Here is a 57,035-nt window from a genome sequence, read left to right on the forward strand (position 1 = left end):
TATAGCGATCTTCGGTTGAATAAACGCGAACACGATTCAGGCTGTTGGTCTCTTTCAGTACGTTAAGCAGCGCGTTGCCCATTGTCGCCGGATCGGCGTCCGGAGATTTGATATCAATAAAAAACCGCGTGTCTGGCCAGGCCGTCAGTACCGACTTCAGCGTAGGTACTGACGTATTCAGCATGTTTTTCGCCAGGCCCTTATCTTTCCATTCTACGCTGGCATCCGCCTTTGCCAGTTCTTCAGCGGTAAACTGTGATACTTTTCCCTGCAAGCGGGTTAACGCTTTCAGGTCAGCCGGTCGATACAGAACCGGCACGCCATCCCGACTAAGCTGCACGGTTATCCAGACGATATCGGCTTTATTTTCGAGCGCGAGCTTAATTGCAGGCAGGGTGTTTTCAGGGGCATCCGCCGTACCCCCCCGGTGAGCAACGATCTCGGGATGAGCCGATGCCGCACTCGCCAGAAACAGTAACGACACCGAAAGTATTTTCCTCATCAATGATAACCCTCTATGTATTTTCTTTAAATATATGAATATAAAGACTTTATTCGGGTTATTTGTAACATGGATTTATGACAATCGTGAGAAAGGAAAATAGCTGACGCATTTTTTGCCTTTTGTTATACTGTATATAAATACATGTGTGGTGTAATCAATGCGCAAAATAATCCATGTCGATATGGACTGTTTTTTTGCCGCAGTGGAGATGCGTGACAACCCCGCGCTGCGGGACATCCCTATCGCCATTGGCGGCAGTCGTGTTCAGCGCGGTGTGATCAGCACCGCGAACTATCCTGCACGCAAATTTGGCGTGCGCAGCGCCATGCCGACGGCGATGGCGCTGAAGCTGTGCCCGCACCTCACCCTTTTGCCGGGGCGCTTTGAAGCCTACAAAGAAGCGTCGAGCCATATTCGTGAGATCTTCTCCCGCTACACTTCGCTGATTGAACCCCTGTCGCTGGATGAGGCCTATCTGGACGTCACCGACAGCCTGCACTGCCACGGCTCCGCCACCCTGATGGCGCAGGAGATCCGCCAGACTATCTTTAACGAGCTGAATCTGACGGCATCGGCGGGCGTCGCGCCGGTCAAATTTCTCGCCAAAATCGCCTCCGATTTAAATAAGCCCAACGGCCAGTACGTCATCACCCCGGAAGAGGTGCCGGCGTTTTTGAAAACGCTGCCCCTCAGTAAAATCCCCGGCGTGGGTAAAGTCTCCGCCGCGAAGCTGGAAAGTATGGGGCTACGCACCTGCGAAGACGTCCAGCGAAGCGATCTGGCCCTGCTGCTTAAGCGTTTTGGCAAGTTTGGCCGCGTACTGTGGGAGCGCAGTCAGGGCATTGACGACCGCGATGTAAACAACGAACGGCTGCGTAAATCGGTCGGGGTTGAACGCACGTTAAGCGAAGATATTCATGACTGGTCGGCATGTGAAACCATCATTACGGAACAGCTCTATCCAGAGCTGGAGCGACGGCTGATCAAAGTGAAACCTGATTTACTGATTGCCCGTCAGGGCATCAAGCTGAAATTCAACGACTTTCAGCAGACGACGCAGGAGCACGTCTGGCCGCGCCTGAACAAAGAAGATCTTATCGCAACGGCGAAAAAGGCGTGGGAAGAACGACGAGGCGGGCGAGGGGTGAGGCTGGTGGGACTGCACGTTACGCTGCTGGATCCGCAGCTGGAGCGTCAGCTGGTTTTGGGACTGTAGATTGCACTCATCGTAAGCCCGGCAAGCGTAGCGCCGCCGGGCAACAGACGACAAATTACTTCGCAGGGATCGCCTTCAGCAGTTCAGTCAGCAGCGTCCAGTAATGCCCAACGCTTTCAATGTGAACCTGCTCATCCGGCGAGTGTGGCCCGGTGATGGTTGGCCCAATGGAAACCATGTCCATGTCCGGATACGGTTTTTTGAACAGACCACACTCCAGACCCGCGTGAATAACCTGAATGTTCGGGGTGCTGTTGAACAGGCGCTGATAGGTTTCACGCACCAGTGCCATAACCGGAGAACTTGCATCCGGCTGCCAGCCCGGGTAGCTGCCTTTGGCAGACGTTTTCGCGCCCGCCAGGGTACCCAGAGATTCCAGCATGCTCACCACGTACTCTTTACCGCTGTCGATCAGGGAACGGATCAGGCAGATGATTTCCGCGCTGTCGTCGCCCATGGTCACCACACCCACGTTCAGGGAGGTTTCCACCACGCCTTTCGCCACGTCAGAGTTACGGATCACGCCGTTTGGCGTCGCGTTCAGCAGCTGAACAAACGTGTCACGAGACTGCGCGGTCAGCGCGGCTTTATCCGTCGTAACGGACTCCAGCACCACGGTCAGGTTTTTCTCTTTCTCAGAGAGCTCGTTTTTCAGGATATCCAGATATGCGCTGGCGAGTTTTTTCAGCTCGTCCGCTTTCGCCGCGGGTACCGTCACGGTCGCGAAGGCTTCGCGAGGGATTGCGTTACGCAGGGTACCGCCGTTGAAGTCCACCAGGCGCAGATCCAGCTCAGCCGCGTGGCCCGCCAGGAAACGTGCCAGTAGTTTGTTGGCGTTGCCCAGGCCCAGGTGAATATCGCCGCCGGAGTGGCCGCCTTTCAATCCTTTCAGCGTCAGCTTGAAGGTTTCGAAGCCGGCAGGAACCGCTTCGCGGGACAGGGGCAGGGTAGAGATGAAGTCGATCCCGCCCGCGCAGCCCATGTAGATTTCACCTTCTTCTTCAGAGTCGGTGTTGATAAGAATGTCCGCTTGCAGCCAGTTCGCCTGAAGGCCGAACGCGCCGTCCATGCCCGCTTCTTCGGTCATGGTCAGCAGCACTTCGAGCGGACCGTGCTCGACGCTGTCGTCAGCCAGCACGGCCAGCGCGGAAGCCATACCAATACCGTTATCCGCGCCCAGCGTTGTGCCGCGCGCCTTCACCCACTCGCCGTCGATATACGGCTGGATCGGGTCTTTGGTGAAGTCGTGAACGGTGTCGTTGTTTTTCTGCGGAACCATGTCCAGGTGCGCCTGCAAGACAACCGGCTTGCGGTTTTCCATACCTGCGGTGGCAGGTTTGCGGATAAGAATGTTGCCAACCTGGTCACGCTCGGCGTGCAGACCTTTTTCCTTTGCCCAGCCCATAATATGTTCGGCAAGCTGTTCTTCGTGATAGGAAGGGTGCGGAATGGAGCAGATTTTGGCAAAAATATCCCACAGCGGCTGCGGAGATAATTGAGACAGTTCAGACACGATAGGTCTCCTTGTCGATGCGCTGCAAAACAATGTTGCAGGTCACAGGGTTAGCAGGTTGATTGTTACCACAAGACGGGCTTGCGAGATGCAACTGAGAATACCACTTTCTCCCGTGGCTGGTAGCATAAAGCATGTAAAAACTCAGGCTGTTGGCGCGTAACACTGGTTTTTAGTGCGTCAGATCTCTATAATCTCGCGCAACCTGGTTCACCCTCATTTTTTTTAAGCCGTATATAAACAGGCTGGGACACTTCACATGAGCGAAAAATACGTCGTCACCTGGGACATGTTGCAGATTCACGCACGCAAACTGGCTGCGCGTCTGATGCCTTCCGAACAGTGGAAAGGCATTATTGCCGTCAGCCGTGGCGGTCTGGTACCGGGGGCGCTGCTGGCACGTGAGCTGGGTATTCGTCATGTCGATACCGTCTGTATCTCCAGCTACGATCACGACAACCAGCGCGAGCTGAAAGTGCTGAAACGCGCGGAAGGCGACGGTGAAGGCTTCATCGTTATCGACGATCTGGTGGACACCGGCGGTACCGCGGTAGCCATCCGCGAAATGTATCCAAAAGCGCACTTCGTCACTATCTTCGCGAAGCCAGCGGGCCGCCCACTGGTTGATGATTACGTCATTGATATCCCGCAGGATACCTGGATTGAACAGCCATGGGATATGGGCGTGGTCTTCGTACCGCCTATCTCAGGCCGTTAATTTCAGTACGTAACTTTACACGCCCGGCTATGCCGGGCGTTGTTCTTTTTGGCCTGCCACGCGTTACAATGGTCTACATATGACGTATCCATGGAGGCAACGCAATGACGCAGGCGAATCTCACCGAAACTCTCTTCAAACCTCGTTTCAAGCACCCTGAAACGTCGACGCTGGTGCGTCGGTTTAATCCGGGAACAATGCCTGCTGTCCAGTCAGCGTTAGACGGTAAGAACGTGCCTCACTGGTACCGCATGATTAACCGCCTGATGTGGATATGGCGCGGCATCGATCCGCGTGAAATTCTCGACATGCAGGCGCGTATCGTGATGAGCGAGTCTGAGCGCACCGACAGCGATCTCTACGATACGGTGGTGGGCTACCGTGGTGGGAACTGGATCTATGAATGGTCGAAGCAGGCCATGCTCTGGCAGCAGAAAGCGAGCCAGGAAGAGGACGCGGCGCTCAGCGGCAAGCACTGGCTGCATGCGGCAAACCTGTACAGCATCGCTGCTTACCCACATCTTAAGGGCGACGAGCTGGCGGAGCAGGCGCAGGCGCTGGCCAACCGCGCCTATGAAGAGGCCGCCCAGCGTTTGCCTGGCCGGATGCGTGAAATTGAGTTCACCATTCCCGGCGGCAGCCCGGTAACCGGGTTCCTGCATATGCCGGAAGGCGAAGGCCCGTTCCCGACGGTTCTGATGTGCGGCGGCCTGGATTCGTTGCAAATCGATTATTACAGCCTGTATGAGCGCTACTTCGCACCAAACGGGATCGCCATGCTGACGCTGGATATGCCTTCGATCGGTTTTTCATCCAAGTGGAAGCTCACTCAGGATTCCAGTCTGCTGCACCAGCATGCGTTAAAAGCGCTGGAGAATATTCCGTGGGTTGACCACACCCGGGTGGGCGCGTTTGGTTTCCGCTTCGGCGCTAACGTGGCGGTTCGGCTGGCCTACCTTGAATCTTCCCGCCTGAAGGCCGTCGCCTGCCTTGGCCCGGTGGTGCATGCGCTGTTAAGCGATCCCGAGCGTCAGGGTAACGTTCCTGAGATGTATCTGGACGTGCTGGCGAGCCGGCTTGGCATGCATGATGCTTCAGATGAAGCGTTACGCATTGAACTTAATCGGTACTCATTAAAAACGCAGGGCTTACTGGGCCGCCGGTGCCCAACCCCGATGATGTCCGGCTTCTGGAAGAACGATCCGTTTAGCCCGGAAGAGGAGTCACGCTTAATCACGTCGTCATCTTCGGATGGCAAATTGCTGGAGGTACCCTTCAGCCCGGTGTACCAGAATTTTGACAAAGCGCTGAAAGAGATTACACGCTGGATCACGCAGAGATTGTGTTAATAGTTTGCTAAATTTCGTTGGTTTGGTAAAACAGTGCTTCACAAAAGGAGATCGCAATGACGTTACCGAGTGGACACCCGAAAAGTAGACTGATTAAGAAGTTCATGGCTCTTGGCCCGTATATTCGAGAAGAGCAGTGTGAAGAGAATCGCTTTTTTTTCGACTGCCTGGCTGTTTGCGTCAACGTGAAGCCTGCACCCGAAAAACGTGAGTTCTGGGGCTGGTGGATGGAAATGGAAGCACAGGAAAACCGTTTTACCTATAGCTATCAGTTTGGCCTATTTAATAAAGACGGGTACTGGCAGGCGACGTCCATCAAGGATCAGGAGGTGATTGACCGCCTGGAACACACGCTTAAAGAGTTCCACGGCAGGGCGCGTGATTTGCTGGCCACCCTGGATCTGAAGCTGGAACCTGCGGATGATTTTTCCAGCGAAGCGGTGAAGCTGACCGCCTGATGATGTCACCGCGCCGGGTGGCGGCTACGCCTTGCCCGGCCTACAAGATGTACTTTCCTGTAGGCCCGGTAAGCACAGCGCCACCGGGCACAAAAAAACCGGCTCAGCGCCGGTTTTTTTATTACCACAACATCAGAACTGGTAGGTCAAGCCCAGCGCAACGATATCATCGCTGCTTACGCCCAGTTTATTATCGTCATCGATCTGGTTGATTTTATAATCAACAAACGCAGACATATTTTTGTTGAAATAATACGTCGCACCGACGTCGATGTATTTCACGATATCTTCATCGCCGATACCTTCGATATCTTTGCCCTTAGACTGCACGTAGCCCAGAGATGGACGCAGACCAAAGTCAAACTGATATTGCGCGGCCACTTCGAAGTTTTGCGCTTTATTCGCAAAACCGCCGGAAATAGGGGCCATGTTGCGGGTTTCGGAATAGATAGCAGCCAGGTAAATATCGTTGGCATCGTATTTCAGACCGGTCGCCCAGCCTTCTGCTTTTTTACCTTCGCCGCGCGCCTGAAGGTTTTGCTCGTTGGTGCGATCGGAGCTGGCATATGCACCAATCACAGAGAAATCGCTGCCGCCAAAGTCATAGCTCAGAGAGGTACCGAAGCCGTCTCCGTTTTGCTTCTTCACGTCGCGGTTTTCATTTTTGCCCTGGTATTGCAGGGTCATATTCAGACCATCAACCATGCCAAAGAAGTCGGTATTGCGGTAGGTAGCCAGGCCGGAGGCGCGTTTGGTCATGAAGTTATCGGTCTGTGCCAGGCCGTCACCGCCGAACTCAGGGAACATATCGGTGTAGGCGGCGACGTCATACAGCGCGCCCAGGTTACGACCGTAATCCAGAGAGCCGAAGTCTTTCAGTTTCAGGCCAGCAAATGCCAGACGTGTTTTTTGAGAAGAATCGCTTTCTGCTTTGTTGCCCGCGAATTCTGCTTCCCAACGTCCGTAGCCCGTCAGCTGATCGTTAATCTGCGTTTCACCTTTAAAGCCGAAACGAACGTAAGTCTGGTCACCATCTTTAGCGTCATCATCACTGATGTAGTGCATTGCTTTTACTTTGCCGTACACGTCCAGTTTATTACCGTTTTTATTATAAACTTCTGCTGCGTGAACAGATGCGGAAGCAACTACGCCCATTACCACTAATGCCAGAGTGCTCTTTTTCATTTTCAATCCTGATTTTATACAAACGCGCTAATATTCGCTGAGCAATAAGATTCAACTTATTACCCCGTGAAAAACAGGAAGGGTTTTATCGTCCGTGGGTGAAACTTTTATGACAAAGTAAGAATATGTCTAAAAAAGTATGTTTTAATTTTTCGGTAATAAAATTGTCAAAATCTGCCGCTACGCTTCCTGATCCCGCGCAACAAAGTGACGGGTGATGTGCTAAGGCAGTTGGCAACGGGGCTGACACCTGTTAAAACGTCTGACTGACATCATTTTCCCTTATTGTTGAACGGCAGAGAATCATGAGTGACAGCCAGACGCTGGTGGTAAAACTCGGTACCAGTGTGTTAACGGGCGGATCGCGCCGCCTGAATCGTGCCCATATTGTTGAGCTTGTACGTCAGTGTGCTCAGTTGCATGCCGCAGGGCATCGTATTGTGATTGTGACCTCCGGGGCGATTGCCGCCGGGCGTGAACACCTGGGCTACCCCGAACTCCCCGCGACGATCGCCTCCAAACAGCTGCTGGCCGCCGTGGGACAAAGCCGACTCATCCAGCTCTGGGAACAACTGTTCTCCATCTACGGCATTCACGTGGGGCAGATGCTGCTGACGCGCGCGGATATGGAAGACAGAGAACGTTTCCTTAACGCCCGCGATACGCTGCGCGCGCTGCTGGATAACAATATCGTTCCGGTCATCAACGAAAACGACGCAGTTGCCACCGCTGAAATCAAAGTAGGCGATAACGATAACCTCTCTGCGCTGGCGGCGATATTGGCAGGGGCCGATAAGCTGCTGCTTCTGACCGATCAGCAGGGGCTGTTTACCGCTGACCCGCGTTCTAATCCACAGGCAGAACTGATCAAAGACGTTCACGGCATTGATGACGCACTGCGCGCCATCGCGGGTGACAGCGTTTCTGGGCTGGGCACCGGCGGTATGGGCACCAAGCTCCAGGCCGCGGACGTGGCGTGCCGGGCCGGTATCGACACCATTATTGCCGCAGGCAGCCGCCCTGGCGTCATTGGTGACGTGATGGAAGGCATCTCTGTGGGCACACGCTTCCACGCCCAGGCCTCCCCGCTGGAAAACCGAAAACGCTGGATCTTTGGCGCGCCTCCGGCTGGCGAACTGACAGTGGATGAAGGCGCTACTGCCGCTATTCTGGAAAGAGGAAGCTCATTACTTCCAAAAGGAATTAAAAGCGTGACAGGTAACTTCTCGCGTGGTGAAGTGATCCGAATCCGTAACCTTGAAGGTCGCGACATCGCTCATGGCGTCAGTCGTTATAACAGCGACGCGCTGCGTCGGATTGCGGGTCACCACTCCCAGCAGATCGACGCCATCCTGGGCTATGAATATGGCCCGGTTGCTGTGCATCGCGACGACATGATTATTCGTTAAGGAGCCTGAACATGCTGGAACAAATGGGCGCAGCCGCGAAAGCCGCCTCTTATAAACTGGCGCTCCTTTCCAGCCGCGAGAAAAACCGTGTGCTGGAAAAAATCGCTGATTATCTGGAATCTCAGTCGCAGGAGATCCTGCTCGCTAACGAACAGGATCTGCTGGAAGCGCGTCGCAACGGCCTGAGCGAAGCGATGCTTGACCGTCTGGCGCTAACCCCGGCGCGTCTGAAAGGTATCGCCGACGACGTCCGTCAGGTGTGCAACCTCGCAGATCCGGTAGGGCAGGTGATTGACGGTGGCGTGCTCGACAGCGGGTTACGTCTGGAGCGTCGTCGCGTGCCGCTCGGTGTTATCGGCGTGATTTATGAAGCGCGTCCAAACGTAACGGTGGATGTCGCCACCCTGTGCCTGAAAACCGGTAACGCCGCCATTCTGCGCGGCGGGAAAGAGACCTGGCGCACCAACGCCGCGACGGTCAACGTCATCCAGCAGGCGCTGGAAGAGTGCGGCTTACCGGCGGGTGCCGTGCAGGCAATCGAAAGCCCCGATCGTGCGCTGGTGAATGAGATGCTGCGCATGGACAAATACATCGACATGCTGATCCCACGCGGCGGCGCGGGTCTGCATAAGCTGTGTCGTGAGCAGTCGACGATCCCGGTGATCACCGGCGGTATCGGCGTGTGCCATATTGTGGTGGATGACACCGCAGAGATCGCACCTGCGCTTAAAATCATCGTCAACGCCAAAACCCAGCGTCCAAGCACCTGTAATACGGTGGAAACGCTGCTGGTGCATCAGGGCATCGCCAGTACTTTCCTGCCTGCGCTGAGCAAGCAGATGGCAGATAGTGGCGTCACGCTGCATGCGGACGAGAAGGCTTTCGCCCTGCTGAAGGAAGGCCCGGCGACGGTTGTTCCGGTTAACGCGGAGCAGTACGACGATGAGTATTTGTCGCTGGATCTGAACGTGAAGATGGTTGCGGATCTCGATGACGCCATTGCGCACATTCGTGAACACGGCACCCAGCATTCTGATGCGATCCTGACGCGCACCCTGCGCAATGCCGATCGTTTTGTGAATGAAGTGGATTCGTCTGCGGTTTACGTGAATGCCTCGACGCGCTTCACCGATGGCGGCCAGTTTGGTCTAGGCGCGGAGGTGGCTGTGAGCACTCAGAAGCTGCACGCCCGGGGGCCGATGGGGCTGGAAGCGCTGACCACCTACAAGTGGATCGGTTTCGGTGATGATACCATTCGTGCGTAAATAATCTCGGGTGATGCAAAAATAGCCGTTTGATTCAAAAGGGCATTGACGCATCACCCGGTTAGATCTACTCTTTTGCCCCGTGGTTACGCTCGTAACCGGCCTCTCAGGGCCGATATAGCTCAGTTGGTAGAGCAGCGCATTCGTAATGCGAAGGTCGTAGGTTCGACTCCTATTATCGGCACCATTTCAAACTCTTCTCAAGTCTACCGAAATCAACTTAAAGCCCGTATAATGCGGTTTCTAGCCCGTATCTTATCTCCTGTTATCAACTGGACTCAACCGGAATCAAGTTACAGTTGGGGGCATAAGTGGGGGCATTCTGTGTTCGGTCCAGGGAGATGCCCCCAATGAAGCTAAATGCACGGCAGGTAGACGCCGCTAAACCCAGAGAGAAGGCCTACAAGCTGGCAGATGGTGCTGGCTTGTATCTTGAGGTTGTTCCCTCTGGTTCCAGATATTGGCGGATGAAGTATCGCTTCAATGGAAAAGAGAAGCGTATGGCTTTTGGTGTCTATCCAGCAGTGTCCCTTGCACAAGCGAGGGCACTACGAGATGAAGCCAAGAAAAAACTGGCCGAGGGTATCGATCCATCGTTTGCTAAGAAAGAAGAAAAGTTGGTTCGCGATGTCCAGCTCAATAATACGTTTCAGGCAGTGGCGCTTGAATGGCACGGAACGAAGGTGAGCCGATGGTCAGAAGGGTATGCTTCTGACATTATCGAAGCCTTCAATAAAGATATTTTCCCCTATATCGGCCAGCAGCCGGTGAATGATATCAAACCTTTGGTTCTGCTGAATGTGCTACGTCGAATGGAAAACCGTGGCGCGACAGAGAAGGCCAAGAAGGTTCGCCAGCGCTGCAGCGAAGTTTTTCGTTACGCCATCGTCACCGGTCGTGCGGAATACAATCCTGCAGCGGATCTAACCAGCGCGATGTCAGGGCATGAATCGAAGCATTATCCCTTCCTTACTGTTGAGGAGTTACCAGACTTCTTTAAAGCTCTCGCAGGCTATACAGGAAGCCCGTTAGTTGTTCTTGCAGCACGTCTGCTGATTCTTACGGGAGTACGCACCGGTGAGCTCCGAGGTGCTTTCTGGAGTGAGTTTGATCTTGAAAAAGCGGTGTGGGAAATTCCTGCCGAACGAATGAAAATGAAGCGGCCCCATCTTGTGCCTCTCTCTACCCAAGCGCTGGAAATCGTACAGCAACTCAAAGTTATGTCAGGGCAATATCCGCTGGTGTTCCCAGGGCGTAATGATCCCCGCAAGTCGATGAGCGAAGCGAGTATTAATCAGGTATTCAAACGGATTGGGTATACGGGGAAGGTAACGGGGCATGGTTTCCGTCACACGATGAGTACGATTTTGCACGAGGAAGGGTTCAATACGGCATGGATCGAAACCCAGCTTGCGCATGTTGATAAGAACGCGATTCGAGGGACGTATAACCATGCGTTGTATCTAGAAGGGCGAAGGGAGATGATGCAGTGGTATGCAGATTTCATCGGTCAAGTAGGCAAATTCCAGCTAACCCCTAGCTTATGCAGCTATTAGCTTGATTGCTTGATAGAGTGGTAAGGGGCAAGTAGAGCCTCTTCTCATCGAAGAGGCTGAACCAACGTGAGTTTATTTTTTGCCTTCGAAGTTAATGCTTTACGCAAATTTTTTGTTGTACCGTAGGATGTGAAGATCTGCGGAGGTTAGAGATGAAAATCATGCTATGTTAGTCACTGAGGAGTGAGTCAAAATGTTATAACTTTTTCAAAGAGGCGTTGTATCGTGAAAGTTGTCTTTAATGTTAATGGTAAAAAAGTCCCGCTCGAATCTCTGCAATATATAAGTAAAGCAAATCAACTTGAAGTTATGCGGAATTGGTTTTTTGAAAATTTCGAAGATCCCGCAAACTCTTGTCCGTATGAATCCCGTGAAGGCGGATATGCTTACATTTATGGTGGCCCATACGAAGCAAGTGAAGAGTTGCAAGCGATGTTTGAAGGGTACGTGAAATTTGATTATATCCAAGAACTAGTTAATGATTTACAAGAACAGTGCTACGAGTGGTCAGGTAATTCAAATAATATTAATGATTGGTACGACGAAGACTTGTACGATGCTGTTACATCTTCCGAACAACCCTTTTCTAAGTTCGTTGAAAGCATTGATGGAATAAAAATGCTGGCTAAAGGCGAATTTAAAGATAAGCAAAAAGAACATCTGCTTAGCATCTTATACATTAACGTCATTACAGCTTTGGAAACTCTTTATGTTGAGTTGTTTATTAACTCCATAGATAAAAATGACTCATACCTTAAAGATTTCATAGAAAAAGGTAAGACGGAATTTAAGGTAAGTAAAGAAATATTGGCTTTGCCATTCAAAGGAGAATCTATTGAAAACATGAGGGCGGAATTGATTAAAGCAATCAAAGAACATCTGATTAGTGCAAGTTGGCATAGTACAAACAAAGTTGTAGGTCGTTATAAAGCTACATTTGATATTAATGTACATAAAGAGTGGCCAATAGATGCGATAGAAATAGCTACACAAAAGCGTAATCATTTAGTCCATCGTGGCGGAAAAGATAAAGAAGGTAATTCGGTAGTGATCACCGAACAAGATTTAGAAATGTTGCTGGATCACGCACAAGCTCTTGGAGAAAAATTGTTTGATAGCCTTGGTGTGGCATTACAGAAAAAAGATGAGAGTGAATTTTGAGTCTCGAGGTCGGTTAATACTGCTACCGATAACGAGCAAGCAACTGATACTCGGCAGGCAGTGCCTGCCTGAGGATTACTTTTTACTTCCAAATTGAATGCCGAGAAGTTTATTCTCTGCTTTATCACCACGAAGAGTAAGGACAATTTTTGATTTCAGTTCTAACATTTCGATTTCAGATAAAGTTGTTTCCATAGCATTAAAGTTTTCAGTATTTAAAGATGCTATATATTGCTTTCCGCTTCGTTTTAATGACTGATTGACAAAAGAGAACCATCTTGCGCGAACACCTGGATCTATATCGGCAAAAAGACGATTATCATGCCATAGCATATCCATGGCATGGTTTTCGCCACATGTAAATACTAACCAGTCAAAGCATAATATCCTAGCATCATTGATCCCATCCGAATCATCACCCTCGATTTGGATGCTTAGATCATAACGGATTTTGTTGTCACCAGTATTAACATCTAAAACTATTCCTGCTGGTACCCTCGGGTACATTATTTCTGCGAGTTCAGCAAAAAATTTATCATATTCTGAAAGAGGATTTGTAGAAGCATAGTTCACCGCTAATCTGTCTTGTTCAACTTTTCTTTCTCTTAGATTTTGAGCTTTCTTTTGAAGGTTAATAGAGAAATTTAAATAATCATGCAGCCTTTCTTTTTCTTCTTTAAATTCAGCCAGTTGTCTCGCTATGACTGCGTATTCATCAAATGCTTTCTTGCCTTGCAGGGATTCCAAATATGAATCACGTAATGCCGAAATATCATTAATGTCAATTTTAAGAGATTCAATTTCTAACAAAAGTTTTATTTTATCATTTTCAAGTCTTTTCTTTCTGTTAAAAGATAATGATTTGTGAAAATTTTCAACTGACTCAAAATGGGCCAATGTTTCTGGCTTGAAAATCTCTTGTAAGCCATTGTACAGTTCAAGAAGATCTTCTCTTGAAATATCAGGGTGTGATAATAAAGTTTTTTCTATATTACTAACTTTAAATTCAGCTATATTTTTATTTTTTTCAACTTCTCGTAATTTTATAGTTAAACTGTTTGTTTCATTCTCAATAGCTCTGTATTGCTCGTGAACTTGAAATGTATTAAGTTCATCTTGCAGTCTTGGGATCTCTCTTTCTAGCCATTCATAGCGTACTTTAGGTTGAGAGCCTGCTCTAAACATGTCTTTAAGAATATCATCGTCTTGCCAATTTTTTAGGGATTGACTTACTTTATCCAGTTCTTGCTTATTATTTCTTTTGGATAATATTAAATTATGATCTATGCCGAGAAGAAATGCGGTGCGAAGCAATGCTTCAAAGTCTTGCTCCTTTTTTGTCCTAGTTGGACTGATGCAGTCATCTCTGGTATATCGCGAAAAACGCTTAAATAAAGATCTAAATGATAAATACGGAATGTTATTCTCAAGATTAAATATCCCTATTTTGTCTAATAGATCTTTAAATGCTTTTAGAGATATTGTTTTGTCATTTAATAATAATTTTTTCCCATTTCCCGTTCTAGATATTAAGTATTCAACTCCATTATGAGAAAAAAGTAACGAGAACCACCAATCTGGAACTGCTGAAGTTAATTTTTTATCAGCATTAGCGCCTAAGCAATGTTGAACGAGGCCGAGAATAAGTGTCTTGCCGACTCCGTTACTACTGCCTTCTTTTTCTTTAGAGCTATCACCAATAATCAACGTTAGCCCTGTGTCATTGAAATGCACTGGATGAAAGGTTGGCTGATCGCAAGTTAAGCGAATTAACTTCATTTAACTTTCCTTATTTTGTAATTTGTCATCAATGCTGCATATTGGCATTATTCTGTTTTCGTTATCTAGCATTATTTGTTTGATGCAAAAAAGAATGTCTACGGCAAGCATAAATTGTGTAAAAGAGGGCGTGATTATCGTTGATTTATTTTTTCGCTCTACTTTTGTCCATAGTTCTTCTATGGATACCGGTCCATCAATTAACGAACGGGTGTATCCTGCAATCGCAATTAGGGAGTTACTAAACCTAACATGCTTATGTGGCAGAAGCATTGCTTGGATGTTCATAAGCATCACATGTCTCAAAATATTTAGCTAAAATTAACTCTGCTGCAAATCGATAACTCGCGACCGCACTTGTGGTAACTTGAGGGGGAAGGAGTTTATCTATCATCCAAGTGTATCTTAAATCTGCATAATTGTGGTTATCTTCAGTTATCGCCAATTTGCTTCTTGCATAAGTTTCTTTAACTTCTTGAGCTATAGTTTGTTCAAGACCGCTATCAACAGAATCTAAAAATTCATTTATCAAATATAGTTGATAACTAAAAGATTCCAGCCTGCTCTTTATTGGTTTTGTAATACCATTTATTTTTATTTTATCTTCGAAGTCCGGGGCGGTTTCACTTAAAAAATTTATGGGTGAAGAAGATTTTTGTGCTAAAAAAGTCAACACTTCGCCAACAGCTCGACTATCTGTAAAATCCAAATCAACCTCAGGAATGAAACCTACAATATCTTGCTTTTCACCCTCAGATAATGACATAAATTTTTGAAGGAGCTCCATCCCGCCCATTGCACCTGCGTGATTAAGACTTTTACTGATTGCAAGCGAATTTAATGAAAGTCCAACAGGTGCTGGAATACCCTTAAAATAATCATTCATTACAAAAGTATATTTTGATACTTTCCCCCATTTGGCGACTAATTTATCAAAGTCGCCAATCGATTTATTAACAGCTTCTAGCTCTTTGGTTTGATTTGAAGGTTTAGGCCCATAAACTTGGAAGTAATGAGCTTCATGAGCAATCCACCCATCATTCCCGCCATCTCCCCAGTTTCCCCAAGGGGAAACAGCTTGAAAGCCAGGAGTTGCGTATTGCATAACCTTCGAAAAGAGCGCCTGAAAACTGTCTCCCATACATTCGTGTACTTTTAACCGAAAGAACTGTCTGTAGAGGTAATCTTGCTGTGTCGAACTCATTTTCCTCTCATCCATGATGAACACTCTTAGTGATAATATCCTCTCATTCATTGTTGTAAACCTATGATTAGCAAAATTGGAGATGATTTCACTTTGCACGGCGCTGGAACAGTCGCAGCCTAAGATCTCTCGTCATCTGGCGATGCTTCGGGAAAGTGGCCTATTGCTGGATCGCAAGCAGGGCAAGTGGGTTCACTACCGCTTATCTCCGCATATTTCTTCTTGGGCTGCTCAGGTAATTGAGCAGGCTTGGTTAAGCCAACAGGACGACGTACAGGCCATCGCCCGTAAGCTGGCATCAGCAAACTGCTCGGGTAGCAGTAAGGCTGTTTGTATTTAAAAAATTTGCCTGTACATATGTGTTTATTCAAATGTGAGGTATTAGAATGAAAGCGTTAATGGTATTTGAACTGGCATATGCTGCTATAAAGATAGCGTTCCATCGACCCGTTGAACTCACAGTTCTAATGACTCTTCACATTAAGGCTTTTTAATCACTTCAACATTAACGCTCGTGGTGCCATTCTCACGGCTTATCTGCCCGCTCACCCGCACCAGATCCTGCGCATCGAAGTGCTGCCCGTTCCAGACTTTCTGCGGAATACGAACTTTGATGGTTCCGGTTGGATCGCGGAAGGTGTACCACTCTTCCTGCTGCTGGCTGATGACATTGCCTTCCAGCGTGATCCACGCCCCTTCGTGCATTGACGACACGGCCTGAATGCGGCTTTGACTGTTTTCCTGCTGAACCTTATGACCGGCATACATGCGCTCAGTGGCGACTGGATCTTTCTCTGCGGAGAAACCGCCTTGCGCTGCCAGGGCTGGAATGGCGATGGATGAAGCGAGCAATACGCCGGTGACGTTGACGAACTGGCGACGAATATGACTGAAGTATTGTTTTTGCATAGCAGGTTCCATTTATGATTTCACATCCTCCCAGGGGGGATAACTTAATCATAAATGAGCGTCTATAAAAGCTCAATTGCTATCCCCTGCGGGGGGATAAAAATGTGACAGGCTTCAGAGATAAAAAAACCCACCGGTCGGTGGGTTCAGGCATGTGGCTTTTACAAGAGAAAATCAGCGGGTAACGCCGATCCAGCCATGGTAGCCCATGTAAATGCCGACAAGGGCAATCAGTACGCTTGAGAAGTATGGGGCTCGGCGTGCCAGAGTATCCAGACCGCTCCAGCGTTTGGTTGCCTGGCGAACGCTAAACGCCGCCGCTGCACCCACAGAAACCAGCGTAATCGCCAGGCCGATACTGAAACACAGTACCAGTGCAGCGCCGAGCGTAAATTCCTTCACCTGGATGCACAGCAGCAGAACGGTGATGGCCGCCGGGCAAGGAATGAGTCCACCGGTTAGCCCAAACAGGATAATCTGCCCTGTGGTTACGCTGCGATTGGCAAAACGTTTTTTGATGTCGTTAGCATGGGCTTTTTCGTGAGCGTCCTGGTATTCGCGGGAATTAACATCCAGCCCCTCCAGCGCGGAGTGGTCATGGTCGTGACCGTGCTCATGCTCGCGAAACTCCACATCATAATCGTGTACATGCCCACGATGGCCTAAAGACAGGCGCACATCGAAACTGTGTGGCTCAGGGATTGCCAGGACTGATTCCATAAACCCGTCTTTTTCAACGAAGTCGAAAACCTGAGAATACGTTCCAGTCCCCCGCCTTGTGGCCACAGAGATATTGCTGGCTTCCCATTTCCTGCCGCTGAGTGTGCGTAAACGCCAGTGAGGCGGTTGCCCTTCCTCGAAAATAGAGAGTTCAACGCTGCCGTGGCCGGTATCGATTATGCGGGTTTCGTCATGTTCGTGATGGCCGTGGCCATGTTCCTCTTCCTGCTCCATTTTCCACAGTTTTTCACCGCGCCAGGTGCGCCAGAACATCCATGCCGCCGTGACAAGAATGATGATGGCTGAAATCAGCTGGAACCAGGGTTCAGCGGACTCGGCGGTGAATTTCTGACTGATGTACATCCCGCCCATAGCAATGAGCCAGACCACAGACGTATGAGAAATGGTCGCGGCAAGCCCCAGTAATACGGCTTGTTTCACCGTTCCCCTGATAGCCACAATAAACGCGGCCATCATCGTTTTGGAGTGTCCCGGCTCCAGTCCGTGAAGCGCACCCAGCAGGATCGCACTGGGGATGAACAGCCAGGCATTCGCCACGCCTTGCTGTAAAAGAGCAGAAAAATCAGTCATGTTTCGCTTGCCTTAAAGATATTTAGTTATCTCTTTAAATTCGCTAAGCGTGTTATCAGACTCACTGTGGTCGGCATGAAGGGCGTCCTCCAGGCAGTGATCCAGATGGTCATGAATTAAGGTACGCTTCGCATTCGTTATCGCCTTTTCCACTGCGTGCAGTTGCTGGGCGATATCCAGACAGGCTCTTTCATCTTCGAGCATCTGGATGGTACTTTTCAGGTGCCCTGCGGCACGTTTAAGTCTTTTAATAATGTCAGGGTGTGATGCGTGAACGGTCATGATTTATCCTCTCCAGGTGGAGGGGATAAGATAATGTGTATCAACGCCAGGGTCACACTTTTTATCGGCTTATCCTCTCCTGATTCTTTGTCTTTTTGGGTTAATTACTTATCTTTCTTCGGCCATGACGGATGTTCATCGTCGATGACGAAATCATGCTCATGGGTTGTGTCTGAATCGGTATGACGGTGAATCTGAGCGTAAGCTTCATGCTCAGGACGCCAGATCAGTACGGCGGCAAGCAGCGACAGCACGGCCACAATAGTCAGGGCGACAAACGAAGCCTGTGTTCCCCATGTGGCACCTACCCACCCGGCCAGCGGATAAGTGACCAGCCAGCAGGAATGCGACAGTGCAAACTGGGCAGCAAACAGCGCAGGTCTGTCTTCAGCCGTTGATGAGCGGCGCAGCAGGCGACCACTTGGCGTCTGAGAAAGCGAATAGCCCACACCCAGCAGCGCCCACAGCACAACCAGCGTGACGTAATCCTTCAGGAAAATACCCAGCCCAAGTCCAATCACTAAAAGCGCGGTCCCCACAAGCATCGGCATGCGGTCGCTCATTTTGTCGAGGAGTTTTGGGAGAACCAGCGCCGACACCATGGAACCCACACCGAAGAAGGCCAGAGCAATGGCGGTAGATCGCTGTGAGAAACCAAAATCAGCCTGAACCAGAACAACGGTGTTGACGATAACCATCGCGCTCGCCGCTGCTACGGCCATGTTGAGTGCCAGCAGGCCACGCAGTCTTGGTGTTTTCAGGAAGATACGCATGCCTCGCGTCGTTTTGTCATAGATGCTGCGTTTAACCGTTAACGCTTTCATCTTTGGTAATGTGACGGAAACAACCAAAGCCGCAGAGGCGAGGAACCCGACCGCCGTCCCGGCAAACAGATTGTGGAAGCTCATGACCGTCAGCAGCGCCGCCGCCAGCATTGGGCTGATAACGCTTTCCAGATCGTAGGCCAGACGCGACAAAGACAGCGCCCGCGTATATTCGCGTTCGTCAGGAAGAATATCCGGGATAGTTGCCTGGAAGGTTGGCGTGAACGCCGCCGAGGCAGACTGAAGTACGAAGATCAGAATATAGATTTCCCAGATCTGGGTGACGAACGGCAGCGCAATAGCCACCAGAGCGCGAACCAGATCCAACGTCACCAGCATAGTGCGACGCGGGAATTTGTCGGCAAAGGCTGCCGCCACCGGCGCAACCAGAATATAGGCGCTCATCTTGATCGCCAGCGCGGTACCCAGCACAGCACCGGCCCTGTCTCCGGCGAGATCATAAGCTAACAGACCCAGCGCGACGGTCGCCAGACCGGTGCCGATAAGGGCGATAACCTGTGCCATAAACAGGTGGCGATAGGTACGATTAGATAGAATATTGAGCATCAGGAATTCTCTTGGCTTAAATTTATATCCCCCTGGGGGGGATATTGAAAGCATAGAGCGACCTGAAAAAAATGACAAGCATTATCCTGGTGGGGAGGATAGGAAGTTGACCAATCATCTGATATTTAGAATAAAAAAAGCTTCAGGTATCCCAGCGTTATACCTGAAGCAGCATAAAGAGTGTCGAAGGTGTTATCACCGCTTCCTTGCGAAGCCCCTTCTGACGAGAAAGGTGTTAACTCAGAAGTCCCAGGCAGGTTTTCAGACTCAGCCGCGTGGCTTCAACATCGCTATGGACGATGGTGCACCAGTCATCACGGTTAGCCCGAACGTCGTCCAGCCAGCTATTCAGCGCCTGATTGAAGGCCATGGTTTTCTCGCGCTGAGGCCAGCTCATCTGGTTAGCGCTGTAAATATCCTGACCGGGCTGTGGCATCTGTACGGTTTGCTGCGTCGACATCCGGGAGGTCACCGACCAGGTATCAGAGTTGCCATCCCAGGAAGGCATCACCGGGAAGCCCGCGCCGCGCAGGGCGATATCCCAGGTGGCATCAAACAGGCAGGTTTTCCCGTTTAACTCAAAAGTTACTGTGTCATGAAATCCCTGGGTTTGCGGCAAAATAGCCAGTATTTCCGGAGGAACGGGTAAATCAGCCCAGTCAAACTGCACCAGTTTTCTCTTCGCCGTAATCCCACCGGCAACCAGCAATCGTTCGGCCGCGGCGGCTTTATGACGACAGTCGCCAAAACCCTGCTCAAACAGGCTCATGCTTTGGTTATTCCATGACCCAAGCTGATAGGGCACGCGCCTGACCAGTTCAAAAATGGCTCTCCGCAGTTCCGTTGAGCCCGGCTGAAGCCCGAGCGACTGCAAAATCCAGCCCGGCGTTATCGTCTCCTTAGCAGTGCGGCGAGCAATAATTCTTTGCCATGTATCACTGACTTTTTCGGCCAGAGAGGCTGCCAGGGTTTCCCCCGGCAGTAATGTTGTCATCAGCAACGCTCCTGTGGTGGTGAGAAAATGTCTGCGCGTCAACATATCGGGCGTTACACCTCCACGCTGCGACGAAGTGCCGACATAACCAGTGATTCACAGACCACTTCATCGTCCTGTTCCCGGTTTACGCCGGGGAAAACCATTTGACTCACTGGGGATGAACGAAGCCGGTGATAACGGGCAATCGCGCCATTCATTCCGCCCATTTGCTTACGTCTGACCAGCCGCAGTCCGTGCTCCCACGCGACTTCATCCATCGCGCTCGCCAGAACAGGATCATGGTTGAAGATTAAGACGCCATCCCCTTTCAGCAGACGGGCTGCGCTGCGAAGGAACGTTGTGTAGTCCTGCTCGAAATAGGCTGCGGCCTGGGAATAAATAATATCGACCCCACCGGCCTGAACGCCGCGATTTTCCAGTGCGCAGAGACCGGCTGCCGTCACGTAGGGATGCTCAGTCACCCCCTTTGGCAGCGATTCGTGCCATGGCGTGAGATTGGTGAAATGCAGGAATGCACTCTCCCCAAGCTGCTCCCTGAAACTCTGGGCAAGCCCGGAAATCGTCGCCTGATGGCTGGTCGCTTCTTCAGCACGAAAACCTGCCCAGGCAGCACCAATTTCAAGGAAGGTGACGGTACCGTTTTTGTGGTGAATATTTTTCGCATGGTGGGCAATGTCGAACCCAATTTCTCGCGCCAGACGAAAAGAACCACCGCTGGAGGTCCAGGGACCATCGAAACCAAAAGCAAGAATAGCTTTCAGCATCGAACCCGTTTCTTTGTGCATCATTTTCAGGAACGGAATGACCTTACGCCGCGAAGGAACAGGGACGTTCGGACGCAGTTTTTTGGCCTGGAGATCGCGATTCACGCCCATGCACAGTGTCTGCCAGTGCAGAGGGTTAATGCGATAATTAAGTTCAGTAAAATTACGCGCAATCTCACGACGCGCCTGTATGGAGTCTGTGTACATAGCTTCTCCGCTAAATCTGAAGTTGGTAAACGCCAGGCAGCAAACTGCTACCGGCAACAGCGATCAGATCTTGCGGGTGCTTGGAGGGCGGTAAATTATGTCCGTAGCCTTAACCGGGCTGCGAAGATCGGCGAGCGGCAACCATCTGTCTGCTATAGGAGAGAGGGTGATCTCCACAGAGGGCGGCTGCTGAGGGGTTTCATGGAAATGGTCTGTCTGATGATGGCCTGCGTGACCAGACTGAGGGATATCCGAGTCGTGGGAGTGATCCTGCACTGTCATGGTGACTTCTGCATCATGCAGATTCATCTCGTAACCTGTCAGGCCGTTGGTACCGTGTGACGCAAACGTGCCCATCGACGACATCATCATGCCAACGGCCATGATGACAATCATCAGAATATAACGGGGTGAACGTTTAAACATCAGGTACATCGCTGAGTGCTTCTCTCAATGGACAGTGACAACGGTTTAAAAATATTAGCATCCCCCTGGGGGGGATGTAAGAGGCTGGAGTGTAAAGTCTTGTATTGCCGAAGTGTGTAAAAAGGCCCGCATAATGCGGGCCTGATTAATCAGATTACGCGCTTAATGCTCTGGTATTCGCCATTGGTATCAAGCTGGATAGTAATCGTTTGTGAACCACGATTTCGCCAGAACCAGCCGTGCTTACCGTCAAAGGCGGCCTGCAACACACCATCCCTTGAGGTTATCTGCCGGTCCTTACCATAGCCGTGGTAAAACCCTTTCGGTGCGTTAACCGGATCGCCGTGTGCATCCACGTTGACAGGTCCAGAGCTTGTCCACTGGTAAGTCACCCGGGCATCCTTACGCATTTCCATCTTAACTTCAGCCGCCTCATTCGGTTTCAGAGTAATTAACAGCTGATTGCGCTGAGAACCGGCAGTTGGGGCTTCTGGCGCACGAGTTGTCGCCGGAACGCTCAGCTCCGGATAGTTGTTTTGCGTGATTGTCGGCGGGTTATCCGGCACCGGACGTTCATTCACCGGAGTGGTTGACTGTCCCCACTGGCTCGTACTCGCCTGTTTGTCCGTGGCGGCTTCCTCCGCCAGCTGCGTTTTGATTTCGCCCATCTGTTTAAGGCCCAGCAGACGGCCAACGCCCGTTGGATCGATACCGTATTCTGAAGGCATCACGATGGTTATCAGCAGCGTCAAAGCGACGATAGCCGCCAGAATAGTGGACTGCATCAGCTTCATCGCAGACGGCAGCTCTGCGCGGGTCGGTAAATCGGTGTTATACATTCTCTTTTCTCCCTCAGGCTAAAATGTAGCCACAAATCTGGTAACTCATTAACAGGAAACCGGCGCTCATCATCACTACGTTGGCGGTGTAGGCATGGCGGAAAAAGCTCGCCGTCTGCCGCCAGTAACTCATGATGATAAGGATGGCGCTCAGCGCCAGAAGCTGACCTATCTCGACCCCGACATTGAAGGCAATCAGGTTGACGAAAAGGCCATCGGGGGAAATTTCGAACTCCTTGATTTTGGTCGCCAGGCCAAAGCCATGGAAGAAACCAAAGATAAGCGTAGCCATCTTCGTATTAGGCTGAAAGCCAAACCAGCGCTGGAATGCGCCAAGGTTATCAAGGGCTTTGTAGACCACGGACAGTCCGATAATGGCATCAATGAGATAGGCGCTGACGCTGATATCAAAGAACGTACCAATAAGCAGCGTCGTGGAGTGCCCGATAGCAAACAGGCTGACGTACAGCCCGATATCACGCATTTTGTAGAGAAAGAAAATCACGCCGAACAGAAATAGCAGATGATCGTAGCCGGTGACCATGTGCTTCGCGCCAAGGTAGATAAACGGGATGATGTTAATCCCGGTGATTTCCTGAATGTACCCTTTGTCGCCTTCGGCTACGCCATGTGCGGCCGCACCCTGGCTGTAGAAAAGCAATAACAATAAGAAAAACAGACAAGCCGAACGCGCCTGAGTCGAAAACAGGCCACCGCTCAACCGGCCTTGTAAATTAAGGCAGGTGTTCATACAAAATCCTTACAGTTTGAATAATAACGAATTAACAGCAGTTATTACGCAGACAGGGATCTCGGAGGGCGTTCGGGGGTGGCCTGTGGCATTCGCAGAATTTGTTCTGAACTCAGTGCAAACGTCGCGCGCATACCTGCGTTCCAGGCCTGCAAGGCAGTCAGAGTGAAGAGCTTGTTCAGATCGTGGGAATGATCGGCATTGAGGTGATGCACATTACCGTGCGAGTGGAACAGTAGCGGATCGTGTTCATTCAGCGGCTCATCGCTGTCGTGCTGATGCTCACTGACAGACGTTGTATCCTGAACGTTATACATAGCCTGTGGTTTTGCCATAAGCGAACTGCTCAGCACGGCAACAGCCATGATGATAAGCACGATTCTGGAAATGACTTCACGGCTAAAAAACACAGTCAACGACATCCTGGTGATACAAGGTAACAACGTGCGTAATGTATCTGTTTTGCTGACCGCATTTCAATAGGTCTTTTGGAGCCGGATGTTGTTTTAATAATTACTTGGCATAACTTCCGCTTTTTGGCGTCAAGCAATCGATACAGCTCTTACACATCAGTTGCATAGATCCAGTCAGCACATTGAGGACATATCTTCTCTCCATGCCAACAAACATGGCACCAGCAGCATCGCCATTGCCTTATCTTCGTGTTGGTAGGTCGAATGGGCTTTTCCGAAGTTGGGATGATTTTTAGCGAGGTTTGCTCTGGTGCTGTTTGTAGCTTGTTAAATCGACATGTTTTGAGCCGAGCAACATTGTTGATATGTCCCGGTAGGTGCACAAACGTTTTTGTAGATGTCAGTGGATCAACTTGAACGCCGATCTGCAGTTTGCAGTAAATACAATACATTGAATCAAAATCAACCTGTTGAACAGATTCTGGTGTAACCCATTCGCCCTTTGCGGTGACGGCATGAGTGGCTAAAACGAAGTAATTCATCATGAACTCCGGAGAAAAATAAAAAAGCCAGCATGGTTAGCTGGCTTTGTGTTTGGTTGAGAGATGTGGCTGGCGGTAACACCCTGACCAGCCCCTGTTCGATCAAGACTGGCTACAGCCAAATGACCGTTCCTCATTGCTGTATACTTTCGTACGTTCCTTTGCCAGATAGCTAAGGCGGTACATTAAACCGTTATATGACTCAGAGTAGGCTGGAGGATTATTGATATTCAGGTGATAACAGGGATTATCAGGGAAGTGAATCAGCGTTAAATATTCAGTAGCTAAAGGTAGCTTTAAAGCGCTCAACCATGCAGCCTGAATCATAGAGGCCACGTTATAATCATTCCCCGTATAATCACCGAGACCGAGAAAGGCATCCTTATTGAGGAATAACACCACATGCCAGTGTGGTTTATCACTTTTATCTTTATCAATTTCTTTAACCCAGGCGTAGCGTAAATGGCACGGATAGACTCTCATGCCATTTTTACTTTTGTTCTTCAGGAATATCTGTATACGGGCATCAAGTGCTTCAATAAAACGGGACATGAGTCCTTTATTCATATCGATGATGCAAGAAATGCTATCACCGGTATCTTTATAATTGGGTACATGAAGGTCAACACGAATGGCTGTTGTTCTTGGATGTTCACGCACAGCGTTATGAATGACATTCGACAATCGATGTAAGTAATGAGTGTTGAATGGTGCATGGTTCATATTGAGTGTATAGATATTATTCATTGTTTCTTTTCTCAGAATGAAGAGCATCATTGCTGATGCCATAATGTTTTAAAGGATGGGAGTGATATCACTTCAGATTGTTAGAGTGTAGATGCCATGTTTAACTGATAAACGTATCGGACATATATCACTGATGTGATATTAATGAAGTTTATGTGGTAATTATTGTTGCTTATTTTAGTGTGATACTTGGTGTTGATGTTTATATTACGCATGTATAGCAGGTATGTACTGATGAGTATATATTACCATACCAACACAACTGGTGTATTAAACGACCGCTGAATTCCAGGAGATATTCACATTCTATATTTAGAATTCACTCCGAAGTTAGCTGGTTTTTCATAAGGAAAGGGCTTACTTGTTTTCCTCATTAAAGATTACAATAGAACCAGAACGCGATAATTTAATCCTCTCCTCGATCCACTCTTTTACTTCACTTTCAATCCAGCGGGAGCTGCGACCAAACTTCACCGGCTTTGGAAACTTACCTTCATGCACCAGCTTATAAAACCATTTATCAGATAACCCTGTCAGTTCAGTAATGAACTGCATGCTAACGAATTTATCTTCGTGAATATTAATAGTGCTCATGACATGTTTCCGTAATTTATCAGGAGGACACCGGTCGGCATCCTTTCATGTCATTGGTCGCGTATGTACGATTTTACATTCCCAGTGATCTGGGCAGCATTTGAAAAGCTGCAACCTTTTACTGCAGATGCTCAGAAGTCACCCTGTCGTCACACTTTGATAAACTGGAAGCAGAAATCCATGCTGAAATCACATCCATAAATATGGTAAAAGCCCTGACGTTACGAGACTTACAGGCCAGTCATGTACTACATTTTTTACTACATAAAAAACTACGTTTATAGCTATGAAAATAACTAGTTTTCACTCTTCTTTTTTGACTATTTTTATACCTGACCTTATGATGATTGAAATTTAATCGAAACGTATTACAGGACGTAACTTGTGGAAAATTCACTGCACAGTGCAATAATAAATAACAGGAGGGCCATGAGATTATTCTTGTGGTATCTATCTGATCAGGATCTGGCCATACTGACCAATAAACTGGCATCAACTAAAAACATTTACAATGCAGATGACATATTTGGCAGTAATATTGAAATCGCTGAAGAGGCAATTAATCAGGCTGTGCGACTGATAAAAGATAATGAGGTTAAGAGGATCTACACAATAGATTTTAATGAGTTTAAATCACTCCAGATACCCGCATCTGAATTTTCTTGGGTAAAAAAATCACCTGATGCTTGCTACTTCACATGGCTGTTTATCAAAAGCCAGATACACGATTCATTCAAATTGCTTGAGTTGGACGTTTTTATAGTTGGTAGAATAAGGAACCAACGCTATCCCAATATACATGATTCCCTTTACAATAAACTGGAACTGGATGCTTACCCTGTCGATAATAAAGAGCGTCTATCAGTTATAGAGGATTTTTTTGACCGTGCACCTGCGACCCTTAAAGCCAGGCTCGATCTGATGCGCCAGATTCGTAACAAGTGGGAGGAAATTTATCCTTCGAGTATAAATTTCCCTCTTTCACCAAAAAGCAAGAAAAAATGCGACTGGGCATGGAAATACATTCAGAAAGATAGAAGTCGAATGAATACCCGGAGAAAAGACCGTGAGGGGCATTATACAGGAGAAACCAATCCGGCACCTTTTACTAACAGCAGTATGCTGTCCATGCTGAGGCCGTCAGGCTCCTTTGAAAAATACATGGCTGTTAAGTTTTATTTTTTGTTCATTTATTTGTTTTTAAAAGATGAACTATTTATGCAACGTTTTAAAAAGGCATGGCAGGTACATCAGTACAGAGCAACTTCTGATACCAGAGAAAGAAAAGCATCTTTGCGTGCCCGGATAAAGAATAAAACATCCGCGCCCAATCCCGTTTCTGAACCATTTACAGTCACAACACTTACCGAGCTTGCTACTATCAGTAACATGTCCTTCATACCGGAAATACAGTCCTATAGCCAATATGCTCCGGTCAATGAAATAACGGAAAAGGAAGAAAAGGACTGTCAAACTCATAATGCAACGGTACTGCACGCCTCTCCTACTGATAATTCCAGCGATGGCCAGGTTACGCATATTTCCATTGGGGAAGCTCTGAAACGTATGGGGAAATTACCTCGCAGTGATGAACACTCAGCACCGATGCCAGATAAAAATCCGGGCTCAACCTCAAAAAAAATCTGGACGAGGTTGCAAAAAGCGATGATGGAAGGTGACAAGGACGAAGACTGAGCATCCCCGCGTTCTGACGCATCCCATTTTTTTTCAGACCTGTATTACCACGGTGAGATCATTCCGGACAGATTCTGGAGTGTCTCACCGCATTGATCTGCAACACCGATCGATACTTCAAATAATGATAGTCACTACCTATCGATAGTGAATTATTGATCGTTATTTGCATAGATAATAACGATCAATTCCTGGTAACTGATCAGTAATAACGATTATCCCGCCCCGGACAAAATGCATACGATCGAATGGCCCTTTGTACTACAAAAGGCCATTTTTCGTTTGTAAAACAATAGTAAGGAATTTCTATGTTGAAGATCACATCTGTACTTCTTTTCGGTGCAACATTGTTTAGCTGTGTTGTGCACGCCATGGGCCAGGAGCAGCAATGGGGCAACTGGTTTGGCACTGTCAATGCGATGGAGTTTGAACTTAACGCCGACAATAGCGCCGGAGAACGTATGACGATCACCTGCCGGGACAGCAATTTGATAGTGAGCTACAGCGGGTCTGATAAGGAGCCAATGGATATACCAGATAATGGACAAGAATCCATGGGAATCAATATCAACGCTGTTCATTACCCGCTAGATGAGGCGGCTTTTATAGCGCTCAAAAACACAGGCAACCATGGGCAAATTGAAATCACCCGGATGAATAAACCCGTATCTCACCCGTTCAAAACCGCAGGGCTCAGGGACGCTCTGTCGGACCTCAACTGGGAAGACTGCATCAGCCATTAATCACCCCTTCCAGTAACTCATGCTCCCACATTGTTAATCATCAGTAAGGATATCTTTTATGGCGACATTCATTTCACGCCTGGTTTTAGTCTGCACCCTTTCGCTCCCGGCATTCAGCTCTGCTATCACTATTCAGGGGAACATTCATCCTGAGCGCTATACCTTCTTTCTGACAGAAAAAGGCGGCGAAATGCTGCGGGACATGAACAACGAGGCCGTGAACGTAAAACATAGCGGAAAGGCCAGTGCTTCGGTTGATGCGCAAAATAAGGCTGCGGCTGCAAACATATCGCCCCTGCTGTACCCGGGTGCACCGCTGGAGCAAAACTTTATCCGCTACGACGGTAAGCCAGTGAAAGCTCTGACCTGCCTTATTACCACCCGCACCATGCCGGGCCAAAATAAAGACTATGCATGGGAGGAAACTTACTGCCTGGATGAAACTGGTGCAGCCTACATTGGCACTAAAGGCTGGCCGTCTCGTACTATTTTCAGTAAGAGCTGTGCAGTGGGCGCTGCTGACTGCCCTGTTTACCTGAGCATGAACAACGACCCGCCAACCATGCGTAACGACGCTGTTCAATATGTTCCTTACAGCCGCGAGCGCGTAAGTGGGCAGACAGGACGTAGCCCTGAGCCAAAACTAACGACGACTGAAACCGTCGCTGAGCAGGACGGTTATGTAGTGAGTTTTGTTAAAGCCAGCAACTGTGCAGACAATAAACTGATTGTGAAAAATAAAAACTCAGGGAAAACTGCTGCAATTGCAGGATTAAATGGTTGCACTTTTGATCCGAAGAATAATGCAGTAATTATCTTCCCTCTAAATGAATACGTCGGCGTTTACAGTGGTCCCACAAACGCTTCTGAGGAAATAGCTTCCGTCGATCTCCCCTAATTATTTACCCGGTCCGGTATACGCTACCCGCGATACCGGACGTATTATGGACAGTCCTATGAAATACCCGAAATTCCCTGACGATATAGATACACAATCACTGGATCTGACCTGGCCCGTTGTTTTTAGCGTTGCAGGACTCACTCTGCTAAGGAGTAAGTCGGTCGTATGCCAAACATTGGGAGCCAGCCTGATGACCCTTAGCCTGATAAGGCTCATAAAAAAACTCGCCACTCTTGCCTGAAAAAGCCCCTATCTGGCAACACGGTTTGTGTGCAAGCTCCTGGATCACACGTACTATCGCCTTCCGACGTTCACCTGAAAGCTAATTCTCGACAAAAGCTGAAGCGCTCCTTTATCAAAGGGCTGGCTGCAATAGCAGAGGACAGAATTAATGATGATGCCTTTGTTTTATCGGTGTGCAGCAAAGCGTATGAACGCTTGCCTCTGATCATAAGGCGAGTCGTGAAGTACGAATGGTGTCTTCGATACTTCCAGTACAGTAAACCCTTTATTCTGCAGCGATTACAACATTACCAGATCGACAAGCTAACTCCGCCGACATTACCTGACAGTGAACTGTCGCCACAGCAAGACCAGCCACCAGCTTCTCCCTGAATAATTTATCTTCCATCCGAAGCCACTCCAGTGGAGTGGCTTTTTTATGCCCATTTTTAAAGGAATTAACTATGACACGTTTAGCCAGCCGCTTTGGTGCAGTCAACCTTGTACGTCGTGACCGCCCATTAACCCGCGACGAACTGGCCCATTATGTGCCAAGCGTCTTCAGCGAAGAAAAGCATGAATCCCGGAGCGAACGCTACACCTACATTCCCACTATTACTTTGCTGAATAACCTTCAACGTGAAGGGTTTCGTCCGTTCTTTGCCTGCCAGACCCGCGTCCGGGATGAAAGTAAACGAGAGCACACGAAACACATGCTTCGTCTGCGCCGGGAAGGACAAATTACCGGCAAACAGGTGCCAGAAATTATCCTGTTGAACAGCCATGATGGTTCCAGCTCTTACCAGATGCTGCCGGGGTTATTTCGTGCCGTATGCCAGAACGGGCTGGTATGCGGGGAGAGTTTCGGTGAGGTGCGGGTGCCGCACAAAGGCAACGTAGTCGAGAAAGTCATTGAAGGAGCCTACGAAGTACTGGGGATATTTGACCGCGTAGAAGAGAAACGCGATGCCATGCAGTCGCTTTTGTTGCCGCCACCCGCACAGCAGGCAATGGCGAAAGCAGCATTAACCTATCGCTTTGGTGAAGAGCATCAACCGGTGACGGAATCGCAGATACTTTCGCCACGTCGCTGGCAGGACGAGAGCAACGACCTGTGGACCACTTACCAGCGTATTCAGGAAAACCTGATTAAAGGTGGTCTTTCGGGGCGCACGATCAGCGGTAAGCGTGCTCATACCCGTTCGGTAAACGGTATCGACGGAGATGTGAAGCTCAATCGTGCTCTGTGGGTGATGGCCGAGAATATGTTGCATCTCGCGTCATGAAACTTTTTATCATTCTTCAGGCCCCGCTAAAAAACCAGCGGGGCCTTTTGTTTTAAGGAACCATTATGTCTGTATCCAATTTATCGCCGGTGTTTCCGGTAAACGAGCAGCGCGTAATGCGAAGGGCATTACGACTGGTTGAGAAATACCTGCGTCAACCGAGTGAGTCATTTACCTCCACCAGCCTCACAAAAACCTGGCTGCAACTGCAGATGGCGCACCTGGAGAGGGAAGTCTTCATCGTGATGTATCTCGATAATCAACACTGCCTGCTGGGACGAGAAACACTGTTTACCGGCACGCTCAGCCATACCGAAGTGCATCCCCGCGAAGTGGTTAAATCAGCCCTGAGACATAACGCTGCTGCGGTCATTCTGGCTCACAACCACCCGTCTGGTACGACAGAAATCAGCCAGCAGGATAAACATATTACTCAGAGGATTATGAAAGCGCTGGCACTGGTGGAAGTGCGCGTGCTGGATCATCTTGTAATCGGAAACGAGGTGGTGTCTTTTGCTGAACTTAGTTTGCTTTAAAGGAAGGTTTTCATGTCATTAATACCAGCCCATGAATGGGGGATAAAAAGCGATATTGTTCCACGGCTTGGAGTCAGATTAGTTCAGGAAGGCAACCGGCTGCACTATCTGGCTGACCGGGCTAGTATCACCGGTAAGTTCAGTGACGCCGAATGCCTGAAGTTGGATATCGTATTTCCGCATTTTATCCGTCAGATGGAATCGATGCTGACCACTGGTGAAATGAATTCTCGCCATGCCCACTGTGTCACTCTGTACCACAACGGTTTCACCTGCGAAGCCGATACCCTTGGTAGTTGCGGCTACGTATACATCGCCATTTATCCCACTCAACGCTAACAAATTTCACGAGAGCAAACATGAAAAATCTACCTGCTACAATTTCGCGGGCGGCGAAGCCCTGCCTGTCGCCCGTTGCAGTCTGGCAAATGTTACTTACTCGTCTGCTTGAACAGCACTATGGTCTGACACTGAACGACACGCCGTTCAGTGATGAAACTGTAATTAAGGAACATATTGATGCTGGGATTATCCTGGCCGATGCAGTCAACTTCCTGGTAGATAAGTACGAACTGGTTCGCATTGATCGCAGAGGATTTAGCTCACAGGGACAAGTACCATATTTGACCGTGACAGATATCCTTCATGCCAGAAGAGCATGTGGATTAATGAAAAGTTGCTCTTATCGGGAAGTAAGTAATATTGTTCTTAGTCATTCGCGGCAGTGAGGGGGTCTTCAAGAGCCGAGAAGATTTGCACGGTTTGTGAAGAAACTGGTGAGATTGGCGACTCAATGAAAACCTCATCGAGTCGCATGAAAAACAAGGTGGGGGCACAAAAGGGGGCATTTATAAAGATGAAACAAGAAAATATGTATATTTATCAATGGTTGGATGGGTTGTGTTATGTTCCTATTATCGCACCATTTCAAACACATCCCTGGTCTACCGAAATCAATTTATAACCCAAATAATGGGGCTTCTAGCCTTAATTTATCTTTGCTATCAACTGGACTCAACCTGAGTCAAGTCGCAGTTGGGCTATCAGGTATGGTTCGCCGAAGTTAGCTGGTTGAGCAAAGAGATCATTCCAGGCCGTGCTTAATTTTGCTGTCCACCTGAGGCTGTGGTTTGCTGAAAAGATACCCTTGCACCAGCTCGCAACCCAAAGCCTGAAGGCGCTCAAGCTGCTCTTCGGTCTCAACACCCTCGGCAATAACACCCATGTTAAGGCTTTTAGCCATCCCGGTAATAAGTTTTACAATATTAAGCGCATCGTCTTGCGTAGATATCGGATTGACAAAAGATTTATCGATTTTGATTTTATCAAAATTCAGTTCACTGAGTCGTGAGAGCGATGAGTATCCCGTGCCAAAATCATCGATGGAAATTCTTACGCCCAATGAGCGTAGCTTTTTGAGAATGGTAATAGGATTATTTCTGTCGCTGAAGAGTGATGACTCTGTGACCTCTAACTCAAGACGGTTAGCCGGTAGCCCGGTCTCTGTCAGAACGGACTGCACCGTACTAATAAATGATTTGCTGCCCAACTGGACAGGCGAGACGTTTACGGAGATCCTTGCCGGAACAGCCCAGGAGACCGCTTCCCTACAGGCCAGTTTGAGTACGGTTTTGCCTATCTCGTTGATCATGCCTGTTTTTTCAGCAGCGAAAATAAAGCTATCAGGAGAGAGCATTCCTTTTACAGGATGCATCCAGCGAATCAGCGCTTCATAGCCGTAAATTTCCTTGCTGATGGAATTCACAATAGGCTGGTAATAAACAATAAACTCATTGTTCTCTATCGCCTTGGCCATATCGTTTTCAAGCGTTCTGCTCTCCTGCAACTTCTGAAGCATTCGTTGGCGGAAAACTTTAATCTGCTGTGAGCCTGCCTTTTTGGCCTCATAGAGCGCCAGATCGGCGAACTTATAAAGATAATCAGCGCGTCGTTCATTATCTGATAAAACAATGCCCACGCAGGTGGCAATTTTTATGAGCTGATTATTAATTGTGTAGGGCTTGCTGATATTCTCGCTGATTTCTCTTGCGCGCGAAACGGCTTCGCTTTCGGTTAATCCGCTGGCTAAAAAAGCAAACTCGTCTCCGCCTAAACGGTAAAAGGTGTCTGAAATACTGCTCATGGCGGTCAGTCGTCTGGATACCTGGCGTAACAGTAAATCGCCAGCATCATGACCATAGGTGTCGTTGACCTCTTTGAAGCGGTCTAAATCAAATAACATCACCGTGACGGGGATATGATTTTCCTCGGCCTCAAGATTAAGTTTGCTGAGGTCATCCCAGAAGTAGAGACGGTTTTTCATGCCGGTGAGGGAATCATGGTAAACGTCATACTCCAGTTTTGAATTCTGAACCTGTAGGGTCTCTTTGGATAACTGGAGCTCTTCTGCCAGACTTTCAACCTGCCTGTGCGCTTTCAGAATATTTTTATTTTGATAAATTGTTAAAAAGCCCAGAATAATACTCAGGATGATCAGCAGTAAAGAGAGAGCGGAGTAAATATAATACAGGATCTGTATTTTATGGTTGGTACTGTTAATCGTGCTAATATCTTTCGTTAACGCGCTTGATGATAGCTGGCTGAGCGGAGCGTCCAGTAAATGCATGGTATGCAGGTATGTTTTTACGTCCGAATGGCTCATTTTTTCGAGGTTACCATCCAGATAGGTAAGTATTTGATCGAGCCTTAACGCGAGGTCACGATGCGCCTGAACGTTTTTAACGTAATGCCCTAAATCCCCCTCCTTAAACAGATCGTTCTGGCTTAGCATAATTTCCAGGCGCATGCGGACCTGGTCTATCGTAACGTCGTCGGAATCGGTTGCGTACAGACCAAGCCATGATTCAAAGCGATAATATTCGGATACCAGTTGGGCGACAGACCATGACTCCGTGTAATGAGTCAGTTTTTGGAGCTCCTGCTGTCGATCGTAAACCAGAAAAGCAATATATCCAGTCGTGATAAAAAGAGAAAAAATGATACCAACCAGTATCCTGTTCATTATGTTCTCCTGAACTGCTATTCAATCTTCATCTTGCTGACCTGCCATGCCGAGCGCGAGTAATATATTTGGTTATTTAATTCAGGAAGACTGTCATAAGGATATACGATGAATGCCGGACCTTTATCGCGGATGCGCATATATTCGCCATTAACCTTTAAAGCGAGTATGGCATTGTATTTTTTGAAGTCGCTGAGCGGGATGGCTGTCGCGTAATCATTAAGCGCAATAACATTGACCACGTTACCCTTGGCACCCACATAATCCATGAGTTTGCTCATCGGAACACCCTCAAACTTAGTGCGGCCATTGTACCAGGGGGATGATGTCTGGAAGCTCACCATACCGAGTTTTTCAAGGCTGGCGATATCAAACACGGCTTTTCCACTTTCATTCGTGTTCTCGATATTACCGTAAATGGTTAAAATGGGTTTACCAGCAGGTTTTGGCAACTCAGCAGCCAGGGTGACGCTTTGCACTAAAAAGCAGCACAGCAGTAGGATTAATCGCATTTCAGCCTCCACGTTTTATCATAAGTATAAGAATTATAATTTAGTTATCCTACTAGTTTATATATTTTCTCTCCCCCCATGTTTATCCATCATGGGCAAGATGTTAAAACGCCACCCGTCGGGTGGCGCAGGGGTATTTAACGATTATTCGGTTGGTCAGCAAAGCCGTTCTGCCGGGGTGAACTGACGCAGGCTTTAGCTTGTGCATCAATGTGGATCCCGGCTGATGGCCAGGCCAACACCTGCCGTTGCGCCTGTAACCAGAGCTTTATTACCGCTGAGTTGAAGATCCATAATTTTTACTTTCTGATGATGCGTGAGGGCGCTTTACTCATTGTTCTGCGGGGAATAAATTAGCGGAGTGAAAAACATTCGTTGTGAAAGCGTAGAACGAGCCAAAAATGTGATTGTCCAGGCGATGCCGGCGTCTTCATTGCCGTTGCTGAATATGGCTCATTTACTGCCGCAGCGTCGTCAGTCGGCAGCCACCCGAGCGATGATTAATCTTCTTACCGCAGATGCATGACAAGGAACCGTCCATCATGAAAAAAGATAGCTATGCCTTTTTAATTCCACTCATCGTTGGCGGGTTGGCGTTGATATTTGGCTTTGTTGTCTGGTCAATCAAGATTTACCGCGTGACATTTCTTTCGGTCCTGGGGGAGCAGTATCTTGCGGCTGGGACATTGCTGCTGCCGCTGGTGGCGATGGTGATATTCATCGCGAAGAGGGTATTTAAAGACAAAACCATCGTTGATGTTGTCAAAATGTATCTCGGCCTCATCATCTTCAGCCTGCCGGTTGCCATTTTCGTCATCTTTACCGCTGCCTGGCTACTGGGCGGAGAATACTCTGCCTGGAGCCAACCTTACCGGTATGAATCCGGAAGCCGAAATCGTTGTTCGGGGGCGGCAGTTTATGAGCCGGAACTCAAGAGAGAGATCCGCATCTGTTATCCGCAGGGATATTATTTTATCGATGGCACCCTGTACGTGGAAAAGCGGAGTAATTCGCTGGGTATGGTGGTGCTTTGGGCGATCGCGCGCTCCTGAACCTGGACACGAATAACCCCGTTAGCCCGCCTCCAGCATCCCAAAGCTGACAATCCGCGAGCGCCCCAGCTCTTTCGCCCGGTAGAGCGCAACGTCCGCCGCGCGCAGCAGGTTATCGCCCTGGGCGTGCTGCGGATAGCTGGCGATCCCGATCGACACATCCACCGGGCCAATCTCCGAAAGCCCGTAGCGTAGCGAAAGGGCATGCACACCGTTGTAGATCTCCGTTGCGGCGGCGTGCGCTGCTTCCTCATCCGCACCGGTAAGAAGCGCGAGAAACTCTTCGCCACCGTAGCGGAAGGCCAGTCCGGTATCGTGCACCGTCCGTTGAATAATGGATGCCACGCTTTTGATCACCAGGTCGCCGGCCTCATGACCAAAGCGGTCATTAATGCTCTTGAAGTGATCGATATCGATCATCAGGCAGCTTACCGGCTCCTCGTTACGCACGGCCTGCTTCATTTGAGTACGTAACGTATCTTCCAGATGGTGGCGATTACGCAGGCCCGTCAGGGGATCGAACAGGGCTTTTTCCAGCAGCGCATCGCGCAGCCGCTGGTTGGCCAGCGCCAGTCCCAGCGCCTCGGCCATCAGTTCCAGATAGGCGCGGGACGGCGCGGTTTCAGGCGTGATGTTCTGGAATGAGAGCAATCCAATCGCCTCGCCCTGAGCAATTAAGGGAACGCACAGCGATTGCTGTGCCTGTGATTCAGGCAGATGATAACAGCTGATATCCGGCTCGCCGTTCACCGGCGGATGGCTTTGGCCACGCCGGACGGCCCAGCATTCGTCAGGATGGAACGGTTTTTTATCCCCTTCGGGCGACAGCCATTCGGCCGCACAGCGCATCTGCCAGGGATCGCGTTCCAGAATATACAGACGCCCGGAAACGCCCGGCGCGATATTGGGCGCAAACAGCTCCGCCACGTTCATCACGTCGGCAAAGTTTTCACAGCCCTGCAACCGCTGGGTCATTCGCGCCAGCAGTTCGCGGATGGCCCAGTCAGCATCGCGCTCTTTTTCCAGCCGCTGCCTTGCCAGACCGTTCTCGCGGAAGATGCGGATGGCCTGCGCCATATCGCCAATTTCATCAACCTGGGTGAAGTTCGGCGTTTCGACGGCGTAATCCTGCGAAGCCAGACGATGCACCACGTCACTCAGACGCACCACCGGACGGAGTACGCGTCGCTTGAGGATAAAGCCCATCACAAACAAGAAGAGCAGGGCAGTCAGGCCGACCATCACCTCCGAGGCAGTTCGAAGCGTTTTGGACGTTTGGGTTGCGGCCTGCACGTCGGCAATAATGCGCTTGTCCAGCAGCATGCGAAAGCGTTCGATATTGTTGTGTGCCCGTTCGAGTTCCCGCTCATAGCTCTTACCAAAAAGCAGCGCAACGGCCTGCTGTTCCTCGCCCCGGGCGATGCCGTCAATGGCTGACTGCTGTTCATCCTGGAGTTCGTCTACAATTTTCAGTCCGTCGTACAGCAGCGCCAGCTCTTCACCCGATGCCCCGGTGTTTTTGAGCTGTCGCAGCGTGTGTTCAATATTTTTCAGCTCGGCTTCTTTCGCCTGATATTTCTCAAGCACCTCGGGCTCTTTTTGGATGACGTAAAGTCGCGCCAGATCGGAGAGCATCCAGGTGTCTGTCTCGATCTCCTCCGTCAGCTGATCGAAGACCTGGCGTTGTTTAACGGCTTCACGTTCGATGTTATCGGCATGAGAAGCCATCAGCATGACGATGCCGGAGGCAATGGTCAGGCACACCGTGACGCCATAAGCCCAGTTTGTGATCGTGGCGATTCGCACCTGTTGGTTTCCTCTGCGACAAAAATGAAAGAGCGTTCATTCAGATTATAGAAAACCGCTGATTTATGGCGAAAAAAAAGGCAGCCTGGGGCCGCCTTTCAGAACGTCTGCTTTAGAGATCCGGAGGGTTTCTTCCCTCTTCGATAAAGTCTGCGTCAAGCTCCTCGGCATTGCCTTCGTGATCGCGCCCGGAGAAAAGGTTCCAGCAGGCGATAAACAGGGCGGCAATCAGCGGCCCAATCACAAAGCCGTTAATCCCGTACAGCTCCATACCGCCCAGCGTGGTGATCAAAATCAGGTAGTCCGGCATTTTGGTGTCTTTGCCCACCAGCAGCGGACGCAACAGGTTGTCCACCAGCCCGACGATAATGACGAAGAAGCCCACAATGAACAGGCCCTGCCACAGCTGGTGGGTGGCGAACAGGAAGATGGCGGCAGGAACCCAGACGATGGCCGACCCGACGGCAGGCACCAGAGAGAGGAATGCCATCAGCGCGCCCCACAGTACGCTGCCGTCAATACCCACGATGGCAAAGGCGATACCGCCGAGCGTACCCTGAACCACCGCCACGACCGCCGTCCCTTTTACCGTGGCGCGCGACACGCCGACAAACTTAGCGAACAGGTGCTGTTTGGCGAAGTCAGACAGCGGCAGCGAGTCGAGGATCTGGCGCACCAGATACGGCCCGTCCTTCAGCAGGAAAAACAGCAGATAGAGCATAATGCCGAAGCTAATAGCAAAGCCGAACGTTCCTTTACCAATCAGGAACGCGCTGCCCGCCAGATACTGCCCGCCCTGTAGCGCGACATCGGAAAGTTTTTTCTGGATCTGCGCGGCGTTGGTGAGGTTGTGATCCGCCAGGAAGCCGCTGGCCCAGTCCGGCAGGCGGTTGAAGATACCGGCGATCACTTCCGGGAACTGCGTATTGTTCTGTTGCAGCTTGGTGTAAACCATGTTCAGTTCCACCGCGAGCGATGAAAGGATCACCATCAACGGAATAAACACAATCAGGCAGATAATGCCGAGAGTGAGGAGTGAAGCCAGCCCGTTGCGATCGCCCAGCGCGGTACGCAGTTTGTTTTTCACCGGGTTGAAAATGATGGTCAGGATCGCGGCCCACAGAATCGCCGAGAAATAGGGAGACAGCACGTCAAAGAAGGCCCAGGTAACAAGGGCCAGGATAAGAATAAAGAAACCTTTGGTCAGTCCGTTAAAGCGCATAGTAAGTCCTGGTGAAGAAGAAACTGTGTCGACTATAGAACTGATTTAGGGATTTACCAATAATTGCGCTGAAGTCGCGGCGGGTGGCTTTTTGTTAACAATCGCGGTATAACACCTCTTCTTTGGATGTTTAGATGTCCATACGTTTAGAAGGTAACATGCAAACACAACAAGAAAACGGGCAGCTTAAGCGCACCATGAAAACCCGCCACCTGATTATGCTCTCGCTGGGTGGCGTTATCGGCACAGGGTTATTCTTCAATACCGGATACATTATTTCGACAACCGGCGCGGCGGGCACGCTGCTGGCGTACCTGATCGGTGCGCTGGTGGTCTGGCTGGTGATGCAGTGTCTGGGCGAACTTTCAGTGGCGATGCCGGAAACCGGCGCGTTTCACGTCTATGCCGCCCGCTATCTCGGCCCGGCGACGGGGTATACCGTGGCGTGGCTCTACTGGCTCACCTGGACGGTGGCGCTGGGATCGAGCTTTACCGCAGCCGGTTTCTGCATGCAGTACTGGTTCCCGCAGGTTCCCGTCTGGACGTGGTGCGTGATCTTTTGCGCGGTGATTTTTGGCCTTAACGTGATTTCCACGCGCTTTTTTGCCGAAGGGGAATTCTGGTTCTCTCTGGTGAAAGTCATCACTATCGTCGCCTTTATTATTCTCGGTGGCGCGGCCATCTTTGGCTTTATCCCGATGGCGGACGGCTCTGCCGCGCCGGGGCTGAGCAACATTACCGCCGAAGGCTGGTTCCCGCACGGCGGTCTGCCGATCCTGATGACCATGGTGGCGGTCAACTTTGCCTTCTCCGGGACGGAACTTATCGGCATCGCGGCAGGGGAGACGGAAAATCCGCACAAGGTCATTCCGGTTGCTATTCGCACCACCATCGCGCGGCTCATCATCTTCTTTATCGGCACCGTGTTTGTGCTGGCGGCGCTGATCCCCATGCAGCAGGCTGGCGTGGAGAAAAGCCCGTTCGTGCTGGTTTTTGAAAAGGTCGGCATTCCCTATGCGGCCGATATCTTTAACTTCGTGATCCTGACGGCGATCCTCTCGGCGGCGAACTCGGGCCTGTACGCCTCTGGCCGTATGCTGTGGTCCCTGTCTAACGAGAAAACGCTGCCGCGCTGCTTTGCCCGCGTCAACAAAAACGGCGTGCCGCTGACGGCGCTCTCCGTGTCCATGCTGGGCGGCGTGCTGGCGCTGTTCTCCAGCGTGGTCGCGCCGGATACGGTGTTTGTGGCCCTGTCAGCCATTTCCGGTTTTGCGGTGGTGGCGGTGTGGATCAGCATCTGTGCGTCGCACTTTATGTTTCGTCGCCGTCACGTGCAGTCCGGCCAGCCGCTATCCGCGTTGCAGTATCGCGCGCCATGGTATCCGCTGGTGCCCGTGCTCGGCTTTATTCTGTGCCTGGTCGCCTGCGTTGGTCTGTGGTTTGACCCCAGCCAGCGTATTGCCCTTTATTGCGGGCTTCCGTTTGTCGCCCTGTGTTATGGTGCGTACTACCTGACCCGAACTCTGACTACGCAGGAGCCTGAACATGTCGCAGAATAATCCGCTTACCGCCCTCCTTGAAAAACAGCCGTTTGTGGTGCTGGATGGGGCGATGGCAACGGAGCTGGAAGCGCGCGGTTGTAACCTTGCCGACAGCCTCTGGTCGGCCAAAGTGCTGATGGAAAACCCTGAACTGATCCGCGATGTGCACCTCGACTACTACCGCGCGGGTGCACAGGTGGCGATCACCGCCAGCTATCAGGCGACACCCGCAGGCTTTGCCGCTCGCGGGCTGGACGAAGCGCAATCCCGGGCGCTGATCGGCAAAAGCGTAGAGCTGGCGCGTAAGGCGCGCGAGGCGTATCTGGCGGAGAACCCACAGGCGGGCACGTTGCTGGTGGCGGGTTCCGTAGGGCCGTACGGCGCGTATCTGGCCGATGGTTCCGAGTATCGCGGCGACTACGTGCGTAGCGCTGAAGCATTTACCGCCTTCCACCGCCCCCGCGTGGAGGCGCTGCTGGATGCGGGCGCGGATCTCCTGGCCTGTGAAACGCTGCCTTCGTTCCCGGAAATCAGGGCGCTGGCCGCGTTGCTGACGGCGTATCCGCGCGCACGGGCATGGTTCTCATTCACCCTGCGTGACAGCGAGCACCTGAGCGACGGAACGCCGCTGCGGGATGTCGTTTCTGCGCTGGAAAGCTACCCGCAGGTTGTCGCGCTGGGGATTAACTGTATCGCGCTGGAAAACACCACGGCGGCGCTGACGCATCTGCACAGCCTGACGTCGCTGCCGCTGGTCGTCTATCCGAACTCCGGGGAGCATTACGATGCGGTGAGTAAAACGTGGCATCACCACGGTGAAGCCTGCGAAACGCTGGCGGGGTATTTACCGCAGTGGCTGGCGGCGGGCGCGAAATTAATCGGCGGATGCTGCCGGACCACGCCGAAAGATATTGCTGCGCTGACGGTTCAGCGCTGAGGTCTTTGCCGGGTGGCGGCTGCGCCTTACCCGGCCTACAAATTGCACGAACCGTAGGCCGGGTAAGCGCAGCGCCACCCGGCACAAACCAACCGCACAAAATTCACTATCCTTTCCCGCTTTTTTTCTAAAAACGAATCGTCATTAGCGATGCTTTTTTATTCCTTTATCAAAATTCTTGCGCCGGAAATACTGCCCTTATAACAACAAGGGGAGCAGAGAGTATGGCTATTTCATCGCGGATCACATTACTCGGCGCGCTGGCGCTGTGGGCATTTCAGGCGCAGGCGGTGGACGTCACCGTGGCGTATCAGACTTCCGCGGAACCGGCGAAAGTCGCGCAGGCGGATAACACCTTCGCCAAAGAGAGCGGGGCAAAAGTCGACTGGCGCAAGTTCGACAGCGGCGCGGCGATTGTGCGGGCGTTAGCCTCGGGCGACGTGCAGATTGGCAACCTGGGCTCCAGCCCGCTGGCCGTTGCCGCCAGCCAGCAGGTACCGATTGAAGTCTTCCTGCTGGCGTCGCAGCTCGGAAATTCAGAAGCGCTGGTGGTGAAGAAAACCATCACGAAACCCGAAGAGTTGATTGGTAAACGCATCGCGGTGCCGTTTATCTCCACCACGCATTACAGCCTGCTGGCCGCGCTGAAACACTGGGGCATCAAGCCGGGGCAGGTGCAGATCATTAACCTGCAACCACCGGCGATTATCGCAGCCTGGCAGCGTGGCGACATTGACGGAGCATACGTCTGGGCGCCCGCCGTCAACGAGCTGGAAAAAGACGGCACCGTGCTGACCGACTCCGAAAAAGTGGGGCAATGGGGTGCGCCAACCCTTGATGTCTGGGTAGTGCGTAAGGACTTTGCCGAAAAACACCCTGAAGTGGTGAAAGCCTTCGCCAGAAGCGCCATCGACGCCCAGCAGCCGTATATCAATAACCCCGATGAATGGCTTAAACAGCCCGCCAACCTGGAGAAACTCTCACGACTGAGCGGCGTGCCGGAAGCAGACGTGCCGGGGCTGGTGAAGGGCAACACCTATCTGACGCCGGCTCAGCAGGCCCAGCAGCTGAACGGGCCGGTGAACAAAGCGATTGTCGACACCGCAACGTTCCTGAAAGAGCAGGGCAAAGTGCCTGCGGTGGCGGCGGATTACAGCCAGTTCGTGACCGATCGCTTTGTGAAGTAAGGAGGCTGCGATGCTGAACATTACCAACCTGTCTGCCGATTACGGCGGCAAACCCGCCCTGGAAGAGATCAACCTGACGCTGGACAGCGGTGAACTGCTGGTCGTGCTGGGGCCGTCCGGCTGCGGGAAAACCACGCTGCTGAACCTGATCGCCGGGTTTGTACCGTATCAGCACGGCACGATCCACCTGGAAGGGAAACGGGTCACGGGGCCGGGCGCAGAGCGCGGCGTGGTCTTTCAGAACGAAGGGCTACTGCCGTGGCGAAACGTACAGGAAAACGTTGCGTTCGGTCTGCAACTGGCTGGCGTGGCGCGTGAACAGCGCCTGAGTACGGCGCGCGACATGCTAAAAAAAGTCGGGCTGGAGGGGGCTGAAAAACGTTTTATCTGGCAGCTTTCGGGCGGGCAGCGTCAGCGCGTTGGGATCGCCCGTGCGCTGGCGGCCAATCCACAGCTGCTGCTGCTGGACGAACCTTTCGGGGCGCTTGACGCCTTCACCCGAGAGCAGATGCAAACCCTGCTGCTGCGCCTGTGGCATGAAACCGGCAAGCAGGTGCTGTTAATTACCCACGATATCGAAGAGGCCGTGTTTATGGCGACGGAGCTGGTGCTGCTCTCTCCGGGGCCGGGACGCGTGCTGGAGCGCCTGCCGCTTGAATTTGCCCGACGCTATGTTGCGGGAGAACCGGTGCGCAGCATTAAATCCGACCCGCTGTTTATCGAAAAACGGGAATACATCCTGAGCCGCGTGTTTGAGCAGCGGGAGGCCTTCTCATGAGCATTGTCTTCAGTGAAAAACCGCGGCGGGCGCGCCTCGCCTTACGCTGGCCGTTCTCTCGCCGGATCGCCTTAAGCGTCGGCACGCTGGCGGTGTTGCTGGCGGTATGGTGGGCGGTTGCCGCTCAGCAGTGGATCAGTCCGCTGTTTCTGCCCCCGCCAGGCCAGGTTCTGGAAAAACTGATGACCATCGCCGGGCCGCAGGGCTTTATGGATGCCACCCTCTGGCAGCATTTAGGCGCCAGCCTGGCGCGTATTCTGGTGGCGCTGCTGGCGGCGGTGATGATTGGCGTTCCGGTGGGGATCGCGATGGGGCTGAGCCCGACGGTGCGCGGCATTCTCGATCCGCTGATAGAGCTTTACCGGCCCGTTCCGCCGCTGGCTTATCTGCCCCTGATGGTGATCTGGTTTGGCATCGGCGAGACGTCAAAGATCTTACTGATCTACCTGGCGATTTTTGCGCCGGTCGCGATGTCGGCCCTGGCTGGCGTAAAAAGTGCGCAACAGGTACGCATACGCGCGGCGCAGTCGCTCGGTGCCAGCCGCGCGCAGGTGCTGCTGTTCGTCATTTTACCGGGCGCGCTGCCGGAGATATTGACCGGGCTGCGCATTGGCCTTGGGGTGGGCTGGTCTACGCTGGTGGCGGCAGAGCTGATTGCCGCCACGCGCGGGCTTGGATTTATGGTGCAGTCGGCGGGAGAGTTCCTGGCGACTGACGTGGTACTGGCAGGGATCGCGGTGATCGCCGCGATCGCCTTTGGATTAGAACTGGGACTGCGCGCGCTACAGCGTCGCCTGACGCCCTGGCATGGAGAAATACAATGAGTGAACGTCTGACGATTACCCCGCTGGGGCCGTACATTGGCGCGCAGGTGTCGGGCCTGGACGTAACCCGTCCGCTGAGCGATAACCAGTTTGAGCAGCTGTATCACGCGGTGCTGCGCCATCAGGTGGTGTTCCTGCGCGATCAGGCCATTACCCCGCAGCAGCAGCGCGCGCTGGCCCTGCGCTTTGGCGACCTGCATATCCACCCGGTCTACCCGCATGCGGAAGGGGTGGAAGAAATTATCGTGCTGGACACCCATAACGATAATCCGCCCGATAATGACAACTGGCACACGGACGTCACCTTTATCGACACACCGCCAGCCGGGGCCATTCTGGCAGCAAAATTACTGCCAGAGACCGGCGGCGATACGCTGTGGGCGAGCGGCATTGCGGCGTTTGAGGCGCTCTCCGCGCCGTTCCAGACCCTGCTAAGTGGCCTGCGGGCAGAGCATGATTTTAAAAAATCGTTCCAGGAGTATAAGTACCGTAAGACGGAAGAGGAGCATCAGCGCTGGCTGGATGCGGTCGCAAAACATCCGCCGCTGCTGCACCCGGTAGTGCGTACCCATCCGGTGACGGGTAAGCAGGCGCTGTTTGTGAACGAAGGGTTCACCACGCGCATTGTGGACGTAACGGAAAAAGAGAGCGAGGCGCTGCTCAGCTTCCTGTTTGCGCATATCACGAAACCGGAATTTCAGGTGCGCTGGCGCTGGCAGGAGAACGATCTGGCGATCTGGGATAACCGCGTTACGCAGCATTACGCCAATGCCGATTACCTGCCGCAGCGAAGGATTATGCAGCGGGCGACGATACTGGGGGATAAGCCGTTTTACCGTCCATAACCCGTCGTTACCGCAGTTCATGCAGGCCGGGTAAGGCGTAGCCGCCACCCGGCAATGGGCTACAGATGGGCCTCAATGTACCGCTGATAGCGGTTCGCCTTCAGATAGCACAAATCCACCAGCACCAGCCCGTCAACGCAGTTATTGAACGCCGGATCGCTGCCGAAATCGATAAACTGCACGCCGCCTGGCTCGCATAGCTCGGAATACTGTTTATAGAGCGGCGGAATGCCGCATCCCAGATTGCCCAGCAGGGATTTCAGCTTTGTCAGGTCGTCCACGTAATCCACTCCGCCAAACTGTGCCAGCACGTCCGGAAGTGAGGCCGGGTAGGGTTGACGCGAAGCGGCTAAGGGATGGCTGGCCGGAAACCAGAGGCGATAAAACGCCACCAGCAGATCCCGTGCGGCAGGCGGTAAGCCGCCGGAGATAGACACCGGGCCAAACAGGTAGCGGTAGTGCGGATAGCGCGCCAGATAGGCGCCAATGCCTGACCACAGATAGTCCAGACCGCGACGTCCCCAGTAGCGCGGCTGTATAAAGCTGCGCCCCAGCTCAATGCCGTGCTCCAGTATGTCCTGCATTTTTTCGTCGTAGTGGAACAGGCTGTAGCTGTACAACCCGTCAACGCCGCGCTTTTCAACCTGCATCGCCGTCGGCATAAAGCGATACGCGCCGACAATCTCCAGATCGTCATCATCCCAGAGGATCAGGTGCAGATAGTCATCATCGTAGCTGTCCATATCCCGGCGCTTGCCGCTGCCTTCTTCCACGGCACGAAAGGCAATCTCGCGCAGCCGTCCCAGCTCGCGCAGAAGAGGTGCCTCCTCCTGCCCGTTGCGCTGCCACAGGTAGATGGTTTTACCATCGCTGGTTTTGCCCAGACACTCGGCCTGCGCCAGTTCGCGCTTCAGCGTGGCCCGATCTTCCGGGCGGGCAATGGCGCACTGGGTTTTAAAGACGCCAGGCAATCCCTTGCCAAGTCGTATCACGTGCTGACGGCAATGCTCGGCCATTTCACGCGATGAAAGGGTAGCGCTAAACCTGTCATTCCAGGCAATCTGCTGGCCGATTTTGATCGGCAGCTGGCTGTGACGACGGCGAAACATCTGTTGCATCAGCAGCAGCATGGATACCGTGGGCGATACCAGCGTGCTGGCATAAAACAGCAGGCTGTTGTGCGCCTGAATATGTACCGGGAGTAACGGCACCCGCAGTTTGCTGGCCAGCTTGATAAAGCCCGGATGCCATTTTTTATCGCGGATGCCTTTGCGCGTTGGGCGGGAGACTTCGCCCGCCGGGAAGAAGATCAGCACGCCGGCGTTTTGCAGGTGCTGCTCCATCTGTATCAGCGAGGCTTTTGCGGTTTTTCCGCCCATATTATCCACGGGGATAAACAACGAACTGAGGGGCTCAAGGTGGGACAGCATCCGGTTGGTGACAACCTTAACGTCGCGGCGCACGCGCGAAACGGCGTACAGCAGTGCCAGCCCATCCAGGGTGCCGGTCGGGTGGTTAGCTATCACAATGAGTGGGCCGTGTTCGGGGATTTGTTCGAGATCGCGGGCGGAAACGGTGCAGAGAATATCAAGGTGTTCCAGAACCTGCTCCACCATATCCAGCCCTTTCAGGTGAAGGTGGCGGGCGGCAAACTGCTGAAATTCGTCTTCGTGGAGCAGTCTTTTTAACAGACTTTTTTGCCAGGGTGCGGGCCTCGCCTGAGGCCAAAGGTCATCAAGAACGCTGTCGAGACTAAACATTGATCACTCCTCCTGCCGTCTTGCCCAGACAGTAGAAGGAGGAGATGTCGGTTGTATTGCAGTTTGGTGAAGATTAGCGGAGGATTTTTTTCTCGGCCAGATCCAGCGCGAAGTAGCTGAAGATCAGATCCGCGCCCGCGCGCTTGATCGCCCCCAGGCTTTCGAGGATCACTTTCTCTTCGTCGATGGCACCCGCCTGCGCGGCGAATTTGATCATCGCGTACTCGCCGCTCACCTGGTAAGCGCCCAGCGGCAGTTCAGTGCGTTCGCGAATGTCGCGCAGGATATCCAGATACGCGCCGGCCGGTTTCACCATCAGACAGTCTGCGCCCTGAGCCTCATCCAGCAGAGACTCACGAATCGCTTCGCGGCGGTTCAGCGGGTTCATCTGATAGGTTTTACGATCGCCCTTCAGCGCCGTGCCCGCCGCTTCACGGAACGGGCCGTAGAACGAAGAAGCGAATTTGGTGGAGTAGGACATGATGGCGGTGTCGGTAAAGCCTGCCGCATCCAGCGCCTGACGAATAGCCTGAACCTGTCCGTCCATTGCCGCCGACGGCGCAATGAAATCCGCACCCGCAGCGGCGGCAACCACCGCCTGCTTGCCGAGGTTCAGCAGGGTCGCATCGTTGTCCACGCCGTGATCGCACAGCACACCGCAGTGGCCATGAGAGGTGTATTCGCAGAAGCAGGTATCGGACATGACGATCATCTCCGGCACGCTCTCTTTGCAGATACGCGACATGCGGGCCACGAGGCCATCTTCCTTCCAGGCATCGCTGCCGGTGGCGTCGGTGTGGTGGGAGATACCGAAGGTCATCACCGAGCGGATCCCCGCGTTGGCAATGCGTTCAATCTCGCGGGCCAGATGCTTCTCAGGAATGCGCATCACGCCCGGCATCGCGTCGATGGCTTTGTAGTCATCGATCTCTTCTTCAACAAAAATCGGCAACACCAGATCGTTTAAGCTCAGTGTTGTCTCTTCAAACATGGCGCGCAGTGCGGGTGACTTGCGCAGGCGACGGGGACGTGCAATTAAATCGGTCATGGTATGCCTGATGTTTGTGGAACAAAGAGGTATAGTGTACCTGAAAGCGGGAAGCGGTGTTTTACTAAAGTTGTCTTTTAGATTTTCGAAATCGACTAATATTCTTCACATGCATTTTGTCTATATTATACGTCTTATTATGGGGTTTAACGTGGTGTGAAATATTGGCGAAGCTTCTATATTAGATGGAGGTTATAACTATTAATGATTTATTGTATTTTATGATAGGTATCGAACCGACCGAAGTGGTTTGCAATCAGTTGAATTTATAATATTTATTCATAATGATTGATATTGTGCTGGGTTTTTAAGCTTAGTTGTCTGGATACGGACTTAATTGAATCATTCATTGAACCTTTTCGAAGTGAAACTGCATAATTCTTTCCGCAATTAAACATTGCCAAATGATTTGATGGACAAACTTGCTTACGTCCCTGAGGAGGGATGACCCAATGCAAACATGGAAAAAGAAACTGGTTGTATCACAACTTGCATTAGCCTGCACACTGGCTATCGCTTCTCAGGCCAATGCGAAAGATATATCCGGCACGACCTATAATACTTTTGGATATGACAATACTGCGTCAACTCCCTGGTATTATGGTTATGCTGACTGGGATTATTCAGATGCCACACATGATGGTGACATTTATCCGGTCATCAATAAATCAACCGTAAACGGTGTTATTTCGACTTACTATCTGGATGATGGTGTCAATGGCCGTGCGAACGCGTTGAGTATTTCTAACAGCACCATTAACGGCATGATCACGTCAGAATGTATGACCACGACGTGTGCAGATGGCGTGGATACCGACGGTACCACGCATTCCCAGTACGATCGTTTTAGCCTGACCGTTGATAACTCCACCATCAACGATGCCTACGAGCATTACGCGTATGATGTCGTCAATGGCGAGAATACTGAAACGCATTATCTGGACACCTATGGTCTGGGTAACGCGATCACTCTGGACGTTGAATCTGATATCGTTATTCAGAACAACTCCCACGTCGCGGGTATCACCCTGACGCAGGGTTATCAGGAACTGGATAACACTCCGTACGACGGCGTTGAAGGCGTTGCTAACAGCAGCAATGTCTTTACCGATACGCTGGTGGTGAAAGACTCCGTGCTGACCTCTGGTGCGTACAGCGATCTGGGCACCAACGGGTTCTACGGTCAAACGGCTAAGCCGAGCGACTACGGTGAAACCAACGCCTCGGCTGCGGATGATGCGGCGCTGATCGTTGCGGCCGGCGCGTCTGATAACGCCATGCAGACCACCGCGACCTTCGATCACTCTACCGTAACGGGTGACATTCTTTTCTCCAGCACCTTTGATAACAACTTCTACGAGAATGGCGATCCGGCAACGGATACCACTGAAGATGGCGTCTATAACCCAACCACCAACGGCTGGGACGGTACCGATACACTGGATGTTACGCTGACTAACGGCAGCAAGTGGGTCGGTGCAGCGCAGTCCAGCGTTGAAGCCATCGGCACTGCGCAGATGTATGGCCAGGGCTACAGCAACGTAGACTGGCACGCGTTATCGCCGAATAGCATCTGGCCTGATTCTACCTTTGACAGCAACGGCCACGTTGCCGGTGAAGAGGTGTACCAGAGCGGGCTGTTCAATGTGGCGCTGGATAACGGTTCCGAGTGGGATACCCGCAAGGTTTCTAACATTGATGCGCTGACGGTGAACAACCAGTCTCAGGTCAATGTTGAAAACTCCGGCCTGCTGGCGGATTCAATCACCCTGACCAATGCTTCAACCCTGAATATTGGCGACAGCGGGGCCGTAGCCACCGACAGCCTCTATCTGGACAGCTATAGCCGTGCGGCGCTGACCGAAGAAACCGCTGAACTGTATGCCAACACCATCAGCGTGGACAACGGAGCAGAGCTGGCGCTGGGTCTGGGTCAGGTTGATACGCACAACATGGTGCTCACCGATGGTGGTGTGCTCAACGTTGCCAGCCGCGATTATGTGCTGAACAGCGACCTGAACAACGCACGCTACATCACCAACGATCGTTACAAAGCGGAATACGACTATGGTGTTGTCGCGCTGAACTCTGACGGTCATCTGGCGGTGAACGGTGACGTTGCCGGTAATTATAAAGTGCGCATCGACGATGCCACCGGTGCAGGCTCCGTTGCTGATTACGAAAACAAAGAGATCATTCGCGTCTATGACAATAACGCGGATACCGCAGCCAGCTTTACTGCCGCAAACAAAGCCGATTTAGGTGCTTACACCTATCAGGCGCAGCAGAAGGGTGACACCGTTGTTCTCCAGCAGAAAGAGCTGACTGACTACGCCAACATGGCGCTGAGCATTCCTTCTGCTAATACCAACATCTGGAATCTGCAACAGGATACCGTGGGTACGCGTCTGACCAACAGCCGTCACGGCCTGGCAGATAACGGCGGAGCGTGGGTAAGCTATTTTGGCGGCAACTTTGACGCGGATAATGGCACCGTTAGCTACGATCAGGACGTAAGCGGCATTATGGTCGGTCTGGATACTCAGATTGACGGTAATAACGCGAAGTGGATCGTCGGTGGTGCGGCTGGTTTCGCGAAGGGCGATATCAGCGATCGTACTGGTCAGGTCGATCAGGACAGCCAGACTGCGATGATCTACGCGTCTGCGACGTTTGCGAACAACGTCTTCCTCGACAGCTCACTGAACTACACCCGCTTTAACAACGACCTCTCTGCTACCATGAGCAATGGTCAGTATGTTGACGGTGACACCACCTCTGACGCTGTTGGCTTCGGGATGAAGCTGGGCTATGACTGGAAACCAAACCTGTCAGGCTACATCACCCCTTACGCGGCGGTATCTGGTCTGTTCCAGTCAGGCGAAGACTACCAGCTGAGCAACGACATGCGTATCGATGGTCAGTCTTACGACAGCATGCGTTATGAACTTGGCCTGGATGCGGGTTATACCTTCAACTACGGTGGCGAGCAGGCGTTAACGCCATACTTCAAACTGGCGTACGTGTATGACGATGCCGACAACGAGGCGGATATCAACGACGACAGCATTGATAATGGCGTGGAAGGCTCTGCGGTTCGCGTAGGTCTGGGTACGCAGTTCAGCTTCACGAAAAACTTCAGTGCATACACTGATGCGACTTATCTGGGCGGCGGCGACGTTGACCAGAACTGGGGAGCGAACCTGGGTGTGAAATATACCTGGTAATACAGAAAGCGCGGGGGATTTTGCCCCCGCTTTTTTATGTGCTTTAAAAATAATAAAGAACCGACATATACAGATGACTTGAGGTATGCATGAACGTTAATGCGAAACCACTTTCTGAATTAAGCCGGCTCATAAAGTGTCTGGAAGTCGCCGGTACCCCATTTAAGAACGAACCACAGCAATTAATAACTCCCGGCAATAATGATGATGAACCATTGACCTTTGTAATACAGTCCGGCATGACAGCCGTCCACCGTAAATCAGACGAATTACTGGTGGGTATTGCGCGAGCACCGTACATTCATGGTTTAAGTGCATGGATAAATGACAGCTATCTTGAATATTCTCTGATAGCACAAACACCTTGCGCTGGATTTTATTTACCAGCCTCTACTGCGTGCCAACTTATTCAGGAAGCACAGCTTTGGCAAGAAGCTTTCTGCTGGCTGTCATGGCTAAATCATATACTGGGAAAACGTGATATACAGCTGGTCGGAAATAATTCCTACAGTCAAATACGGGCGATGCTGATCAATATGGCCGAGTGGGATGATACGCTACGTTCAAAAATTGGTGTTATGAATCATATTCAGCGTAGCACGCGTATTTCACGTTCGGTCGTTGCGGAAGTGCTGGCGGCGCTGCGACAGGGCAACTACATCAATATGAGCCGGGGCAAACTTATCAGCATCAACCGTTTGCCCACGGACTATTGAGATCAGTTAGAGGCCGTAAGAACCTGCGCTTTATTGGCGCTGAGCTCGGCCACCAGGTTATTTACGCCATCACTCATATTCACGAAGCGGGTGTTCGGCGACCGGGTGACTACCACAAAAGCGCCTACGTTTGATTGCGGAATCATCGCCATGTAGGTGATGAATCCGCCACCCCCACCGGTTTTTTGAATAATACCCGGGCGGCCCTCTTTTGGTGCCATGTACACCCAACCCATGCCGAGAGCATCGGCTTTACCGGGAACGTCCATACCGATGACGCGACGTAACTGGGCACGCTGGTAGATGAGCGTCTGCATCCGATCAGCCTGATTGCTGCGCGCGTAAAAATCCGAGGAGAGGAACTGCTGCATCCAGCGCATCATGTCGCCGGGGGTTGAATAAACCCCACCGCTGCCGATGGCGGCCAGCGTGTTATTACACGGGCTGGCCCCTTTTTCTGCCACCATCAGTCGCTTGCACTGGTCCGGAGATGGAGTGTAAGTGGTATCTTTCATCCCCAGCGGACGCGTGATCTGCTCTTCAAACAGTTGAGGGTAAGGCTTGCCTGATGCCGACGCTAAAGCGTCAGCCAGCAGATCAAACGCGAGGTTAGAATAGCCGGCCTGCGAGCCCGGAGCCGATTTCAGGGTAGCGGTGCTCAGGTAATTCCAGCGCTGTTCGCGGGTTGGCCAGACAAAAACAGGGCGATGCGCGGCGCCACCAGGCTGTTCTCGCGGCAGGGCGCTGGTATGGGTCGCCAGGTTTACCAGTCTGATCGGCGTGCCCTGATATGTCGGCACGCGCGCGCCGGGTGGGGCATATTTGCTGAGCGGATCGTCGAGTTTCACCACGCCCTGATCGAGTAATTTCACCAGCATTTCACTGGTCATCAGCTTGGTTATCGACGCGACGCGGATGACGGAATCCAGCTGCGGGCGAACGTTATTTCCCGGTCGTGTTTCACCGAAGCTGCGAAACACCCGCTGGTTACCGTCGATCACGACCAGCGCCATTCCCGTCGCACCACTGCCGTAATAAATCAGGTTCGCGTAGCGATCGGCAATGTCAGAGGCCAGAACCGGGGCCGTCAGAGGCTGGGCTGCCTGGGCGGTGGACAGGGTCACCGCACACAGCGCGGCGAAAGAGAGCAGACAACGTTTCAACGAAAAGCATCCATCAAGTGAATAAGGAGAGTTACGGGTATTTATACTACTAATCGGCGTCGGGCAATGGCCCGATTTGCATAACGATAGCGAGAAAAACGTAACCGTGGGTAAATTTGAACAATTTACTTGCGGTCAGACTCCCATTTTGTGACATCGACCGTATGATAGACGCTACGGTTGCTGTTGCGAATGAAACGCACCGAAACAATTCCTGAAAACGGGAAAGCGAACTAATAATTCACCCGCAGGTCTGACTTTTTTGCCTGAGCCGGGCGGCTGGCACAGGCAAGGTTTCGCGTGGCGATATGTTGAACACAGCAACAGCCATAACAACAAGAAGGAAGCACAATGTTTAAGTCATTTTTCCCAAAGCCGGGGCCCTTTTTCCTGTCGGCATTTATTTGGGCACTGCTGGCTGTCATTTTCTGGCAGGCCGGTGGCGGCGCGTGGCTGACCCGTCTTACGGGGGCAACGGGCGAGATCCCCATTAGCGCAGCGCGCTTCTGGTCCATGAGCTATCTGCTTTTCTACGCTTACTACCTGCTCTGCGTAGGGCTGTTCGCCATGTTCTGGTTCATCTATTCTCCTCACCGCTGGCAATACTGGTCGATTCTCGGCACGTCGTTAATCATCTTTGTCACCTGGTTCCTGGTGGAAGTGGGCGTGGCGGTCAACGCCTGGTATGCGCCGTTTTACGATCTGATCCAGACGGCGTTGAGTTCGCCGCATAAGGTGACCATAAACCAGTTCTACCATGAGGTAGGGATCTTCCTCGGCATCGCCCTGATCGCCGTGGTGATCGGTGTGATGAATAACTTTTTCGTCAGTCACTATGTGTTCCGCTGGCGTACCGCGATGAACGAACATTATATGGCGCACTGGCAGCACCTGCGTCATATCGAAGGTGCCGCACAGCGTGTGCAGGAAGACACCATGCGTTTTGCCTCAACGCTTGAAGATATGGGCGTGAGCTTTATCAACGCCATCATGACGCTTATCGCCTTCCTGCCGGTGCTGGTGACGCTCTCGTCGCACGTTCCGGAGTTGCCGATTGTCGGGCATCTGCCATATGGCCTGGTGATTGCCGCGATTGTCTGGTCGCTGATGGGAACGGGGCTGCTGGCGGTCGTGGGGATCAAGCTGCCGGGGCTGGAATTTAAAAACCAGCGCGTGGAAGCGGCCTACCGTAAAGAGCTGGTGTATGGCGAAGACGATGCCAACCGTGCGTCACCGCCTACCGTGCGCGAGCTGTTTGGCGCCGTACGTCGTAACTACTTCCGCCTCTATTTCCATTACATGTATTTCAATATCGCGCGCATTCTTTATCTTCAGGTGGATAACGTTTTCGGGTTGTTCCTGCTGTTCCCGTCCATCGTTGCGGGTACGATCACGCTCGGTCTGATGACCCAAATCACCAACGTCTTTGGTCAGGTTCGCGGTTCGTTCCAGTACCTGATAAGCTCCTGGACTACGCTGGTGGAGCTGATGTCCATCTATAAACGTTTACGCAGTTTCGAGCGTGAGCTGGACGATAAGGACTTGCAGGAAGTCACCCATACATTAGGTTAAAAAGGAATTGCTATGCCATTTGCCGTACCACGTGGATTACCGCTGACGTTACTCGCTGCCTTCGTGCTGGCGGGCTGTGCCGATAAAGGGGCCGCCCCGCTCAAAGAAGGCGAGAAGCCCGTTGATGTGGCAAGCGTGGTGCGGCAAAAAATGCCCGCCAGCGTGAAGGATCGCAGCGAGTGGGCTGATGCGCTGGCAACGACCTTCAAAAGCCAGAAGATTGCGCCTACCGAGGAGAATATCTGCTCGGTGCTGGCGGTGGCGCAACAGGAATCGATGTATCAGTCAGATCCTGTCGTGCCTGGCCTGAACAAAATTGCCTGGAAGGAGATCGACCGCCGGGCCGAATCGATGCATATCCCGGTTTTCCTGGTGCATACCGCCCTTAAAATCACCTCGCCAAACGGTAAAAGCTACAGCGAACGGCTGGATACGGTGAAAACTGAGAAACAGCTGAGCGCCATTTTCGACGACCTGATCAGTATGGTGCCGATGGGGCAGAAGCTGTTCGGTTCGCTGAATCCGGTGCATACCGGCGGCCCGATGCAGGTCAGTATCGCATTTGCGGAAAAACATACCGACGGCTATCCGTGGGATATCGACGGTACGGTGCGTCAGGAAGTCTTCTCCCTGCGCGGGGGTCTGTGGTTTGGAACGTATCATCTGCTGAATTATCCGGCCAGCTACGATAAACCGCTGTATCGTTTTGCGGACTTTAACGCGGGCTGGTATGCCAGCCGAAATGCAGCCTTCCAGAATGCGGTGAGCCGCGCCAGCGGTGTGAAGCTGGCTCTGGACGGCGATCTCATTGCTTACGGCAGCAGCGAGGCGGGCACCACCGAACGTGCGGTGCGTAAACTCTCGACGAAGCTGGAGATGAGCAACAGCGATATCCGTCGTCAGCTGGAGAAGGGCGATAGCCTGGCGTTTGAGAAAACGGATTTGTATAAGCAGGTCTTTGCGCTCGCCGAGAAGAAAAGTGGGAAGGCATTACCAAGAGCCATTCTGCCGGGCATTCAGCTGGAAAGCCCGAAGATCACGCGTAACCTGACGACCGCCTGGTTCGCGAAACGCGTGGACGATCGTCGGGCTCGCTGTATGGGACTGTAATCAGCGGCGGTGGCGCCAGCGCAGGACGAGTGCAATGACGCCCAGCACCATGCTGCCCGCAAGGAAGGGGATGAGCCCGAACACGGTGCTCACGCCTAAACCGATTTCAACGCGCGGGCGGCCGGTATCCTGAACCTGCATCAGGTGCTCATACACGCCAGGAGCGTGCACCAGCATATTCAGCAGTTGGGTTCCAGCCCAGAAGCAAAACAGAACAAACAGGGCATAGGCAATGTTCCCCGCAGTGGAGGTTTTTGGTTGTTTTCCGCCAAAAATCGGTTTCGACAATGTAAAGTCTGCCATAAGACCTCCCGAAAATAACACTCTGTTTTAATACGCGTCGTACAGGGTGAGTGTGACAGGTCATAGCATTTGTCAATATCAGAATCGTGGGAAAGTCGGCTCAGGATTCCTCCTGGATTGTCTATTTATGCATCATGTCACAAATTGATAACATAAGTGAAACTGTGCTGCATTTCAGAATTTACGTATCCGCCACAGACGTCTTCAGTAAACTGTGAGAGGATGGTTTTTTTCTGCCGGAGTTGTCATGAAGCTCACTTCCAAACTACGCCGTGACTGGCATTACTACGCCTTTGCGATCGGGCTGATCTTTATTCTTAACGGTGTTGTCGGGCTGCTGGGGTTTGAAGCGAAAGGCTGGCAAACCTATGCGGTGGGGCTGGTGACCTGGGTCATCAGTTTCTGGCTGGCGGGATTCATTATCCGTCGTCGTCCCGATGAGACGACGACGGCAGAGAACGTCGAGTAACCGTTAGTTCATCGAACTTTTCAGGGCGCTGTCAGCGGCGTGACGTTCCAGCGCCAGTTCAATCAGGCGGGTGATCAGTTCCGGATAGCTTATCCCGCTGGCCTGCCACAATTTCGGGTACATGCTGATATTGGTAAAGCCCGGCAGGGTGTTGATTTCGTTAATCACTACCTCGTTATCCGGCGTCAGGAACACGTCGACGCGCGCCATCCCGCAGCATCCCAGCGCCTGATAGGCTTCAACGGCGATCGCGCGGATCGTGTCGTTAACGTCGGGATCGAGTGCGGCGGGCACCACAACCTGGGCACCTTTGTCGTCAATATATTTGGTGTCGTAGGAATAGAAGTCGCTGTTCAGAACCACTTCACCGCAGGTGCTCGCCTGGGGGAAATCGTTGCCCAGGACAGCGCACTCGATTTCGCGACCTTTAATTCCCTGCTCAACCACCACCTTATGGTCGAATTCGAAGGCCAGACGAACGGCATCGTTAAACTGCGCTTCGCTGGTCACTTTACTGACGCCCACGGAAGAGCCCTGATTCGCGGGTTTCACGAACAGTGGCAGGCCAAGCTGCGCCTGGATCTGCGCGAAGCTGTGTTTATCGCGGTTGGCACGCGTAAGCGTCACGAACGGCGCAATGTTCAGACCGGCGTCGCGCAGCAGACGTTTAGTGACGTCTTTATCCATGCAGGCGGCAGAGCCAAGCACATCGGAGCCGACAAACGGCAGGTTCGCCATACGCAACATCCCTTGCAGGGAACCGTCTTCGCCCAGCGTGCCGTGAACGATGGGGAACACTACGTCAATCTGTGCCAGCGCCTGCGCGTTCCCGGCATTAATAAGCTGTCCCTGTTCCACGCCCGGCACCGTTGCGACGCTGATATCAGAAGGATTAAGGGCGATGTGCGCCGGATCGTCAGCATGTAGCAGATACTGGCTGGCATCGTTAACATGCCACTGGCCCTGTTTATCAATGCCCAGCAGCACCACGTCAAAACGGCTTTTATCAATCGCATCAACGATATTTTTAGCCGATTGCAATGACACCTCGTGCTCTGCCGATTTTC

At 51.5% G+C, this 57,035-nt stretch carries 56 protein-coding genes, 1 tRNA gene and 1 pseudogene (2 of these 58 cut by a window edge); 30 read left to right on the forward strand and 28 right to left on the reverse strand.

All coding sequences use genetic code 11. From position 1 onward, the window contains the following. Positions 1–502, reverse strand: the 5' portion of a protein-coding gene (locus DBR02_RS15235; protein WP_107534766.1) for a glycerophosphodiester phosphodiesterase family protein. Its footprint begins 362 nt before the window's first position; the window shows 502 of its 864 coding nt (coding positions 1–502); the start codon lies at positions 500–502; its stop codon lies off the left edge, out of view. Positions 503–662: 160 nt separating this feature from the next. On the opposite strand from DBR02_RS15235, the gene dinB reads away from it, so the two are divergent. After that, the gene (dinB, locus tag DBR02_RS15240; protein WP_063869155.1) at positions 663–1,721 is read left to right on the forward strand and encodes a DNA polymerase IV; all 1,059 of its coding nucleotides are present in this window, start codon (positions 663–665) and stop codon (positions 1,719–1,721) included. A 55-nt stretch (positions 1,722–1,776) separates the two neighbouring features. Here the strand turns inward: dinB and pepD are convergent, their stop codons facing one another. Then, complete coding sequence (gene pepD / locus DBR02_RS15245; protein WP_107534767.1) at positions 1,777–3,234, reverse strand: cytosol nonspecific dipeptidase; 1,458 nt, start codon at positions 3,232–3,234, stop codon at positions 1,777–1,779. A 259-nt stretch (positions 3,235–3,493) separates the two neighbouring features. Between pepD and gpt the strand changes: the two genes are divergently transcribed. From gpt to crl, 3 genes are all read left to right on the forward strand, one after another. Beyond that, a complete protein-coding gene (gene gpt / locus DBR02_RS15250; RefSeq protein ID WP_003863205.1) occupies positions 3,494–3,952 on the forward strand; it encodes a xanthine phosphoribosyltransferase in 459 nt (152 codons plus the stop codon). A 104-nt stretch (positions 3,953–4,056) separates the two neighbouring features. Next, complete coding sequence (gene frsA / locus DBR02_RS15255; protein WP_107534768.1) at positions 4,057–5,301, forward strand: esterase FrsA; 1,245 nt, start codon at positions 4,057–4,059, stop codon at positions 5,299–5,301. Positions 5,302–5,357: 56 nt separating this feature from the next. Continuing rightward, entirely contained in the window at positions 5,358–5,759 is a 402-nt protein-coding gene (gene crl, locus DBR02_RS15260; protein WP_063451761.1) for a sigma factor-binding protein Crl, read from the forward strand. A gap of 132 nt (positions 5,760–5,891) precedes the next feature. On the opposite strand, the gene phoE is transcribed toward crl, so the two are convergent. Beyond that, positions 5,892–6,944, reverse strand: coding sequence for a phosphoporin PhoE (gene phoE, locus DBR02_RS15265; protein WP_063869149.1), 1,053 nt, complete (start codon positions 6,942–6,944; stop codon positions 5,892–5,894). Positions 6,945–7,249: 305 nt separating this feature from the next. Between phoE and proB the strand changes: the two genes are divergently transcribed. The 5 genes from proB (at position 7,250) to DBR02_RS15290 (ending at position 12,335) form a co-directional block, all read left to right on the forward strand. Next, positions 7,250–8,353 (forward strand): glutamate 5-kinase, encoded by a 1,104-nt coding sequence (gene proB / locus DBR02_RS15270; protein ID WP_063451759.1) that lies wholly within the window; start codon positions 7,250–7,252, stop codon positions 8,351–8,353. An 11-nt stretch (positions 8,354–8,364) separates the two neighbouring features. Continuing rightward, a complete protein-coding gene (gene proA, locus DBR02_RS15275; RefSeq protein ID WP_107534769.1) occupies positions 8,365–9,618 on the forward strand; it encodes a glutamate-5-semialdehyde dehydrogenase in 1,254 nt (417 codons plus the stop codon). 111 nt (positions 9,619–9,729) lie between these two features. Continuing rightward, positions 9,730–9,805, forward strand: a tRNA-Thr gene (locus DBR02_RS15280). 163 nt (positions 9,806–9,968) lie between these two features. Then, positions 9,969–11,174, forward strand: a complete 1,206-nt coding sequence (locus DBR02_RS15285; RefSeq protein WP_023303126.1) for a tyrosine-type recombinase/integrase — start codon at positions 9,969–9,971, stop codon at positions 11,172–11,174. A 225-nt stretch (positions 11,175–11,399) separates the two neighbouring features. Beyond that, complete coding sequence (locus DBR02_RS15290; RefSeq protein WP_023303127.1) at positions 11,400–12,335, forward strand: hypothetical protein; 936 nt, start codon at positions 11,400–11,402, stop codon at positions 12,333–12,335. Positions 12,336–12,410: 75 nt separating this feature from the next. Here the strand turns inward: DBR02_RS15290 and DBR02_RS15295 are convergent, their stop codons facing one another. The 3 genes from DBR02_RS15295 to DBR02_RS15305 are packed head-to-tail and all read right to left on the reverse strand — an operon-like array spanning position 12,411 to position 15,219. Next, positions 12,411–14,114: a DUF2326 domain-containing protein gene (locus DBR02_RS15295; protein ID WP_023303128.1), complete on the reverse strand. Its 1,704-nt coding sequence runs from the start codon at positions 14,112–14,114 to the stop codon at positions 12,411–12,413. After that, complete coding sequence (locus DBR02_RS27165; protein ID WP_023303129.1) at positions 14,115–14,408, reverse strand: ABC-three component system middle component 6; 294 nt, start codon at positions 14,406–14,408, stop codon at positions 14,115–14,117. Beyond that, the gene (locus DBR02_RS15305) at positions 14,371–15,219 is read right to left on the reverse strand and encodes an ABC-three component system protein (RefSeq protein ID WP_157959556.1); all 849 of its coding nucleotides are present in this window, start codon (positions 15,217–15,219) and stop codon (positions 14,371–14,373) included. The genes DBR02_RS27165 and DBR02_RS15305 overlap by 38 nt, the downstream gene beginning before the upstream one ends. 184 nt (positions 15,220–15,403) lie before the next feature. Between DBR02_RS15305 and arsR the strand changes: the two are divergent. Continuing rightward, positions 15,404–15,658, forward strand: a pseudogene (arsR, locus tag DBR02_RS15310) (As(III)-sensing metalloregulatory transcriptional repressor ArsR); the annotation flags it as partial. 140 nt (positions 15,659–15,798) lie between these two features. On the opposite strand, the gene DBR02_RS15315 reads toward arsR, so the two are convergent. The 13 genes from DBR02_RS15315 to DBR02_RS15375 form a co-directional block, all read right to left on the reverse strand. Next, positions 15,799–16,239 (reverse strand): YgiW/YdeI family stress tolerance OB fold protein, encoded by a 441-nt coding sequence (locus tag DBR02_RS15315; protein WP_135702047.1) that lies wholly within the window; start codon positions 16,237–16,239, stop codon positions 15,799–15,801. A gap of 162 nt (positions 16,240–16,401) precedes the next feature. Next, positions 16,402–17,538, reverse strand: a complete 1,137-nt coding sequence (locus DBR02_RS15320; protein WP_023303132.1) for a nickel/cobalt efflux protein RcnA — start codon at positions 17,536–17,538, stop codon at positions 16,402–16,404. A 12-nt stretch (positions 17,539–17,550) separates the two neighbouring features. Continuing rightward, positions 17,551–17,820 carry a metal-sensing transcriptional repressor gene (locus tag DBR02_RS15325; protein WP_023303133.1) on the reverse strand — a complete coding sequence of 90 codons (270 nt, stop codon included), beginning with the start codon at positions 17,818–17,820 and terminating at the stop codon, positions 17,551–17,553. Positions 17,821–17,924: 104 nt separating this feature from the next. Further along, positions 17,925–19,211, reverse strand: coding sequence for an MFS transporter (nirA, locus tag DBR02_RS15330; protein ID WP_023303134.1), 1,287 nt, complete (start codon positions 19,209–19,211; stop codon positions 17,925–17,927). A 235-nt stretch (positions 19,212–19,446) separates the two neighbouring features. Further along, complete coding sequence (locus DBR02_RS15335) at positions 19,447–20,205, reverse strand: hypothetical protein (RefSeq protein ID WP_023303135.1); 759 nt, start codon at positions 20,203–20,205, stop codon at positions 19,447–19,449. 53 nt (positions 20,206–20,258) lie between these two features. Next, positions 20,259–21,179, reverse strand: a complete 921-nt coding sequence (locus tag DBR02_RS15340) for a hypothetical protein (protein ID WP_023303136.1) — start codon at positions 21,177–21,179, stop codon at positions 20,259–20,261. 63 nt (positions 21,180–21,242) lie between these two features. After that, positions 21,243–21,614 (reverse strand): hypothetical protein, encoded by a 372-nt coding sequence (locus DBR02_RS15345; protein ID WP_023303137.1) that lies wholly within the window; start codon positions 21,612–21,614, stop codon positions 21,243–21,245. A 140-nt stretch (positions 21,615–21,754) separates the two neighbouring features. Beyond that, positions 21,755–22,444, reverse strand: coding sequence for a hypothetical protein (locus DBR02_RS15350; protein WP_023303138.1), 690 nt, complete (start codon positions 22,442–22,444; stop codon positions 21,755–21,757). Between the two features lie 13 nt (positions 22,445–22,457). Next, positions 22,458–23,195 carry a HupE/UreJ family protein gene (locus DBR02_RS15355; RefSeq protein WP_023303139.1) on the reverse strand — a complete coding sequence of 246 codons (738 nt, stop codon included), beginning with the start codon at positions 23,193–23,195 and terminating at the stop codon, positions 22,458–22,460. Positions 23,196–23,239: 44 nt separating this feature from the next. After that, positions 23,240–23,617 (reverse strand): hypothetical protein, encoded by a 378-nt coding sequence (locus tag DBR02_RS15360; protein WP_223259293.1) that lies wholly within the window; start codon positions 23,615–23,617, stop codon positions 23,240–23,242. Between the two features lie 140 nt (positions 23,618–23,757). Next, on the reverse strand, positions 23,758–24,153 hold the full coding sequence (locus tag DBR02_RS15365; RefSeq protein WP_080297790.1) for a putative zinc ribbon protein: 396 nt from the start codon (positions 24,151–24,153) through the stop codon (positions 23,758–23,760). Between the two features lie 99 nt (positions 24,154–24,252). Next, the gene (locus DBR02_RS15370; RefSeq protein ID WP_023303141.1) at positions 24,253–24,897 is read right to left on the reverse strand and encodes an inovirus Gp2 family protein; all 645 of its coding nucleotides are present in this window, start codon (positions 24,895–24,897) and stop codon (positions 24,253–24,255) included. 357 nt (positions 24,898–25,254) lie between these two features. Continuing rightward, a complete protein-coding gene (locus DBR02_RS15375; protein ID WP_023303142.1) occupies positions 25,255–25,491 on the reverse strand; it encodes a helix-turn-helix transcriptional regulator in 237 nt (78 codons plus the stop codon). Between the two features lie 429 nt (positions 25,492–25,920). Here DBR02_RS15375 and DBR02_RS15380 point away from each other — a divergent pair, with 429 nt between their 5' ends. The 7 genes from DBR02_RS15380 (at position 25,921) to DBR02_RS15415 (ending at position 31,602) form a co-directional block, all read left to right on the forward strand. Then, positions 25,921–27,186, forward strand: a complete 1,266-nt coding sequence (locus DBR02_RS15380; RefSeq protein WP_023303143.1) for a hypothetical protein — start codon at positions 25,921–25,923, stop codon at positions 27,184–27,186. 308 nt (positions 27,187–27,494) lie between these two features. Next, positions 27,495–27,929, forward strand: coding sequence for a hypothetical protein (locus DBR02_RS15385; RefSeq protein ID WP_023303144.1), 435 nt, complete (start codon positions 27,495–27,497; stop codon positions 27,927–27,929). A 58-nt stretch (positions 27,930–27,987) separates the two neighbouring features. Further along, positions 27,988–28,827 carry a hypothetical protein gene (locus DBR02_RS15390; RefSeq protein WP_023303145.1) on the forward strand — a complete coding sequence of 280 codons (840 nt, stop codon included), beginning with the start codon at positions 27,988–27,990 and terminating at the stop codon, positions 28,825–28,827. Positions 28,828–29,516: 689 nt separating this feature from the next. After that, the gene (locus DBR02_RS15400; RefSeq protein ID WP_023303146.1) at positions 29,517–30,338 is read left to right on the forward strand and encodes a DUF932 domain-containing protein; all 822 of its coding nucleotides are present in this window, start codon (positions 29,517–29,519) and stop codon (positions 30,336–30,338) included. Positions 30,339–30,403: 65 nt separating this feature from the next. Beyond that, on the forward strand, positions 30,404–30,874 hold the full coding sequence (radC, locus tag DBR02_RS15405; protein WP_023303147.1) for a RadC family protein: 471 nt from the start codon (positions 30,404–30,406) through the stop codon (positions 30,872–30,874). Between the two features lie 12 nt (positions 30,875–30,886). Further along, complete coding sequence (locus DBR02_RS15410) at positions 30,887–31,213, forward strand: type IV toxin-antitoxin system YeeU family antitoxin (protein WP_023303148.1); 327 nt, start codon at positions 30,887–30,889, stop codon at positions 31,211–31,213. Between the two features lie 20 nt (positions 31,214–31,233). Beyond that, positions 31,234–31,602: a TA system toxin CbtA family protein gene (locus DBR02_RS15415; protein ID WP_023303149.1), complete on the forward strand. Its 369-nt coding sequence runs from the start codon at positions 31,234–31,236 to the stop codon at positions 31,600–31,602. A gap of 356 nt (positions 31,603–31,958) precedes the next feature. On the opposite strand, the gene DBR02_RS15420 is transcribed toward DBR02_RS15415, so the two are convergent. Further along, on the reverse strand, positions 31,959–33,896 hold the full coding sequence (locus DBR02_RS15420; RefSeq protein WP_107534771.1) for a putative bifunctional diguanylate cyclase/phosphodiesterase: 1,938 nt from the start codon (positions 33,894–33,896) through the stop codon (positions 31,959–31,961). A gap of 17 nt (positions 33,897–33,913) precedes the next feature. Continuing rightward, positions 33,914–34,408 carry a molybdopterin-dependent oxidoreductase gene (locus tag DBR02_RS15425; protein ID WP_063869143.1) on the reverse strand — a complete coding sequence of 165 codons (495 nt, stop codon included), beginning with the start codon at positions 34,406–34,408 and terminating at the stop codon, positions 33,914–33,916. A 361-nt stretch (positions 34,409–34,769) separates the two neighbouring features. Here DBR02_RS15425 and DBR02_RS26605 point away from each other — a divergent pair, with 361 nt between their 5' ends. Further along, positions 34,770–34,934 carry a hypothetical protein gene (locus DBR02_RS26605; protein WP_157959557.1) on the forward strand — a complete coding sequence of 55 codons (165 nt, stop codon included), beginning with the start codon at positions 34,770–34,772 and terminating at the stop codon, positions 34,932–34,934. Between the two features lie 16 nt (positions 34,935–34,950). Further along, positions 34,951–35,460, forward strand: coding sequence for a hypothetical protein (locus DBR02_RS15430; protein ID WP_107534772.1), 510 nt, complete (start codon positions 34,951–34,953; stop codon positions 35,458–35,460). A gap of 21 nt (positions 35,461–35,481) precedes the next feature. On the opposite strand, the gene DBR02_RS15435 is transcribed toward DBR02_RS15430, so the two are convergent. After that, on the reverse strand, positions 35,482–37,266 hold the full coding sequence (locus DBR02_RS15435; RefSeq protein ID WP_107534773.1) for a diguanylate cyclase: 1,785 nt from the start codon (positions 37,264–37,266) through the stop codon (positions 35,482–35,484). Positions 37,267–37,378: 112 nt separating this feature from the next. Next, positions 37,379–38,488: an AI-2E family transporter gene (locus DBR02_RS15440; RefSeq protein WP_063451743.1), complete on the reverse strand. Its 1,110-nt coding sequence runs from the start codon at positions 38,486–38,488 to the stop codon at positions 37,379–37,381. Positions 38,489–38,646: 158 nt separating this feature from the next. Here DBR02_RS15440 and mmuP point away from each other — a divergent pair, with 158 nt between their 5' ends. From mmuP to tauD, 6 genes are all read left to right on the forward strand, one after another. Beyond that, positions 38,647–40,047, forward strand: a complete 1,401-nt coding sequence (mmuP, locus tag DBR02_RS15445) for an S-methylmethionine permease (RefSeq protein WP_063869138.1) — start codon at positions 38,647–38,649, stop codon at positions 40,045–40,047. Then, positions 40,034–40,966 carry a homocysteine S-methyltransferase gene (gene mmuM / locus DBR02_RS15450; RefSeq protein ID WP_107534774.1) on the forward strand — a complete coding sequence of 311 codons (933 nt, stop codon included), beginning with the start codon at positions 40,034–40,036 and terminating at the stop codon, positions 40,964–40,966. The genes mmuP and mmuM overlap by 14 nt, the downstream gene beginning before the upstream one ends. 224 nt (positions 40,967–41,190) lie before the next feature. Next, positions 41,191–42,153 (forward strand): taurine ABC transporter substrate-binding protein, encoded by a 963-nt coding sequence (tauA, locus tag DBR02_RS15455; protein ID WP_107534775.1) that lies wholly within the window; start codon positions 41,191–41,193, stop codon positions 42,151–42,153. Between the two features lie 10 nt (positions 42,154–42,163). Beyond that, entirely contained in the window at positions 42,164–42,931 is a 768-nt protein-coding gene (gene tauB, locus DBR02_RS15460; RefSeq protein WP_063451739.1) for a taurine ABC transporter ATP-binding subunit, read from the forward strand. Then, the gene (tauC, locus tag DBR02_RS15465; RefSeq protein ID WP_107534776.1) at positions 42,928–43,755 is read left to right on the forward strand and encodes a taurine ABC transporter permease TauC; all 828 of its coding nucleotides are present in this window, start codon (positions 42,928–42,930) and stop codon (positions 43,753–43,755) included. Before tauB ends, tauC begins: the two co-directional genes overlap by 4 nt. Beyond that, positions 43,752–44,600 (forward strand): taurine dioxygenase, encoded by an 849-nt coding sequence (gene tauD / locus DBR02_RS15470; protein WP_102749794.1) that lies wholly within the window; start codon positions 43,752–43,754, stop codon positions 44,598–44,600. The genes tauC and tauD overlap by 4 nt, the downstream gene beginning before the upstream one ends. Positions 44,601–44,659: 59 nt before the next feature. On the opposite strand, the gene DBR02_RS15475 is transcribed toward tauD, so the two are convergent. Further along, positions 44,660–46,360 carry a lysophospholipid acyltransferase family protein gene (locus tag DBR02_RS15475; protein ID WP_107534777.1) on the reverse strand — a complete coding sequence of 567 codons (1,701 nt, stop codon included), beginning with the start codon at positions 46,358–46,360 and terminating at the stop codon, positions 44,660–44,662. Positions 46,361–46,433: 73 nt separating this feature from the next. Next, positions 46,434–47,408 carry a porphobilinogen synthase gene (gene hemB, locus DBR02_RS15480; protein ID WP_063869123.1) on the reverse strand — a complete coding sequence of 325 codons (975 nt, stop codon included), beginning with the start codon at positions 47,406–47,408 and terminating at the stop codon, positions 46,434–46,436. Between the two features lie 452 nt (positions 47,409–47,860). Between hemB and DBR02_RS15485 the strand changes: the two genes are divergently transcribed. Together DBR02_RS15485 and DBR02_RS15490 are read left to right on the forward strand one after the other, a co-directional pair. Then, positions 47,861–50,635 (forward strand): autotransporter outer membrane beta-barrel domain-containing protein, encoded by a 2,775-nt coding sequence (locus DBR02_RS15485; RefSeq protein ID WP_107534778.1) that lies wholly within the window; start codon positions 47,861–47,863, stop codon positions 50,633–50,635. 89 nt (positions 50,636–50,724) lie between these two features. Continuing rightward, positions 50,725–51,351: a helix-turn-helix domain-containing protein gene (locus DBR02_RS15490; RefSeq protein ID WP_107534779.1), complete on the forward strand. Its 627-nt coding sequence runs from the start codon at positions 50,725–50,727 to the stop codon at positions 51,349–51,351. Between the two features lie 2 nt (positions 51,352–51,353). Here DBR02_RS15490 and ampH read toward each other — a convergent pair whose 3' ends face one another. After that, positions 51,354–52,514 (reverse strand): D-alanyl-D-alanine-carboxypeptidase/endopeptidase AmpH, encoded by a 1,161-nt coding sequence (gene ampH / locus DBR02_RS15495; protein WP_063451732.1) that lies wholly within the window; start codon positions 52,512–52,514, stop codon positions 51,354–51,356. Positions 52,515–52,865: 351 nt separating this feature from the next. Here ampH and sbmA point away from each other — a divergent pair, with 351 nt between their 5' ends. Both sbmA and DBR02_RS15505 read left to right on the forward strand, forming a co-directional pair. Next, the gene (sbmA, locus tag DBR02_RS15500; RefSeq protein WP_063451731.1) at positions 52,866–54,086 is read left to right on the forward strand and encodes a peptide antibiotic transporter SbmA; all 1,221 of its coding nucleotides are present in this window, start codon (positions 52,866–52,868) and stop codon (positions 54,084–54,086) included. 12 nt (positions 54,087–54,098) lie between these two features. After that, positions 54,099–55,196, forward strand: coding sequence for a DUF1615 domain-containing protein (locus DBR02_RS15505; protein ID WP_107534780.1), 1,098 nt, complete (start codon positions 54,099–54,101; stop codon positions 55,194–55,196). On the opposite strand, the gene DBR02_RS15510 is transcribed toward DBR02_RS15505, so the two are convergent. After that, positions 55,197–55,499 carry a DUF2755 family protein gene (locus DBR02_RS15510; RefSeq protein ID WP_063451729.1) on the reverse strand — a complete coding sequence of 101 codons (303 nt, stop codon included), beginning with the start codon at positions 55,497–55,499 and terminating at the stop codon, positions 55,197–55,199. A 247-nt stretch (positions 55,500–55,746) separates the two neighbouring features. Here DBR02_RS15510 and DBR02_RS15515 point away from each other — a divergent pair, with 247 nt between their 5' ends. Further along, positions 55,747–55,968, forward strand: coding sequence for a DUF2754 domain-containing protein (locus DBR02_RS15515; protein ID WP_063869114.1), 222 nt, complete (start codon positions 55,747–55,749; stop codon positions 55,966–55,968). A gap of 3 nt (positions 55,969–55,971) precedes the next feature. Here DBR02_RS15515 and ddlA read toward each other — a convergent pair whose 3' ends face one another. Further along, positions 55,972–57,035, reverse strand: partial view of a D-alanine--D-alanine ligase gene (ddlA, locus tag DBR02_RS15520; RefSeq protein ID WP_063869112.1) — the 3' portion only. It continues 34 nt past the right edge of the window; the window shows 1,064 of its 1,098 coding nt (coding positions 35–1,098); the start codon falls outside the window, past its right edge; the stop codon is at positions 55,972–55,974.

This window comes from Enterobacter cloacae complex sp. (assembly GCF_900322725.1).
Classification (GTDB): Bacteria; Pseudomonadota; Gammaproteobacteria; order Enterobacterales; family Enterobacteriaceae; genus Enterobacter; species Enterobacter quasihormaechei.

Bases quoted from the DNA above. Each gene is read 5' to 3' on its own strand.
- DBR02_RS15350 (WP_023303138.1), bottom strand. From the start codon at position 22,444: ATGTATAACACCGATTTACCGACCCGCGCAGAGCTGCCGTCTGCGATG.
- radC (WP_023303147.1), top strand. From the start codon at position 30,404: ATGTCTGTATCCAATTTATCGCCGGTGTTTCCGGTAAACGAGCAGCGC.
- mmuM (WP_107534774.1), top strand. From the start codon at position 40,034: ATGTCGCAGAATAATCCGCTTACCGCCCTCCTTGAAAAACAGCCGTTT.
- tauB (WP_063451739.1), top strand. From the start codon at position 42,164: ATGCTGAACATTACCAACCTGTCTGCCGATTACGGCGGCAAACCCGCC.
- frsA (WP_107534768.1), top strand. From the start codon at position 4,057: ATGACGCAGGCGAATCTCACCGAAACTCTCTTCAAACCTCGTTTCAAG.
- phoE (WP_063869149.1), bottom strand. From the start codon at position 6,944: ATGAAAAAGAGCACTCTGGCATTAGTGGTAATGGGCGTAGTTGCTTCC.
- DBR02_RS15375 (WP_023303142.1), bottom strand. From the start codon at position 25,491: ATGAGCACTATTAATATTCACGAAGATAAATTCGTTAGCATGCAGTTC.
- proB (WP_063451759.1), top strand. From the start codon at position 7,250: ATGAGTGACAGCCAGACGCTGGTGGTAAAACTCGGTACCAGTGTGTTA.
- DBR02_RS15400 (WP_023303146.1), top strand. From the start codon at position 29,517: ATGACACGTTTAGCCAGCCGCTTTGGTGCAGTCAACCTTGTACGTCGT.
- DBR02_RS15360 (WP_223259293.1), bottom strand. From the start codon at position 23,617: ATGTCGTTGACTGTGTTTTTTAGCCGTGAAGTCATTTCCAGAATCGTG.
- nirA (WP_023303134.1), bottom strand. From the start codon at position 19,211: ATGCTCAATATTCTATCTAATCGTACCTATCGCCACCTGTTTATGGCA.
- mmuP (WP_063869138.1), top strand. From the start codon at position 38,647: ATGCAAACACAACAAGAAAACGGGCAGCTTAAGCGCACCATGAAAACC.
- DBR02_RS15305 (WP_157959556.1), bottom strand. From the start codon at position 15,219: ATGCAATACGCAACTCCTGGCTTTCAAGCTGTTTCCCCTTGGGGAAAC.
- DBR02_RS15335 (WP_023303135.1), bottom strand. From the start codon at position 20,205: ATGACAACATTACTGCCGGGGGAAACCCTGGCAGCCTCTCTGGCCGAA.
- DBR02_RS15390 (WP_023303145.1), top strand. From the start codon at position 27,988: ATGGCGACATTCATTTCACGCCTGGTTTTAGTCTGCACCCTTTCGCTC.
- DBR02_RS15410 (WP_023303148.1), top strand. From the start codon at position 30,887: ATGTCATTAATACCAGCCCATGAATGGGGGATAAAAAGCGATATTGTT.
- DBR02_RS15510 (WP_063451729.1), bottom strand. From the start codon at position 55,499: ATGGCAGACTTTACATTGTCGAAACCGATTTTTGGCGGAAAACAACCA.
- sbmA (WP_063451731.1), top strand. From the start codon at position 52,866: ATGTTTAAGTCATTTTTCCCAAAGCCGGGGCCCTTTTTCCTGTCGGCA.
- tauC (WP_107534776.1), top strand. From the start codon at position 42,928: ATGAGCATTGTCTTCAGTGAAAAACCGCGGCGGGCGCGCCTCGCCTTA.
- DBR02_RS15425 (WP_063869143.1), bottom strand. From the start codon at position 34,408: ATGCGATTAATCCTACTGCTGTGCTGCTTTTTAGTGCAAAGCGTCACC.
- DBR02_RS15515 (WP_063869114.1), top strand. From the start codon at position 55,747: ATGAAGCTCACTTCCAAACTACGCCGTGACTGGCATTACTACGCCTTT.
- DBR02_RS15325 (WP_023303133.1), bottom strand. From the start codon at position 17,820: ATGACCGTTCACGCATCACACCCTGACATTATTAAAAGACTTAAACGT.
- DBR02_RS15355 (WP_023303139.1), bottom strand. From the start codon at position 23,195: ATGAACACCTGCCTTAATTTACAAGGCCGGTTGAGCGGTGGCCTGTTT.
- DBR02_RS15295 (WP_023303128.1), bottom strand. From the start codon at position 14,114: ATGAAGTTAATTCGCTTAACTTGCGATCAGCCAACCTTTCATCCAGTG.
- DBR02_RS15415 (WP_023303149.1), top strand. From the start codon at position 31,234: ATGAAAAATCTACCTGCTACAATTTCGCGGGCGGCGAAGCCCTGCCTG.
- crl (WP_063451761.1), top strand. From the start codon at position 5,358: ATGACGTTACCGAGTGGACACCCGAAAAGTAGACTGATTAAGAAGTTC.
- DBR02_RS15315 (WP_135702047.1), bottom strand. From the start codon at position 16,239: ATGGAACCTGCTATGCAAAAACAATACTTCAGTCATATTCGTCGCCAG.
- DBR02_RS15485 (WP_107534778.1), top strand. From the start codon at position 47,861: ATGCAAACATGGAAAAAGAAACTGGTTGTATCACAACTTGCATTAGCC.
- tauA (WP_107534775.1), top strand. From the start codon at position 41,191: ATGGCTATTTCATCGCGGATCACATTACTCGGCGCGCTGGCGCTGTGG.
- DBR02_RS15320 (WP_023303132.1), bottom strand. From the start codon at position 17,538: ATGACTGATTTTTCTGCTCTTTTACAGCAAGGCGTGGCGAATGCCTGG.
- DBR02_RS15490 (WP_107534779.1), top strand. From the start codon at position 50,725: ATGAACGTTAATGCGAAACCACTTTCTGAATTAAGCCGGCTCATAAAG.
- DBR02_RS15370 (WP_023303141.1), bottom strand. From the start codon at position 24,897: ATGAATAATATCTATACACTCAATATGAACCATGCACCATTCAACACT.
- DBR02_RS15385 (WP_023303144.1), top strand. From the start codon at position 27,495: ATGTTGAAGATCACATCTGTACTTCTTTTCGGTGCAACATTGTTTAGC.
- DBR02_RS15345 (WP_023303137.1), bottom strand. From the start codon at position 21,614: ATGTACCTGATGTTTAAACGTTCACCCCGTTATATTCTGATGATTGTC.
- DBR02_RS15340 (WP_023303136.1), bottom strand. From the start codon at position 21,179: ATGTACACAGACTCCATACAGGCGCGTCGTGAGATTGCGCGTAATTTT.
- DBR02_RS15380 (WP_023303143.1), top strand. From the start codon at position 25,921: ATGAGATTATTCTTGTGGTATCTATCTGATCAGGATCTGGCCATACTG.
- hemB (WP_063869123.1), bottom strand. From the start codon at position 47,408: ATGACCGATTTAATTGCACGTCCCCGTCGCCTGCGCAAGTCACCCGCA.
- DBR02_RS15505 (WP_107534780.1), top strand. From the start codon at position 54,099: ATGCCATTTGCCGTACCACGTGGATTACCGCTGACGTTACTCGCTGCC.
- dinB (WP_063869155.1), top strand. From the start codon at position 663: ATGCGCAAAATAATCCATGTCGATATGGACTGTTTTTTTGCCGCAGTG.
- DBR02_RS15475 (WP_107534777.1), bottom strand. From the start codon at position 46,360: ATGTTTAGTCTCGACAGCGTTCTTGATGACCTTTGGCCTCAGGCGAGG.
- DBR02_RS15420 (WP_107534771.1), bottom strand. From the start codon at position 33,896: ATGAACAGGATACTGGTTGGTATCATTTTTTCTCTTTTTATCACGACT.
- DBR02_RS15440 (WP_063451743.1), bottom strand. From the start codon at position 38,488: ATGCGCTTTAACGGACTGACCAAAGGTTTCTTTATTCTTATCCTGGCC.
- DBR02_RS15365 (WP_080297790.1), bottom strand. From the start codon at position 24,153: ATGATGAATTACTTCGTTTTAGCCACTCATGCCGTCACCGCAAAGGGC.
- tauD (WP_102749794.1), top strand. From the start codon at position 43,752: ATGAGTGAACGTCTGACGATTACCCCGCTGGGGCCGTACATTGGCGCG.
- DBR02_RS15285 (WP_023303126.1), top strand. From the start codon at position 9,969: ATGAAGCTAAATGCACGGCAGGTAGACGCCGCTAAACCCAGAGAGAAG.
- DBR02_RS27165 (WP_023303129.1), bottom strand. From the start codon at position 14,408: ATGCTTATGAACATCCAAGCAATGCTTCTGCCACATAAGCATGTTAGG.
- gpt (WP_003863205.1), top strand. From the start codon at position 3,494: ATGAGCGAAAAATACGTCGTCACCTGGGACATGTTGCAGATTCACGCA.
- DBR02_RS15430 (WP_107534772.1), top strand. From the start codon at position 34,951: ATGAAAAAAGATAGCTATGCCTTTTTAATTCCACTCATCGTTGGCGGG.
- proA (WP_107534769.1), top strand. From the start codon at position 8,365: ATGCTGGAACAAATGGGCGCAGCCGCGAAAGCCGCCTCTTATAAACTG.